Source organism: Bacillus sp. UNC69MF (genome assembly GCF_000746035.1).
GTDB lineage: Bacteria > Bacillota > Bacilli > Bacillales > Bacillaceae > Bacillus > Bacillus velezensis.
The window spans coordinates 887,937-945,607 of sequence record NZ_KN050798.1 but is presented as its reverse complement, the minus strand read 5'-3'; the positions used below and the strand labels follow the sequence as shown (position 1 = coordinate 945,607).

At 48.8% G+C, this 57,671-nt stretch carries 26 protein-coding genes and 1 pseudogene (2 of these 27 cut by a window edge); 7 read left to right on the top strand and 20 right to left on the bottom strand.

Translation table 11 applies throughout. From position 1 onward, the window contains the following. On the bottom strand, positions 1 to 802 hold the 5' portion of the coding sequence (hflX, locus tag BR62_RS0116510) for a GTPase HflX (RefSeq protein ID WP_015239904.1). The gene continues 461 nt to the left of window position 1, outside the view; only the first 802 of its 1,263 coding nucleotides appear in the window; it begins with the start codon at positions 800 to 802; its stop codon lies off the left edge, out of view. A 129-nt stretch (positions 803 to 931) separates the two neighbouring features. Then, the gene (gene spoVK, locus BR62_RS0116505; protein WP_032871541.1) at positions 932 to 1,900 is read right to left on the bottom strand and encodes a stage V sporulation protein K; all 969 of its coding nucleotides are present in this window, start codon (positions 1,898 to 1,900) and stop codon (positions 932 to 934) included. A 306-nt stretch (positions 1,901 to 2,206) separates the two neighbouring features. Between spoVK and BR62_RS0116495 the strand changes: the two are divergent. Beyond that, positions 2,207 to 2,966 (top strand): annotated as a pseudogene (locus tag BR62_RS0116495) (N-acetylmuramoyl-L-alanine amidase). A gap of 49 nt (positions 2,967 to 3,015) precedes the next feature. On the opposite strand, the gene BR62_RS0116490 reads toward BR62_RS0116495, so the two are convergent. From BR62_RS0116490 to BR62_RS0116450, 9 genes are all read right to left on the bottom strand, one after another. After that, a complete protein-coding gene (locus tag BR62_RS0116490) occupies positions 3,016 to 3,636 on the bottom strand; it encodes a hypothetical protein (RefSeq protein WP_012117609.1) in 621 nt (206 codons plus the stop codon). Positions 3,637 to 3,684: 48 nt separating this feature from the next. Next, a complete protein-coding gene (gene nrdF / locus BR62_RS0116485) occupies positions 3,685 to 4,674 on the bottom strand; it encodes a class 1b ribonucleoside-diphosphate reductase subunit beta (RefSeq protein ID WP_012117608.1) in 990 nt (329 codons plus the stop codon). A gap of 17 nt (positions 4,675 to 4,691) precedes the next feature. Further along, positions 4,692 to 6,794 carry a class 1b ribonucleoside-diphosphate reductase subunit alpha gene (gene nrdE, locus BR62_RS0116480; protein ID WP_007611605.1) on the bottom strand — a complete coding sequence of 701 codons (2,103 nt, stop codon included), beginning with the start codon at positions 6,792 to 6,794 and terminating at the stop codon, positions 4,692 to 4,694. Beyond that, on the bottom strand, positions 6,754 to 7,146 hold the full coding sequence (gene nrdI / locus BR62_RS0116475; RefSeq protein WP_003154061.1) for a class Ib ribonucleoside-diphosphate reductase assembly flavoprotein NrdI: 393 nt from the start codon (positions 7,144 to 7,146) through the stop codon (positions 6,754 to 6,756). Before nrdI ends, nrdE begins: the two co-directional genes overlap by 41 nt. A 259-nt stretch (positions 7,147 to 7,405) precedes the next feature. Continuing rightward, a complete protein-coding gene (locus BR62_RS0116470) occupies positions 7,406 to 7,621 on the bottom strand; it encodes a hypothetical protein (protein WP_003154062.1) in 216 nt (71 codons plus the stop codon). Between the two features lie 82 nt (positions 7,622 to 7,703). Next, the gene (locus tag BR62_RS0116465) at positions 7,704 to 7,979 is read right to left on the bottom strand and encodes a YmzC family protein (RefSeq protein ID WP_032871539.1); all 276 of its coding nucleotides are present in this window, start codon (positions 7,977 to 7,979) and stop codon (positions 7,704 to 7,706) included. A 98-nt stretch (positions 7,980 to 8,077) separates the two neighbouring features. Next, positions 8,078 to 8,299, bottom strand: a complete 222-nt coding sequence (hfq, locus tag BR62_RS0116460) for an RNA chaperone Hfq (RefSeq protein WP_003154064.1) — start codon at positions 8,297 to 8,299, stop codon at positions 8,078 to 8,080. A 39-nt stretch (positions 8,300 to 8,338) separates the two neighbouring features. Beyond that, on the bottom strand, positions 8,339 to 9,283 hold the full coding sequence (miaA, locus tag BR62_RS0116455) for a tRNA (adenosine(37)-N6)-dimethylallyltransferase MiaA (RefSeq protein ID WP_032871538.1): 945 nt from the start codon (positions 9,281 to 9,283) through the stop codon (positions 8,339 to 8,341). 98 nt (positions 9,284 to 9,381) lie between these two features. Beyond that, on the bottom strand, positions 9,382 to 9,786 hold the full coding sequence (locus BR62_RS0116450; RefSeq protein WP_014417831.1) for a YmaF family protein: 405 nt from the start codon (positions 9,784 to 9,786) through the stop codon (positions 9,382 to 9,384). Between the two features lie 137 nt (positions 9,787 to 9,923). Here BR62_RS0116450 and BR62_RS0116445 point away from each other — a divergent pair, with 137 nt between their 5' ends. The 3 genes from BR62_RS0116445 (at position 9,924) to erbB (ending at position 11,011) form a co-directional block, all read left to right on the top strand. Then, positions 9,924 to 10,187, top strand: a complete 264-nt coding sequence (locus BR62_RS0116445) for a hypothetical protein (RefSeq protein ID WP_395940036.1) — start codon at positions 9,924 to 9,926, stop codon at positions 10,185 to 10,187. A gap of 138 nt (positions 10,188 to 10,325) precedes the next feature. Beyond that, positions 10,326 to 10,640: an SMR family multidrug efflux transporter EbrA gene (erbA, locus tag BR62_RS0116440; protein WP_007410378.1), complete on the top strand. Its 315-nt coding sequence runs from the start codon at positions 10,326 to 10,328 to the stop codon at positions 10,638 to 10,640. Between the two features lie 17 nt (positions 10,641 to 10,657). Next, positions 10,658 to 11,011, top strand: a complete 354-nt coding sequence (erbB, locus tag BR62_RS0116435; protein ID WP_007410379.1) for an SMR family multidrug efflux transporter EbrB — start codon at positions 10,658 to 10,660, stop codon at positions 11,009 to 11,011. Between the two features lie 13 nt (positions 11,012 to 11,024). Here erbB and BR62_RS0116430 read toward each other — a convergent pair whose 3' ends face one another. The 3 genes from BR62_RS0116430 to BR62_RS19360 all read right to left on the bottom strand — a co-directional run bounded on the left by BR62_RS0116430 (position 11,025) and on the right by BR62_RS19360 (position 12,733). After that, on the bottom strand, positions 11,025 to 11,477 hold the full coding sequence (locus BR62_RS0116430; protein WP_014305039.1) for an OsmC family protein: 453 nt from the start codon (positions 11,475 to 11,477) through the stop codon (positions 11,025 to 11,027). Positions 11,478 to 11,536: 59 nt separating this feature from the next. Next, positions 11,537 to 12,244, bottom strand: coding sequence for a poly-gamma-glutamate hydrolase family protein (locus BR62_RS0116425; RefSeq protein WP_032871536.1), 708 nt, complete (start codon positions 12,242 to 12,244; stop codon positions 11,537 to 11,539). Between the two features lie 255 nt (positions 12,245 to 12,499). Then, positions 12,500 to 12,733 carry a hypothetical protein gene (locus BR62_RS19360; RefSeq protein WP_015239897.1) on the bottom strand — a complete coding sequence of 78 codons (234 nt, stop codon included), beginning with the start codon at positions 12,731 to 12,733 and terminating at the stop codon, positions 12,500 to 12,502. A gap of 177 nt (positions 12,734 to 12,910) precedes the next feature. Here BR62_RS19360 and BR62_RS0116415 point away from each other — a divergent pair, with 177 nt between their 5' ends. Together BR62_RS0116415 and BR62_RS0116410 are read left to right on the top strand one after the other, a co-directional pair. After that, a complete protein-coding gene (locus BR62_RS0116415; RefSeq protein WP_032871534.1) occupies positions 12,911 to 14,239 on the top strand; it encodes a S8 family peptidase in 1,329 nt (442 codons plus the stop codon). A 193-nt stretch (positions 14,240 to 14,432) separates the two neighbouring features. Further along, positions 14,433 to 14,795, top strand: a complete 363-nt coding sequence (locus tag BR62_RS0116410; RefSeq protein ID WP_032871533.1) for a protein YmzB — start codon at positions 14,433 to 14,435, stop codon at positions 14,793 to 14,795. A 33-nt stretch (positions 14,796 to 14,828) separates the two neighbouring features. Here the strand turns inward: BR62_RS0116410 and BR62_RS0116405 are convergent, their stop codons facing one another. Together BR62_RS0116405 and BR62_RS0116400 are read right to left on the bottom strand one after the other, a co-directional pair. Then, entirely contained in the window at positions 14,829 to 15,584 is a 756-nt protein-coding gene (locus BR62_RS0116405; RefSeq protein ID WP_003154084.1) for a YoaK family protein, read from the bottom strand. 59 nt (positions 15,585 to 15,643) lie between these two features. Continuing rightward, entirely contained in the window at positions 15,644 to 16,078 is a 435-nt protein-coding gene (locus tag BR62_RS0116400; protein ID WP_032871531.1) for a NucA/NucB deoxyribonuclease domain-containing protein, read from the bottom strand. A gap of 288 nt (positions 16,079 to 16,366) precedes the next feature. Here BR62_RS0116400 and BR62_RS0116395 point away from each other — a divergent pair, with 288 nt between their 5' ends. Then, on the top strand, positions 16,367 to 17,578 hold the full coding sequence (locus tag BR62_RS0116395) for a cytochrome P450 family protein (RefSeq protein WP_032871634.1): 1,212 nt from the start codon (positions 16,367 to 16,369) through the stop codon (positions 17,576 to 17,578). Between the two features lie 137 nt (positions 17,579 to 17,715). On the opposite strand, the gene BR62_RS0116390 is transcribed toward BR62_RS0116395, so the two are convergent. The 4 genes in view from BR62_RS0116390 to BR62_RS0116375 are tightly spaced (at most 17 nt apart) and all read right to left on the bottom strand, a layout consistent with a single transcriptional unit that may run on beyond the window. Beyond that, positions 17,716 to 25,173: a beta-ketoacyl synthase N-terminal-like domain-containing protein gene (locus BR62_RS0116390; protein ID WP_032871530.1), complete on the bottom strand. Its 7,458-nt coding sequence runs from the start codon at positions 25,171 to 25,173 to the stop codon at positions 17,716 to 17,718. Between the two features lie 13 nt (positions 25,174 to 25,186). Then, entirely contained in the window at positions 25,187 to 41,488 is a 16,302-nt protein-coding gene (locus tag BR62_RS0116385; protein WP_032871528.1) for a non-ribosomal peptide synthetase, read from the bottom strand. Further along, on the bottom strand, positions 41,478 to 52,013 hold the full coding sequence (locus BR62_RS0116380; protein WP_032871526.1) for a type I polyketide synthase: 10,536 nt from the start codon (positions 52,011 to 52,013) through the stop codon (positions 41,478 to 41,480). Before BR62_RS0116380 ends, BR62_RS0116385 begins: the two co-directional genes overlap by 11 nt. Before the next feature lie 17 nt (positions 52,014 to 52,030). Then, positions 52,031 to 57,671, bottom strand: partial view of a type I polyketide synthase gene (locus tag BR62_RS0116375; RefSeq protein WP_032871523.1) — the 3' end only. Its footprint extends 7,787 nt past the window's final position; the window shows 5,641 of its 13,428 coding nt (coding positions 7,788–13,428); the start codon falls outside the window, past its right edge; the stop codon is at positions 52,031 to 52,033.

Genomic DNA, 57,671 nt, shown 5'->3' with positions numbered 1-57,671 from the left:
CAATCAGCGTCGTCGGCAGATCCTGAATGAAGCCGACCGTATCAGACAAAAGGACACTGTAGCCGCTTGGGAGCGCCATCTTTCTCGTCATCGGATCAAGCGTTGCAAACAGCAGATCTTCTTCATAGCTGTCTGAGCTTGTTAATTGATTGAACCATGTTGATTTTCCGGCGTTGGTATAACCGACGAGTGCAGCCTGAAGCACGCCGTTCTTTTTACGTCTCTCCCGATAACGGCTTCTGTGGCGGATAACCGTTGAAAGCTGCACGTTAATTTCGTGTATGCGGTTTCTAATGTGGCGCCGGTCTGTTTCAAGCTTTGTCTCACCGGGCCCTCTCGTCCCGATTCCGCCGCCTTGTCTTGAGAGATTGATTCCTTGTCCGCTCAGACGGGGCAGCGCGTATTGAAGCTGGGCCAATTCGATCTGAAGCTTTCCTTCTCTCGTCTTCGCCCTTTTTGCGAAAATATCCAAAATAAGCTGCGTGCGGTCGATGATCTTCGCTTCAATTGCAGTGGCGAGTGATTTAAGCTGGCTCGGTGACAGTTCATCATTAAAAATGACCAGATCCGCTTCAAGCTCTTCACACAGCGCCTTCAGCTCGTCTACTTTCCCCTTGCCTATATATGTAGCGGCATCCGCTCTGTTCCGTTTTTGCGTAATCCGGGTCAGCACCGTTCCGTCAGCCGTTTTTGTCAATGAAGCAAGCTCTTCCATGGAATGTTCAAAGTGCTCATCTGTCATGTGCGGAAGCTGGCAGCCGACCAAAATGACCGTTTCTTTTTTTCCTTCCTGTTCGTTCAAATGGATGTTCCTTTCTGTGTCGTATTGGGCAGTAGTACTATCATACCAAACCCGCAGGGCGTATACCACACATCCGGCGGGTTTTAAAGAGAGAAATAAAAAAGAGACCCCTCAAACCGGCTGAGAGGTCTATTCGTGAGCTGCCGCCTCATCTTTTATAAGTAAATCCTGGCTCTTGATCGTCATTAAATCGTTTTTTAAGTATTGGTCTCCCATTAAAAGTCTCATGGCCTGAGCGCGGATTGATTTTTCAATCACGTTTCTGACAAAGCGCCCGTTGCTGAATTTAATGGGGCTTGTCGTGCTTTTCACTGTCATTAAGTAATCTTTTAACTTCCACTCGGCTTCCTGGCTTAATTGATACTCCCGCTCTGCTATCATGCGCTTTGCGATGTCCATCAGCTGAGTGACAGAGTAATCCGGAAAATCGATGCTGATAGGGAAACGCGATTGCAGGCCGGGATTTAATGACAGGAAATGTGTCATTTCTCTCGAGTACCCTGCCAGGATCAGAATAAATTCATGCTGTTTGTCTTCCATATGCTTGACAAGCGTATCAATCGCCTCTTTACCGAAATCCTTTTCTCCGCCTCTTGCAAGTGAGTATGCTTCATCAATGAATAAAATGCCCCCGAGCGATTTTTTAATCAGATCTCTCGTTTTTTGCGCTGTGTGTCCGATGTATTCACCGACCAGATCAGCACGTTCCGCTTCGATCAGATGTCCTTTGGAAAGCACGTTCATTTCGAAGAAAAGCTTGCCGATCAGTCTCGCGACGGTGGTTTTCCCGGTGCCGGGGTTCCCTTTGAACATCATATGAAGAGCTTGTTTTCCGACTTTAAGCCCTTGTTCGGCCCGTTTTTGGTTGACGAATATCCACGCGTAAATTTCTTTAATGTTGCGTTTCATTTCTTCCATACCCACTAATGTGTTCATTTCTTTTTCAATTTCTTTCAGAATGCTGTGCTTGGCTTCATTTTTTTGCAGGGCGGCCTGATATTCCGCCTCAGCTTCCGCATTTGTCATCACTTGCTTTTGGCCATTAAGAATGATGTTAATTTGTCCGTTATTTTTATAGGTTACAGCGCGCTCCAACATGCTCACCTCTCTGTTCTCTCTTTATCTTACTCATGATGAAGCGGTTCCGTGACAGCCGCCTATCATCATGAGACCCGTTTTCCTCTTTATCTGTCACTTTTTCCGTTCTCTTCGGGAATGATGTTGAATCCTGCGCTTTCCCGAGAAATATTTTTCATTTCTTATTGTATTCAGCAGAAACGGGAGGACAAACCATTTATTTTTATTTTCCGGGAAATGTTGGGTATATTTCTCATTTTTTTTATGAATGACAGCCGTACAAGCACCATTTGAATATCATCATATGCTGTAATGAGGTGATGGAGAATGGTTAAAATTTTTATAGACCCCGGTCATGGCGGAACTGATTCAGGTGCAACCGGAAACGGACTTCAGGAAAAAGCGGTCACGCTGGAGATCGCGCTGGCTTTGCGCACGATTCTGACGAATGAGTATGAAGGAGTTTCTGTCACGATGAGCAGGACAAGCGATAAGACGGTCAGCCTGACGGAGAGAACGGATGCCGCCAACAGCTGGGGCGCAGATTATTTTTTATCCATTCATATTAACTCAGGAGGCGGAACCGGATTCGAAAGCTATATTTACCCCGGTGTCGGAGCGCCGACCTCGACTTACCAATCAGCCGTCCACACGCAAGTGATTCAAGCATCGGGTTTTAATGACCGAGGAAAAAAAACAGCCAACTTCCATGTGCTGCGAGAGACAAGTATGCCGGCGATTTTGACGGAGAATGGTTTTGTTGATACGTCAGCTGATGCAAACAAACTGAAAACAGCCAGTTTTATTGAAAGCCTTGCAAGAGGACATGCCAAGGGCTTGGAGCAAGCTTTCGGTCTAAAAAAAAAAGGCTGACTTATATAAAGTGCAAATCGGTGCATTCAAAGTGAAAGCAAATGCTGATGCGCTTGCCGCCGATGCGGAGTCTAAAGGTTTTGACGCGATTGTGCTTCCAAAAGGCGGCTTATTTAAAGTGCAGATCGGCGCATTCTCTTCCAGAGATTACGCTGAAGCGTTGGCAGCGCGGGCCGAAAAAGCCGGATTTGATGCCTTCATTATGCAAGACTAAATGAAAAAACCCCCGCTCTCCCTTTTTTGGGACGAACGGGGGTTTTTTGTTATTGAAGTATATCAGCGACAAACTGAGACCAAGCTTCAAGACGCTGATACACATTTTCCTCTTTCAGTTCGCTCAGTTTCATCCAGCGGCCGGCGATTTGATCTTTTTCTTTCACTTCGACTTGTGCCGCAGACGCTAACTGGAGCGCAGAAAGGATGCCGATATGCACCTTCCCTACATCGTTTTCATCATCATTGATCAGGCCGAGTGTGACAATGTTTTGTTTGTCCTCCTCGCGAATGTACAGTTCTTCCGCCAGCTCCCGGTCGGTATTCTGTTTCAGCACTTCCGAAAATGAAGCCGCCCCTTCCATAGGGTTCATGTGTCCGCCGAAGCCGAGAGAAAGCTTATTATGGAGGCGCGATTCCCCTCCGCCCGCGAGCCGTTCATACACAAACACCTCATCATCGCGGCGGATGACGACATACGGAATCGGCTGTTTAAATCGCGGGTCCTCTTCCGCGTCGCCTCTTCTGATTTCAAAAAAATGCGCCTCAATTTGAGCCATAATGTTTACGATACGTTCATCCTCGCTGTTGACTCCCTGAAATGTCAGCATTTCGTTTTGAAAGACGTCACTCCGCGGTGCAGCCAAGATGATTTCATCCATTTTATTCATGCCCGTTCCTCCTGTCTTACCTCTCCATTCAAGCCAAAAGAGCAGATATTATATCTGCTCTTCATCTTGGCCAAAATAAAAATCTTCGTCCTTAATCGGTTCTACCGTCGCCTTTTTGTAGCCGTTCCCTTTCATGGAGAAGAAATCATGTGATTTTGTTTTGGTGTTTAATCCGTTTAATACGATCGGATTAATATCCTCTTCTTCAAAGTAAGGATCGAACCCTAAGTTCATCAAAGCTTTATTGGCGTTATAGCGGATGAATTTCTTTACATCGTGTGAGAGTCCGACTTGATCGTACAAGTCCTCTGTATATTCAAGCTCATTTTCATATAACTGATTCAGAAGGTCAATCGCAAATTCACGAAGCTCTGCTTTTTTCTCTTCTGTCTGTTTATTATAAATTTCCTGAGCAAGGAGACCAACATACACGCCGTGAATCGCTTCGTCACGAAGGATCAGGTTAATGATCTCACCGCTTTGCATCAGTTTTCCTTGTCCGTAGAAATATAACGGATAATAGAAACCGCTGTAGAAAAGGAAGCTTTCCAGATAGACGGAAGCAACCATCGCTTTGAACAGTGAAATTTCATCATCTTTTTGAATGGCTTTGTAAAGCCCGACAATCATTTGCGCTTTTTTCTGCAAATATTTATTCTGCTTTACCCATTCAAATACTTCGTTGATCGTTTCAGTCGGAGCAAGCGTCATAAAAATATTTGAATATGATTTTGCGTGCACCGCGTTTTCCATCATCGCCATGAAATTAAGAACCGCTTTTCGCTGATGGCCTTCGACGTGCTCGGCCACAATCGGCATGCCCGTGTTCCCCTGCTCTGTATCAAGCAGTGTCAGGCCGGCGAGCACCTTCATGTACGTATCCTGTTCATTTTTACCCAAATACTTCCAAGTGAGAAGATCGCCGTTTAATGCGATCTCTTCCGGAAGCCAAAACTGCTTTACGTTTTGGTTGTAAAACATTTGGGTGAAATCATCTTCATGCTTTGACCAGTTTGCTGCGTCATAAATTTTTGTCACTGTAAACTCTCCTTTAATCAAACGACACAAGAAAGACAGCTGTCCTGCCCGGTATCTTTCGTTCTTGCATAGTAAATGGTTTTGATGCCTCTATGGTGGGCATACAGATCAATACGGTTCAGATCACGAGTTGTCATCGTATCTTTCAAAAACAGGGTAAAGCTGATTCCCTGATCGATATGCTGCTGGATTGTCGCGATCATATCCACCACTTTGAACATGTCCATATCATAAGCTTCTTTGTAGAAGAACCAGTTATTAGACGCTAACCCCGGCATCGGGTAATACGTTTTTGAATTTCCGTATGTTCTTTCTTCGATCCGTTCCATGATCGGCATAACGGACGCCGTGCTGGATTGGACGTAGGAAATGGAACCTGTCGGTGCGATGCACAGTCTGTAGCTGTGGTACATGCCGTTTTCAGCGACAAACGCCTTCAGCTCTTTCCAGTCTTCGATTGTCGGAATGTGCATGCCTTCAAAGAGCGCAGCGATTTTTTCATATGCCGGTGAGAACTCTTTTTCGATGTATTTATTGAAATATTCTCCCGTTGCATAAGTGGAGCCTTCATAATGCTCAAACGTTTCGCCTTTTTCTTTCGCAAGCTCAGCTGAACGCTGGATGGAATAAAAGTTCACCATCATAAAGAACGTATTCGCGAAATCTCTTGCTTCCGGGCTTTCATACGCGATGCCGTTTTGGGCCAGGTAGCCGTGAAGGTTCATGGCGCCTAAACCGATCGACTTCATCGCTTTGTTCGCGCGTCTGACTGCCGGCGCGTTGCGGATATCCGTCGTCTCAGATACATGAGTCAGGGAATCCGTCGCGAGTTTCACCGTGCGCTCAATCGATTTATGTTTCATGACATTCAAAATATTTAATGAACCAAGGTTGCAGGAAATGTCCAAGCCGATTTCGTCTTCTTCATCATAATCTGTGTAAGCCGAAACTTGTGACGCCTGAAGCACTTCAGAGCAAAGGTTCGAGAATTTCACTTTTGATACGTGGTTATTCGCGTGCTCTTTGTTTACGTTGTCCTGGAACATAATGTACGGATAACCTGACTCAGAACGGAGAACGGCAAGCTTTTCAAGCAATTTGCGCGCATTCACTTTTTCTTTTTTGACACGCGGGTTGTCAACAAGCTCCTCATACATCGCCGTCATGTCCATTTCGTCCATATGCTGGCCGTATTCTTTATAAATCGTATGCGGATAGAATACATAAGCCGCTTTATCCTCACGTGCAAGCTCAACGAACTTATCCGGAATGACGACACCGATAGAAAGCGTTTTGACGCGCACATCTTCATCCGCAGAAATCTTTTTCGTATCAAGAAAATCATTAATATCGCGGTGGAAAATATTTAAATACGCCGCGCCTGAGCCTTGTCTTTGGCCCATTTGGTCAGCGTAACGGAACGCATTATCAAGAAGCTTCATGACGCCTACAACGCCTTTTGTGGCGTTTTCAACATCTTTAATCGCTTCGCCTTTCGCGCGAAGCTTGGACAGATTAAGAGAAACCCCGCCGCCCAATTTAGACAGCTGCATGGAAATATCGATCGCCCGTGAAATATCGTTTAAGGAATCATTGACTTCGAGCAAGAAGCAGCTCACCAGTTCTCCGCGGCGTTTTCTGCCGGCATTCAAAAATGTCGGTGTACTCGGCTGATATTCCTGGTTGATCATCAGGTTTACATATTCTTTTGCTTTCTCAGTGTCGCCGTTTGCGAAGAACAGCGCGACGATTGAGATTCGGTCCTCATAACGCTCGAGGATTCTTTTCTTGTCATTCGTTTTCAAAGCATAGTCATTATAAAATTTAAACGCACTCATGAAGGAAGGAAAACGAAACTTCTTTGCGTAAGCTGTCTTAAACACTTCTTTAATGTCTTCAAAAGAGTAAAGGCTTAAGAATTCCTCTTCGTAGTATTGGTTTTCAATCAAATAATCCAGCTTCTCTTTTAAATCGTGAAAGTAAACTGTGTTTTGATTGATATAGTCAACAAAATAGCTATGTACAGCCTCTTTATCTTTATCAAACTGGAATTTTCCATCCTGTTGGATCATGATTTCGTTATTTAACTGGATCCATTTTGGCACTTGATTTTGTGACAACTCTTTCTACCTCCTGAGTAAACAATTCAACGTCTTTAGATGTGCCGCTGAGTTCAAATTTGTGCAAGATCGGCACCTGATATTGTCTTGAAATGGTATCGGCGCTTTTTGCAAAGTTATCGCCCCATACTTTGTTGCCGCTCGCAGCGACTCCTAATAAGAGATGGGCGTATTTTTCGAGAAATGATTGTGTTGATGCCGGTACCTGACCGAAGTTTGTCGTGTAGGTGACCAAAACAAACGGAGTATCCACGTGGTCCGTTTCGTCCACCTTGCGGATCAGCTGAAAGTCTGTTTTATTCACAAAACGCTGAACATTCCCTGTCTTTGAATCAAATATGATTTGAACCATCCTTATCACGACCTATCAAAAATAATGAATCTCTTAACACTATATATAGTATACTAACCTCTCAGAAAAACACAACATGTTGAGATCGATTTATAAAAAATTCATATTTTTGAAAGAGCGGACTTTGGCTCTGGCCCGATTAACGCCCAAAAAAGAGAGCAGAACGAGAATCATCTCTCATCCTACTCAAGGTGTCATGTGTAAGCCGATGTCTATCATAACATGAAAAAAAACTGCTTAGTAGTCTAGACTTTTATTCTTATTTTTTGTAAGAATCACATTTTTTTTCGCTTTCAACGGTTTCTTCAATCTCCACATCAGCACCGATTTCTTTCAGTACGGCTTTCAGAGCGCTTGTGATGGAAGCCTCTCTGATCAGTTCTTTGCCGTCAACGATGATGCTGGTTCCATATTCATAGCAGGAATCATCTTCACAAGTTTCTTCCCAATGGTTGATTATCACCTTGTGTTTCAATCGTCTCACCCTCTGCATGATCAATGTCAGTACTTAGTGTAGCTTGTGCGGCCCGCTTTGTAAATTCGAACGCTTGTGAAATTTATTCAAGCTCATCCAGCGCCGCTTCTTTTTTCAGTTCGATTTTATTCGTTTTTTCATCATAGCGGTATATTTTTAAGTAACCGTCCTCGACGATGCCGAAACGATTATGTTCCAGCTGCACCATGCCTTCTGTCTGCGGTTCGGCATCCGATGAGCCGCCGTCATCATCCGTCACCACCGTCTCATGATTGCTGCAAGCTCCAAACAGCAAAAAAACAGCGATCCAAACGAGCGTAATCCTGATTCTTCTCAGTTCATTTTCACTTTCGAACACGATTTTCCGAACCCCCTTTTATGTTTCCGATATACAGCCTGCAATATACAGAGATGCGCATAGAAAAAGACCATTGTTCATGGTCTTTTTCAAAAAGTCTATTCAAGCTCAAGCTGGACGTTTTTTTGCGGGGCGAACGTGGAGATGGCATGTTTATAAATAAGCTGCTGCTTCCCCTCCGTTTCGAGCAAAACGGTAAAGTTGTCAAAGCCTTTTACCTGGCCGCGAAGCTGGAAGCCGTTGAGTAAAAACACCGTGACGAACGTATTGTCTTTTCGGATTTGATTCAAAAACTGATCTTGAATATTAATCGGTTTCATGTTTCGTCCTCCTTGGTTCTCAATACAATACTGTTTCGATTAAATTTCCAGTTTTCCTGCTATGCACTCGAAAATTTCCTTTTTTTTCTGCTCAATATCAACAGGCGGCGTCATATCTGTCCATGAAACGGGCATTTTATTGCGAAACCAGGTCAGCTGGCGTTTCGCATATCGCCTAGAATTTTGTTTTAATTGTTCCACAGCCTGAGGGAGCGGCACTTTTCCATCAAGATATTCATACAGCTCTTTATAGCCGATCGCCTGAATCGATTGGCTGTCCCGTATATTCATATCATACAGCCGCTTTACTTCGTCAAGAAGGCCGGTTTCCAGCATCAGGTCAACGCGCTCGTTAATCCGGCCGTACAGCACTTCTCTGTCCATTGTAAGACCGATAAGAACCGCATTGTAAAGCAGCTCCCGTTTTTGGGTTTTAAGATGCTCTGACATTGTTTTTCCCGATACATGCAAGATTTCGAGCGCGCGGATGACTCTTCGCGTATTGTTATGATGAATGGCCGCCGCCGCTTCCGGGTCGGCTGCCGCAAGCTTGGCATGAAGCGCTTCCGCCCCTTCTTCAGCCGCCAGTTTCTCCATGCGCTCCCGGAATACAGGGTCGCCGGAGTTTTCCGTGAACGTATAGTCATACAGCACGGACTGAATGTACAGACCCGTCCCCCCGACAATCATCGGCAGCTTTCCTCTATCGGCAATCTCGGTGATTTTTCCCCTTACCATTTTCTGATAATCCGCCGTTGAAAAAGTGTCGGACGGCTCCAAAATATCAATCAGGTGATGCGGCACGCCTTCTGTCTCTTCTTCGGTGACTTTGGCCGTTCCGATGTCCATCCCTTTATATACCTGCATGGAATCTCCGCTGATGATTTCCGCATTCAGCATTTTCGCGAGTCCGATGCTTAGTTTTGTTTTTCCGACTGCCGTCGGTCCGACGAGTATGACGACAGGCTGTTTTTTATTTTTCAATATGTATCACTCTCTTTTATAAATCTCCCCCTAATTATAGCATTCATTTCTTCAGGCACCTATCCATTTTGCCCTTTTTCCTGAGCGCTAAACGTCCGCTACCACCCGATCGGCTCGTTTCCGACAACCTCTCTCGTTTTTCCTTTGAGCGTATGGCGGTGCGTTTTCCGTCCTTCCTCCCGCGGATCGTAAACGACGCCGCCGTGCTGGATCTGAATCGGCTCATTGTAGGCGGCAAAGGTGGTCTCTGAAAGCTCATGGTAATGTGTTCCGTCAACCCTCGGGATGGCAGGGCCGGAAATGCCGTAATACCTATGAAAATGGCCGTTTTCAAACGAGGTGATGCCCGTATAGAAATGTGTATGCTCATCTGTATTGCTGCCGTTCTCCGGCTGCGAAAAGCCTTCGATCAAATGGTAATGTCCCTGCACTACATCCGTAACAGCCCGGTATGCGTGTGTGTGCGGAGGTTTTTTTGACCAATCGGACTGATACAGGCCCACAAAAGCTCACTCCTTTATTTTTTTGATAAACGCCCAATCAAAAATTGGTGGGCTGAATACTCTGTTATCATCTCAAATTTATTCTTGGAGGTACCTAAATTATGAATGAAGAATACACATACGAAGCAGATAGTGATATGAGACAGTTTGGACGGCCCGGATTTGGGTTCGGACGGCCGGGATTCGGCTTCGGGCGTCCCGGATTCGGCTTCGGGCGACCGGGTTTTGGTTTTGGCCGGCCTTGGTTTGGCCGCCCTTGGTTTGGCGGGTTCGGACGGCCGTTTGGTTTTTACGGCGGACCGTTTGTCGGAGGGCTTGTCGGGGGGCTTGTCGGAAGCGCTTTGTTCAATCCGTATTTGTACGGAGGTTACGGCTACCCTTACTATCCGTATTACTACTAAGACAATCAAAAAGGGCTCCTTTCAGGGGCCTTTTTATATAGGCCTAATGTCTTGACTTGGCGGGCAAAGTTCGGATATTATTTTATTTTACTGCCTTAAACAAAAGGCATAAGGATTATGATGAGAGGGGGATTTGATATGATTCTGGGTTATATCTTCCTCACAATTGCTATTTTATCAGAGTCAATCGGCGCGGCCATGCTGAAGGTCTCCCGCGGATTTACGCGGTTTTTGCCGAGCGCGCTTGTAGTGGCAGGCTATTCATTGGCCTTTTATATGCTTTCACTGACACTGAATCTCATTCCGCTTAGCTTATCCTATGCAACATGGAGCGGAGCCGGAACAGTGCTCGCATCCATTATCGGAGCGAAATGGTTTCATGAAAAACTGGACAAGCAGGCCGTCATCGGACTCTTTTTCTTATTGGCCGGTGTCATTTTGATGAATTGGTAGAAAGGAGAGGCATGCTGATGAAAGGATTACTTTGCTTGGCATTAGCCATTGTATCAGAAGTGTTCGGGAGCACGATGCTGAAGCTGTCGGACGGTTTTACGCACCTGTGGCCCGCTCTCGGCGTCATTGCCGGAATCGGAGCCTCTTTTATGTTTTTGAGCTTCTCATTGAAAAGCCTTGATTTATCCGCCGCATACGCGACATGGTCAGGTGTCGGCACCGCTTTAACGGCAATTGTCGGCTTTTTTGTTTTTAAGGAGGCCATGACAGTCAAAATGATGATCGGGCTTGTTTTGGTCATCACGGGCGTCATCCTGCTGAACCGTTCCAAGTCTCAAAAAGCTAAAAAAAATCAAACGGCCCGGAGCTGACCGTTTGAACTCGTCAAGCGCGGGCAGCTTTTACTTCAACCTCAAGCTCCATCTCCACGTTTCCTTGGACCGCTCGTGAAATCATACATGAGGACTCCGCTTTTTGCGCTAACTTCCTGGCGAGCGTAAAGTCCGTTTCGGCTGCATCCGGCTTTAATAATATAAACGGACGGTGAATGATTTTCTGGTACGTGAACACACCGTTCGTGACGTCTACAATTCCTTCAGATTCCATATGTAGATCTTCTTTATCCAGGCCGCTTCTTTCCATCATCGCCGCAAGCGTTATAATATAACAGGTAGCGGCCGCTCCAAGCAGCATTTCATCAGGATTTGTGCCTTCTCCGGGTCCGTCCATTTCCTTAGGAATGGACACAGCCGTCTCCAGCCGGCCGCTTTTAATATCGCCGACGTCATTGCGATTTCCGGGCCAATTTGCTTTTAAATAAAAGTGATGTTTTGCCAAGGGACAAACCTCCTTTTTTTCAGTTTACTCATCTTTCACTCGTTTGTCTTTTTTTAAGCTTACGAATACTCTTGATTGATCAGTCTTTTTATCGTACGGACAAACCGGTAAAATTCCTCCGTTTTTGTGAATTCCCTTTCGCGGTAATCAAAATTATCAAAAAACGCTTCCCGCTGTTCTCTGCTGATCTCAAGCTGTATGCTCAGCCCGGTTTGCGCCTGGTTATTGATATTTTCGGTGTCAACCCCGGCCAGACCGGTTTTTGAGGTTGCCAATTCTGCAGAAAATCCGTTTCGTTCGAGAGCTCTCACCAATTTTTTCGCCCGCTTCCGGTCGCTTCCTCCGACAAGAGTATTTTTCTCGTCGCCTTTATAACCGTGAACTGCGATAACATAATGGTGCTGCTTAATGCTTTCGACTGCTGAAGGCTCATCGAACCTGGTGCTCGTAATATGAAGAGTCTGGTTATCATGCGTTTTTAATCCCTCAAACAGATAGGTTGAGTAATCATCTCTGAAAGAGCGGACGATCTCGCTCACCCCGCCCTCAATTCTCCCTCCGTGCGGCGACATGATCAATACGGGGCTCCCCTTTCGCTTATTGTACGATATATGATAATCATCGGGGTCTTCATGTTCAGCCAAATCTTTAAAATCTGTGTATGTATCAGAAGAATTCGAGGGATCAGGGTCTGACGCATAATGAGCACATCTTATTAGTAAGACCATTGCTACGATAATGATGACATTAAGTAAAATTCTTTTCATCAGCTCTCCTTCTTTGCTCCTTTCTGAAAAATGACATGTTCATTATATGGATTTTTGTCAATAGGTCTTATCTTAACATTCTATTAACATTATCATCAGTGAAAAACTTCCCGGTTTCGAAAAATCAATGGATTGTCACGGTTCAAGCGCTCAAATGCCGGGCATCAGTGAAAAAAGGTTGAGAGAGGGCAAAAAAAAAGGGAGGAACGCCCGAATTTTCAGGGGCGGGAGATTCACGGCCGGAAACGGACGGCATCAAGAATACGCTTTTAAAAATGAATATCCGCCTCCCGAAGCAAATGCACAGGACAGAATGGAGCCCGTCAAAAAAGTTCTCATCTGCCTTTTTGTACAGCAAAATGCCGTTACAGCCCGCTCATCCCCTTTTTTTATCATAATGGTCCGTTTTGAAATGGAGCCGTCTTTTTTCATATATATAATATCAATCGGAAGCTGTTTTTCCAAGGAATGTCTCAATATTATGTTCATGTATATACCTCCTTCCGCCGGCTTCATTATAAACGAACAAATGTTCCATTCCAACTCGATTTCTTCTCCTGAAAAAGCCGCAAGTAACCGCGCTCCTGAAGGACAAACAAACTGACCGAACATACGGCCTGTTCATATGGTATAGAGAGAATCGCCAGAATGGGAGGAAAAGTATATATGTTTGGTTACTCAATGGTACAAATGGTGCGGTCAAATGCTCATAAGCTGGACTGGCCGCTCAGAGAAAACGTATTACAGTTATATAAACCTTTCAAATGGACCCCTTGCTTTTTGCACAAGTTTTTCGAAAAAAAGGTGAAAAACAGAAAGAAAATGTCAGTCATCATTGAATTTGAAGAGGGCTGCCATGAATCCGGTTTTCACAGCACAGGACAGGTCTTATCAAAAGAAAAACGCTGCACCATAAAAAAGCAGTTTCAAACAATCAATTGCTGCAGCGCCGAAGTCACTCCGTCCGCCCTTCACATGCTTCTTTCGCAATGCCGGGATATCCGTAAAATCTATTTAAACCGTGAAGTAAAAGCGCTCCTTGATACGGCAGCTGAATCGTCTCATGCAAAAGAAGTGACCCGTAACGTCACCGTATTAACAGGAAAAGGCGTAACCGTCGCCGTTATTGATACCGGAATCTATCAGCATCCCGATTTAGAAGGCAGAGTTATCGGATTTGCGGACTTTGTCAACCAAAAGACAGAACCGTATGATGACAACGGACACGGCACCCATTGCGCCGGTGATATCGCAAGCAGCGGCGCTTCATCTTCCGGTAAATATCAGGGGCCGGCGCCGGAAGCCGATCTGATCGGAGTCAAGGTATTAAACAAATCAGGATCAGGAACCTTGGCTGCTATCATTGAAGGTGTGGAATGGTGCATACAATATAATAAAGAACACACAAAGAATCCGATCAGAATCATCAGCATGTCACTGGGCGGAGATGCGCTCAGATATGATAAAGAAACGGACGACCCGCTCGTCAAGGCCGTTGAAGAGGCATGGAATGAAGGAATCGTCGTCTGCGTCGCCGCGGGCAACTCCGGTCCGGAAGCTCAAACGATTTCAAGCCCCGGTGTCAGCGAGAAGGTCATCACGGTAGGCGCCTATGATGACAATGATACGGCCGGCAATGAGGACGATACGGTCGCTTCATTCTCAAGCCGCGGACCGACGGTGTACGGAAAAGAGAAGCCTGACATTCTTGCGCCCGGGGTCGATATCGTATCTCTCCGTTCTCCGCGTTCATACCTTGACAAATTACAAAAATCAAATCGTGTAGGGTCGTTGTATTTCAGTCTGTCGGGCACGTCCATGGCCACTCCGATCTGTGCGGGCATTGCCGCCTTAATCCTTCAGCAGAACCCGCAGCTTTCGCCTGACGAAGTGAAAACACTGATCAAACAAAGTCCGGATAAGTGGACAAATGAAGATCCGAACATTTACGGAGCGGGCGCAGTAAACGCTGAAAACGCCGTGCCGAAAGAGTAACCTTTTTATCATGAGAACGGAGTCGTCTGCACCTGCAGATGACTCCGTTTTTCAGGTGAACAGATGAAACATTTATAATGAAGAAACTCGGAACGCTTCACAAATCGGCTGTCAGAAAAAAAGATCAATGCAAGGCAGTGTATTTCTAAAAAAATAGGGAATAAGTATGGTGTAGATAAAAGGAGGAATCACAATGGCACTTACAAACACCGAATTGTCTGAATGGCTGCAAAAACAGATCGGACAAACGCTTGATATCAGAAAAGGAGAGCTGACAGACAGCCTAAACGAGATTTCTGATATGGACCAGATCATGCTTCACCTTGATGATGTTCTCGTCCGCCGGACAAACCATCCCGATGACTATGTAGCGGACGAAGAACTCGTCTTAAAAGGGCACGGCACAACCTATACGGAGGAAGGAAATGTCCCGCTTCCCCAAGATGCGTATGAAATCCCTCTGCTCGGTGACATCACCATCCAAAAGGAGCAAGACGGATTAAAGGTACATACAGATCGGGCCGTTTATACAATCGGGACCCGGAAAGAGCAATAAAAAGAAAAAACGCCCTGAATCAGCGGCGTTTTTTTATTGGTTTTTTTCTTCTGAATATCCGTGGAACATCGTGAATGCGCAAAGCATAATGCCTAAAATAATGATAATCGGGAGCCAGATCACGGCAAACTTATAATCCGGTTCAGCGAATGCACCGATGACCGCCCCAAAGCAATACAGCACCAAAGCAAGCGCGCGCAATACAGCATCTCTCGTAAACTGCTTCCGCTTGTCCGCTTTGTAAAACCTTGCGGTGAGATCTTCAAAAAAATTAGCGAGCGTTCCCGTTAATACGGTCGTGGAAATCCCCGCTACACCAAGTTTTCTCGCGGCTGTCGTCTGCATTCCCATTGCGAAGCTGAGCAGCATAATCAGCACATAAACAGAAATGGCATCTGCAAAAAAGCAGGAGAACAAAGCAAACAGCAGCAAAACAGCTCCTTCAATAGCTAAAGCGGCAGTTACCGCAGGGGGCCAGAATGATTTCTTTTTATTGCCCACAAGCAGGGCCGCGGCAATAACGCCGGCAATAAATCCGATTAACGAGGTTAACGATTTGAGTACGGCAAGGTGCCACGAGTTGCCGATCGCCAGGCCGAACAGAACGATGTTCCCCGTCATATTGGCGGTAAAGATATGTCCCAGGCTTAAATAACCGATCACATCCACAATTCCCGCTGTTAAACAAAGAAGTAAAAGTGCAATATTTCGGTATGTAGTCACTGTCAATGTGATCCAATCCTTTCTCATGCTGATTCCAACATATAAGTTTACTCTTTGCCATTTCATATGTCCAGCCGGCGTGCCGCTTTTTCAGAGCATAAAAAAACTCCGGCGAACCGGAGAAGCTACTGAACGATAAATAATACTCTCGTGCCGTCGGAATATCCGCTCATTTGATTTCCAACCCATGAACCGGCCCCGCGGTTATCCGACGGGGTTACATATCTGACATCAGCCCCCGCCCCGCCTTCTGTGCAGACTGCCATGGGCCATTCATCACGGTCAAACCCGGGCTTTGTCGGAATTCCTTTCAACGATTCTTTCCTTCTATTCTCCGCTCCGTTCCGATCAATTGTACAAATCTCAGAATGACCTGCCGAAATGGCGTCTTTTATATGATTTCCCGTCTCCGGATATTTTGACAGCGGGAAATACAGCACCTGATCGTATCGGGATGCGGCACGAGCAGCACTGTCCGAATGGATGCCGGCGCCTGTAAGGCCGAACTGAAGAGAGATCACCAAAAGCAGACTTGCCGCCCATTTCATAAACGCATTCATTCACATCCTCCTTAAGAAGTTGATATGAAGCGTAAATATGTATATTAGCCGGATTTAACACACATGATGAAATGGAAAAAAAAGTTTGCTGTTTTGTTGATAATCAACGAAAATGGCGGCTTTACGATTTGTCTATTGAACCGGCTTCTGTTTCCTTATATATTTTAGACATACTTATGAGCCGTTGTGATCAGTGTCTTCGGCAGATAAAAGGAGGAATGCCGTCCGGTCGGCAGGCACCGGCTGTTTGTTATGTCTTTTCAAAAACATGAAGGCGGGGAAATCCAGATGGAAAAAACAATGTTTCACCCACACTCACCCGAGTTTCACGAAAACCCTTTTGCGGTTTTAAGCAGATTCAGAGAGCAGGACCCCATACATAAATTCGAACTGCAGCGTTTCGGAGGCACCTTTCCGGCTTGGCTCATCACGCGTTATGATGATTGTATGGCGTTTTTAAAAGACGGCAGAATTACGAGAGATGTAAAACGGGTCATGCCGAAGGAGCTGATCGCGAAGCTGAATGTCAGTGAAGATATCGATTTTGTCTCAGAGCATATGCTGGCAAAAGACCCTCCGGATCATTCACGTCTCCGCTCTTTGGTGCATCAGGGGTTCACTCCCCGGATGATTGAGCAGCTTCGCACCGGGATAGAGCAGATCACAGAAGAGCTGCTGGATGAAATGGAAACAAAAGCAGACCCTGATATCATGAGAGATTTCGCCGCACCGCTTCCGTTTATCGTCATTTCCGAACTGCTCGGGATTCCGAAAGAGGACCGCGCCAAATTTCAAGTGTGGACAAACGCAATGGTCGACACGTCAGAAAGCGGACAAGATGCGACTAACCAGGCTCTCAAAGAATTTAAACAATATATGAAAACACTGATCGAAGAAAAAAGAAAACATCCGGGTGAAGACTTGACGAGCAAGCTTATTTACGCTGATGAGGACGGCCAAAAGCTGAGTGAATCAGAGCTGTATTCCATGCTGTTTTTGTTAGTCGTTGCCGGGCTTGAAACAACGGTTAACCTTCTCGGCTCCGGCACCCTGGCGCTTCTTCTGCACAAAGACCAGATGGAGAAGATAAAGCGGCAGCCCGAAAATATCCAGACGGCGGTCGAAGAGCTTTTGCGTTATACCTCTCCCGTCATCATGATGGCGAATCGATGGGCGATTGAAGATTTCACTTATAAAGATGTTTCCATTAAAAAAGGCGATATGATATTTATCGGCATCGGTTCAGCCAATCGGGACCCGGAATATTTCGATGATCCTGATACATTAAATATAGCGAGAACACCGAACCGTCATATCTCTTTTGGATTCGGCATTCATTTTTGTCTCGGGGCTCCGCTCGCCCGGATGGAAGCATCCATTGCCTTTACTGCGCTTTTAAAACGGTTTCCGAATATAGAGCTGAAAGGCGCGCCCGAGGATGTAACATGGAGAAAAAATGTGTTTTTGAGAGGGCTTGAAACATTTCCTGTCAGATTTTAACATCGCCCCCCCTGTTTATCGGGGGTTTTTTTAATGTCTTATAAACAGAAATCAATACGACAATGAAAATTTAGTACATAGTAAATTTAGTTCTATATGGATAAAAAAAGCGGCCGGATTGCTCCGGCCGTTCTCTATTACCGTTTTACCAACTCATTTGTTTCGTCCAGCTTTTTTCTGAAAGATTTAAGGAAATTTGCGCTTATCGTTCCTTTGTTTGCGTACAGTTTTTCGCAGAATGCTTTAATGGCGTTTTGCGGCTTTGGTTCCGACAGCATTGTGACATGATTGGAAGAGTGAACGTCCAACAGGTGAAACTGTTTCATCTGGCGTTCCCATTCTTTCCAATACGCATCATGGTCTAACGGAATTTGTTCTTCCTCTGCTGTCAGATAACGTTCAAGATGTCCGAGGAACAAACCGCTTTTATTACGGAAGTAGTAGCATTGCAGCGCTTCCGGATGAGGCAGCGGCTTCATGTCATACTCTTCCATTCCGTAAGCGAGCTGCGTCTTCATCATTTGCTCCAGCTGCATCCGGATCGCTTCTTCGGATTTTGGCAGACCGCGCTTTTTGGCAAGGCCGATCAATTCTTTCAATACTTCTTCTTCCTCAGCCTGGACGGTAATGTCTTCTCTGCTGATTAATGCCTCTTCAAGGTTTTCAGGCTTAAGATATGCTGTAAGCATCGTATTGATCGTTTGCAGCATGACTGACTTAACAGATGGTTTTCTTTCTTTCCATTTTTCACTGTACGGGGTGTCGATCATGACGGCGCTTTTTACCGTATGACCTTCCTCCTGCAAGAGGCGCGCGGTTTCATATGCAAGCATGCCGCCCAAGGAATATCCGCCGAGGTCATAAGGGCCTTTCGGCTGTACCGCTTGGATGATTCTCATATAAGAAGCGGCCGTCTCTTCGATTCCTTGCAGCGGCTCTTTCCCTGTCAAACCTCTTGCCTGGATGCCGTAAAAAGGTCGCTGACTCTTTTTGGCGAATGGCTGGTATGCTTCCACGCCTCCCGTTCCGCCGTGAAACCAAAAAACAGGACGGCCTTTTTCTCTTTCATTCAGCTTGACGAGTTCGGGAAAATTCCGGCCCGTCTCCTGCGGTTGGTTCGTTTTTAACAGCATGCAGATCTCCTGAAGAGTGCTGCATTTCTGAAGAGCCTCCAGACTGATGCGGCTGTCTCCGTCCTCAAGTTTCTTCAACAGCTGAATAGAGGAGATTGAATCGAAGCCGTATTCAGTCAGCGGCTTATTTTGATCAATTTCCGCTGCCTTCATCCCCAAAATGTCTGCCACAATGTCAGCCGCGCTCTCGCAGCGGATCTGAGGATTCTGTGAAACCGGTGCAAGGCTGATGGCTTCTGGCTGACCGCCGTTCCAATACTTATGGTTTTCAAAAGGATATGTCGGAAGCGGCACTCTTTGAACAGATTTGCCTTGGTGGAGTCTGTCCCACGGTATATCCGCACCTTTCACCCAGCAAAATGCAAGTTTTTCGAGATTGTTTTCAGCCAACAGCGTCTCCGTGACGACTGTACCGAGAGTCCCTTCCAGTAAAACGCCGATATCTCCTGATCCAGTCTGCTGACTGCCTGTAAAGAAGCTTTTCATTCCATTGCCTTCTTCGGAAAATGCTCTGTACTCTTTCAGTTTTTCCAGCAATTCATCTTGATTGCGGGCAACGAGTGCCAGGCGGCAGTTCATCGCCTCACGGCCGGTCTGAAGCGTATAAGCAATATCCCGCAATGACAGAGTATCTCCAGTTTGCACAAAATCAGCCAGCTGACTTGCGACCGCCTTAAGACGCCCTTCGCTCTTAGCAGAAAGCACGATAAGCTGCGGTTCATGCACAGATTCTTTGTCTTTATGGCTCGGGCTGTACTGTTCCAAGACGACATGCGCATTCATGCCGCCGAAGCCATAGCTGTTAATTGCGGCCCGGCGCGGGATCGGTCTGCCCGTATGGTCGGTGAGCTGTGTCCATTCCTGATTGTCTTCGGTGAAACGGAAGCGGCTTTTCTGAATGGCCATTTGCTCATTTGCAGCTGTAAATCCGGGAATACCCGGGATGGTATGATGCTTCATGGCCATCGCCACTTTTATAAGGGCGGCCAGTCCGGAAGCGAGTTCGCCGTGCCCGATGCAAGGTTTCACGGTACTGATATAACAAGGCGCGCTTTCCTCTTGATTTGCAGACTCGCCGTAACCCGCTTTGATTGCATTAAACTCCAGCGCATCTGCCATTTCGGAGGCAATGCCGTGCGCTTCAATATAAGTGACAGTTTGCGGATCAACATCGGTGTCTTCGTACGCTTTTTTCATCGCGGTCTTCATTCCCGCCGGATTCGGTGCGTGAAGCGACATGCCTTTACCGCCGTGAGACACTCCTGTTCCTTTAATGACCATGTGAATATGATCGCCGTCTTCAATTGCCGCCTCAAGCGGTTTGATGATGATAACGCCCGCCCCTTCGCTTCTGACAAAGCCATCGGCATCTTTTTGGAACGATTTCGCCCGGCCGTTTTTGCTTAAATATCCCATTGAGTCAAAACCGATAAAGCCCTTCGGCGACTGCAGAATATTGGCGGCGCCCACGACAGCCTGCTCACATTCGTTATGACGGATTGATTGAACCGCCCTGTGCAATGCCACCAGGGTTGACGTGCAGGCAGCCTCGTAATATTCACTCGGTCCTTGTAAATTCAAGGCATATGATATTCTGTTCGGAATGATGGACGGGATGGCTGTTCCATTGTTCGGATCGCTGTTGCCCGCGGCAACGAAAACGCCTGTCGGTCTGCTTGATAACGCCTTATTTGTCAGGCCCGCATCCTCCATTGCTTTCCATGTATGCATCAAAAGCAGAAACTGCTCCGGCCCCATTTGTGATGCCTCTTTAGGGGAAATTCCGAAAAAGAGCGGGTCAAATTCGCCGACACCGTCAATAAAACCGCCCCATCTGAGACTCGTGTCATTCTCATCACCGGCGTAACGGCGCCAGTCCCAGCGGTCCGCCGGAATTTCGGTAATACAGTGATCCCCGTTTACGATGTGCTCCCAAAAAGACTGGATATCCGGGGATTGCGGAAACTGAGCTGACATACCGATAATCGCGATTCCTTGCTTGACATCGGCGTTATCACAAGGCGTATGCTGTTTCCTCGGTAAAGTGCGCTCTTCTGTTTCCGTGACCCTGGCCTCTTCTGAATGCTTATGATCGGCAAGCAATTGAGAAAACTTGCTCTCATATGCTGACGCGAAGTGGCGGGTCAGCTCCTCCGCGGTCGGATACTCGAAAAACAATGTTGGATTCACATCGATGTCCGCCTCTTGTCCGATCTCTTTTGTCAGCCCGATCAGGCTTGCTGAATCAAGTCCCAATTCCATGATATTCGCGTCAGAACGAAGAGATGGCCCGGGTTCATCCATCATCTTGGCGAGCTTGCCAAGGACGTAGCTGCGGATATCATCTGTCAGACTGCCGGCAGAAATCGGTGCTCCCGCATTCTTAACAGCCGTTCGGGCCGGCTGATTCATCTGTTCGGTTTTCGGGCGGAACCGTTTCAGGGCATAGCCTTCAAAACGCATCACCACTTCCGATCGGCTGCTGATGACATCTGCGTTAATCAGAATCATTTCCCCCGTTTGTTTGGTCAGCTTGATGTGCAGCCAGCAATCGATAAGATCTTCAGGGCTGCTGAAGGTGACGGAATTAATGCCGAACGGCAGATAGCTTTCCGCCTCCGTTTGATCCAATAAAGAAAGTGAGGCCAAGTAAGCACTGTTGGCGATGAACGGATTTACGGCATAATGATGCGCTTGTTGTGAGTCGCTATTGTTCAGGTTCACTTTCGCTAAAACGGCATCAGAGCCTTTGTACAGGCGGGTAATCGTTTTAAATTCTTCTCCCCACACGACGGGTCCCGTTCCGTCTCCGTATAACTCATCTATCCGGCCCACTTCCCGGTAAGAGCGCTGAATGGCCGCCAGATCCGCGTGCTGCTTTTGAAACGGATAGGGGCTGCACTCGGCATACGCCGCTATGCTCCAATCAGGAGACGTGCGGCTGCGGTGCATTATGCTCAGTTCAAATCCATCCCCGTTTTGTTTCGATTCTGTTTTCAGCTCGATGCGATCGCCTTTTTTTACGGTAATGGGGCTGACGTAATTCAGTTTTTTAATTTGTCCTCCTTCCGCTTCAGGAAAAAGATCACAAAAATGATCGACTGCCAGACTGTTATATGTAGCGCCGACGAGTACCGGTTCTCCGCTGAATTGATGCCCTTTCACGTATGGATCGTCATCACTGTATACCGCCTGAACGCCGGCAGCGTTTTCTGATTCACTGAATTGAAAAGAAGTCCCGTGGTCAAAAGCGTAGGCCGGCAGATGAACGGCGTGCTCTTGCTGCAACTGATCAAACGCGATATTCTCTCCTTTTTCCCATTGCCGCGCACGCCGGCCAATATCAGATTCAGAGAAATTGAGATTCCGCTGATCCATGCGGTAAGCGGCCAGCTTTTCCAGCAGTTCCTGAACGGAAGCAGCCGTAAATGCCGCCCGATACTCCGAATGATGCGTTCTTTTTTGCAGCGCGGATGCGATGGCGGCCGGATGAAGAGATGGCGTCTTTTCTAAAAAGGCCGCCAGTCTGTCAAGATAGGCTTCAAAACTCCATTTTGTTTTCGCTGACACAGGGAAAATATATTCCTCATCGCCGTGACGGGCCTGATCGGAATTCGGGCTGATATATTCTTCTACGATGAGATTTGCATATGCCCCGCCTGCCCCGAAGGAATTAATCATGCTTCTCCGCGGGATGATGTCCCCCGTTTCGGCATCCCTCATACGCTCCCAATACTCGGTTTTTTCCTGCAGGTGAAAAGCCGTTTGTTCAAGGTTGATATTCGGATTTTGCGGTTTTGCGTTAATCGTCGGGACTAATGTTTCCCGCTCCATTTGCAGCAGCACTTTCGCGAGCTGGGACATGCCGGAAGCCGCCTCTAAATGACCGAGATTTGACTTGACGGATCCAAGCGCGCAAAAACGTTTTTTATCAGTATATTGCGCGAACGCATTTGTCAGGGCAATGACCTCAATCGGATCTCCCAATACAGAGCCGTTTGCCGCTGATTCAACATAACTGATTGTTTCCGGATTGATTCCGGCCTTGTCGATGGAAGCCGCCATGAGCTTCGCCTGCTGTTTCGGATCCGGAGCCGTGTACATCTGCCTTCCGCCGCTATGGCACAACGCGCTGCTTTTAATGACCCCGTAAATATGGTCTTTGTCGGCAAGCGCTTTGGAGAGCGGCTTCAAGAGCACCGCCCCGACTCCTTCTCCCGGCATCAGGCCCGTGCCGGTTCCGAAGCTTTTGCTTTCACTTCCCTGTTCAAGCAAATTCGCCCGTTCGAGCGCATCATATTTAGACGGTTCAAGCGTGAGATTGACCCCTCCGGCAATCGCCATGGAACAGCTGTTAAGCTTCAGGCTTTCACAGGCGAGATGAATGGCGCTCAGTGAGCTGGAGCATGCGGTCGTAACGCCCATGCTCGGGCCTGTTAAATTGAAAAAGTGGGAAATGCGGTTGGCGATATGCCAATCCCCTCCGTTAGAGCTGAGCGCAGCTTTTTCCAATGACGGGATATTCCAGAAATATTGATTGTACATACTGCCCATAAATACACCGATGCCGCTGTCTGATTCCTGCCATTCGTTTACTCTTTCTAACGAGTAGCCTCCGTTTTCAAATGTTTCCCATACGGTTTCAAGGCTTAGACGGAGCTCAGGCGTCATCTCCATCACATGGTCTTCCCGGATGTCAAACAAGTGATGGTCAAAAGCGTCAATATGCTGCAGAAATCCGCCGTACCGTGTTTTGTGTTCTTCTTTTCGTGTTTCTTTTGCCATCGTTTTCAGAAGACCGGACTTCCATCTGTTTTCCGGAGCTTTCGTAATACAGCTGTCTCCGGCTTTTAAATGCTCCCACAGCTCATCGAGGGTTTCAGACTCGGGATAGCGGCCGCTGATGCCAATAATGGCAATGTCGTCACGATCAGAACGATTAACGGTGACGGTTTCTGTTTCCGGCTTTGGCGCTTTTGGCTCTTTTTGTTCAGTGATAAACCGCCGCGTTTCCGTGACAAGCGGCACCGGTTCATTCATTGCAGGTTCCGGATGCTTTGTTTCAGGAGGCGCTTGTTCGGCTCCGAATGCCTGTTGCAGCTTATCCGGGTAAGTTTCCAGCAAATACTCGGCAAGTTCTTTCGTATTCGTGTGTTCAAATAAGACCGTTTTCGGCAGCTCGCCCGTCAATGTTTCCAGTTCACGGATAAAATTCACCTGCAAAATGGAGTCGATGCCGTATTTTTCAAAGCTCGTCTCAGGCTGAATGCGCTCGGGAGCAAGCTTTATGGACTTGGCTAACGTTTCTTTTATGAATTGCACAGTCCGGTCTGTGACTGAGAAAGACGGTTCTGTGAAATCAGCCTGCTCTTTGGAAGCCGCAGTTTCTTCAACCGCCTGCGCGTCCGGCTGCTTTTGCCTGATGACGCCGTCGCTTTCTGCCGCCACGATCTGCTGGCCGAGGTGATGTGACGATTCCGCCATAAATGTAACGTACCGATATCCCTCGCTTTCCAGCGCAGACTGCCACGCTTCAGGATACAGCCCCGGGCATCCGGGAATGCGCAGTTTGGCGTCTTCATACAGCCACCAGCCTTCCAAAAGACCGAATGTCAGATGAGAATAAACCGAATGGCTGCTAATCTCATTTAATAGCAAAATCCCATTCTTTTTAAGCACCGCTTTGGCATTGCGAAGTGTCCGCCGAATATTTTTTGTCGCGTGAAGCACATTTGCCGCAATTACCGCGTCATATGCGCCCGCCTCTATACCCTGCAAAGCCGGGGGCTCTTCCACATTAAACCGCTTATAAGTCAAATACGGATTGTCGGGACCGTATTCTTTTTCAGCATGCATGAAAAAGGCCTTTGACAGATCGGTGTAGCAATATTCTTTCACATGATGTTTGTACTCTTTTAATCTTTTGAACACGGCCGCGCTCGTCCCGCCCGTCCCCGCTCCGATCTCTAATATCCGGATTTCCGCGTTCGGGTCTTCTTTCAGGCGTTCTTCAATGAAAGCCGTCAATGTGTCAGCGAGCACCTCATTAAAGTAGTCTGCCGTTTCATTGTTTTTATAGATTCCTTCCACCAATTCCATTGAGGAATCAGGAAACAGAACATCAGTGGCAGAAACTCTGCCGGATAAAATATCCGGCAAAGCTCTGAGAGCGGTCTCCACTAAGGTGATCATCGCCTGTTTGCTGCTGTCCTTGAGTAAAGGAGCTTTCTTTTCATCCCATTCTTGCCACAGAACGTCCGCACGCTCTATCGGACCCGTTAACACATACGTACTGCCTGACTGTTTCAAAAAGCCTTTTTGCACCAAGATGGAGATGCTTTCTTCCAGCCACCTGCCGTAAAACCCCTGCATGACAGGCTGCGTTTCGTTTTCCGTAAAAAATCCGACAGATTTCAGCTGGCCTGCCAATAGTTTGTAAAGAAGATCTTCAGTGTTTTGCAAAGCCGTCTCCTCCTTAACTCAATTGTTGTACATGTCTTGTTACTTTAGGCTGATAGCTTCGCAGTTTTTGCATCGCCGAGCCGTGATGTTCAGGGTATACTTCTATCATTTCTTCCGGTTTTTCCTCCGGCTCTTCCGCCTGTTTCATCATGACGAACTGATTCAACGGGCCGCCGAGCAATCGTTCAAGCGCCGCCATTGCTTCCGGTGCTTCAATTGATCCGACTCCCGCCTGTTTCATCCGTTCTTGATAGTCGGCAGATGATACGATTCCGACACTGCCCCAGTAGCTCCAATTCATCACTGCCGCCGAATACGGCCGAACTTGAGCCAAATGAGCGGCAAAGGCATCTTTGAAACTGCATCCGGCAGCATAATTGCTTTGTCCGGCCGCTCGTGCAAATGATTGAACAGATGAGAAGAACAAAGCAAAGTCCAGCGGCTCATTTTGGAACACGCGGGCCATATTCACGCTGACATTGACTTTCGCAGCGAGCACGCTTTTCAAACGGCTTTCCGGCATATTTGCCAGGCTCTGATCCTCTAAAACAATTGCGGAATGGATGATTCCGTTAATTTGCGGGTGCGTGCGTTTGATCGTTTCATACGCCCGTGTGAGCTCATTCGGATTTGCCGCGTCAGCTTCAATATAAATCGGCGCCGGGCCGAATTGGCTGAGTCTGTCGATTTTTTCCTGAATGGCGCTGTTATGTTTTCGTCTGCCGATCCAAACGACTCGCGCCTGATATGTTTTCACGGCATATTCGCTCCATGCCTCGCCGATGCCCCCCGCGCCGCCGATGACGACATAAACGCCGCCTTTTTGGTAGGCGGGCCGGCTTGACACCGGCTGCTGTACAGGAATAAGGCGCTGTTTGTACCAGTGATTGTTCCGGTACGCCCATGTATTGCCTTGCTCATCAAACGGCGCTGAGAACAGCTCCGCCTTTGAAACATCTTCCGGACATCCGGCATCAATCAGCCTTGTTTGCCAGTTCGGATACTCTTTTGCGAGCGAGCCGACCAAACCGTGAATGCCTGCATGAGCCGGATCAATAATGTCCGCCGGCTGTACGGACTGTGTTTTTATTGTGACTGCAGTCAAGCTGATTCGCTTGCCTCCATATCCTAAAGCAAGCATGGCCTTAATCACTCTGTACATCTGGATGACGCCCGCATCCTGAGCTTTTACCATGTCATCAGCGCTGTGAAAAGGAGCGATCCATACGATATGCCCGAAAGACCCTGTTGCTTTCAGTTCAGCCGCAACAGCCTCTATTTCATCCTCCGGGTTGATATGAAGCCGTTTCGCAGAAGGATGATGCAATTGAAAAGCCGCGCTTTCCTCATCCCCCGCGATAAAGACAACCTCTTCCGTCTTATATGCCGGGCTTTGATCACGGAATTCCGCGAGATCCCACACCGGAGCCAGAAGGTTTGCTCCATTTAATGATGTTTCCGGTGCGGGGCCTTCCATCATTCTGGAAGAAATCCCTTTAATTCTGACACAGACCCGGCCGGTCTCATCGCATAAGTCAATGTCCATACGCTGTATTTTTTCATCCGTTCCCCGGGAGCTGACATACGCCCACATACTTGTCGTGCACGGACTGAAAATGTCCAGTTCCTCAAGGGCGAACGGCAGTGACAGCTGGTTATCATCTGCGTGCAGCTTCAGACCGATTGTCGCTTGCAAAGCTGAATCAAGCATACACGGGTGAAGAACGTATTGATCTGCCGTTTCTTCGAGGAAGGAAGGCAGCCGGAGCTCAGCCAACGCTTGATTGCTTCCGATATGAATCTGCTGAATTCCTTGTTGTCCGGGACCGTAGTCAATGCCGATTTTGCTGAATAAGCCGTAACACTGTTCAGAAGTCAGTATACTGAGGCCGCATTGAGCTTTCAGTGCGCCTATATCACGGTGCGGAGCCTCCCCGGCGCTGAGAATGCCGGCAGCGCCCTGACAGTGTATCTGCCTGCCGCTTGCTTCTGTTTGTGAATCCGTGTAAATGTCATACACGATTTCACCGTTTTCCCTCGGGTTCAGGCTGATCTGCGCTTCAATCGGGCGGTTTCCCGCTTCGATCGGCCGAACCCAAACGATGTTTTTCAGACGGGTGACAGATGGACGTTCCTTTTGCCCTTTGACTGCCTGAGCAACCGCCGCCCTAGCCATTTCCAAGTAGGCAACGCCCGGCATAACCGGCTTGCCCTTAATAAGATGATCGGTGAAAATCGTCTCTTGTCCCGTAAATTCGGATCGGTACCGCTGCTCTGTTAAATCTGATACATTTTCGTGAAGCAGCGGGTGCAGCACCCGCGACGTCGGCACAGCTTGCGGTTTCTCTGCTTTCGGCCGATTGTCCGTGATCCAGTACCGCTCTTTCGCAAACGGGTAAGCAGGAAGACTCATCCGTTGAGGCTTGATATCAGAATATAGGCCGTCCCATTTGATATCCGCGCCCTGCACCCATAATTCCGCAAGCTTGTCATTCTCTCGGCGGCTTATCAGCTCTTCGATATCCGCCTCGCCGTTTGCACCTGCCAGAATGGATTTCAGGGAGGTTTTACCCGCTTTTCCTTTATAAATGCCCGCTATATCATAACGTCCTTTCGCACAGCTCTTTAGCTTGTCCCGAAGTTCTTCGGCCGAGGAAGCGATAATGGCCGCTCTTTCTTCCATCGCATCACGTCCCTGCTGAAGCGTGTAAGCAACATCCGCAAGATCCGCATCCGTAAAAGAAGCTTGCACCAGCTGCTGCGCCTGTTCCTGCAGACGCTCTTCTTCTTTGGCCGACAGCACAAAGATTTGAGGGTGTGTGAAAACAGCTGTTTTTCTTTCTACCTTCGGGATATATTCTTCAATGACGACATGGGCGTTTACGCCGCCGATGCCGAAAGAACTGATTCCCGCACGGCGCGGCAGATGATTGCCGTTTTCGTCTTTCAATGCCGTCCATTCTCTTTTTTCCTGTACGATGTAAAACGGACTGTCTTTCAGCTTGATATACGGGTTGATGACCTCGCTGTGGAGGCTTTTTGCAAGTGTTTTATGCTTCATCTGCATCAGCACTTTGATCACACCCGCGACACCGGCTGCCAGTGACAGGTGGCCGATATTGGTTTTGGCCGAACCCAGACCGCAGTGACTCGCGTAAACGGCGGAATCGCCTGTTTTTTCGTACAGCTTTTGAAAGGCGGATTTCAGGCCGTTGATTTCGACCGGATCGCCAAGCTCCGTTCCGGTTCCGTGTGCTTCTATATAAGTGACGGTTCTCGGATCAATGCCGGCTTTGTCATAAGCCGTTCTGACGACTTCCGCCTGGGCTTTCGGGTTCGGTGTCGTCAAGGAGTTCGCGCGTCCGCCGTGGTTGACCGCGCTGCCTTTAATGACGCCGTAAATATGATCGCCCGCTTTTTCCGCTTCTGACAGCTTTTTCAAAAACAGAATTCCGGCACCTTCACTGACGGCAAATCCGTCCGCCCTGTCGGAGAATGTTTTACATTTCCCTTCTTTGCTCAGCGCCCCCGCTTTGTCATAAGCAATGTGGCCTTGCGGAGTGACGACGGTATTCACGCCGCCGGCGATCGCCATATCGCAGTTCCCGTTTTCAATGGCGCATACGGCGTGATGAATCGCGACCAGCGAGCTGGAACAAGCCGTGTCGATCGGTTCACTCGGCCCGTGCAGATTAAGCATATAGCTGACGCGGTTCGGTCCCGCTGACGGACTCATATTTGCGGCTGACGCACCGCCGATATCCAAGTCGGAAAACAGTGAGCCGTATCCGGTATTCCCCGTGCCGATATACAGGCCTGTTTTCGTGCCGGAAAGGCTTTTAGCGGAATATCCCGCATCTTCTATCGCCTTCCACGCATACATCATTAACAAGCGCTGCTGGGGATCCATCTGTTCGGCTTCCAGCGGTGAAATTCCGAAGAACAGCGGATCAAAATCCGCAACTCCGTCAATAAATCCGCCCCACTTTACATTTGTTTTGTTGGCTTCATTAAGCGGGTCACCGTAATACTCACGCCAGTCCCAGCGATCCGCCGGCACCTCTGTTATACAGTCTTTTCCTTCTTCTAAGTTGCGCCAATACTCATCAATATTTGCGGCCTTCGGAAACACTCCGCTCATGCCGACAATGGCGATCGGTTCCGGTTTATATTCAGCCGCCGTCTGAACAGGCTGTACGGCAGTTTTTGCAAATCGTTTGTTCCCTGCCAGTCTGATGCCGCCATCATCTGTTACACCGCTTTGTTTTTCTTCTTTCGGCTGTGTGCTGCCGGCAAATTGTGTTTGATAGTCTTCTGCTAAATGATGCGCCAAGGCTTGAATCGTCGCATATTCAAAAAATACGGTCGGTGTCAGATCAAGCTGATAAGTGTCATTCAGCTTGTTGGCGAATTCCGTCAGCGTAATGGAATCAAATCCGTATTGATTGAACTCCAATTCGATATCGATTTCTTCAATGTTTATTTTCAGAAGCCCGGAAACCTCTTTTGCCAGCAATTCCTGAAGTTTTGCCGTCAGGTCTTTCGGCGCAGACGTTTCATCCGTTTTCTTAACCGGTGCAAAAGCGGCTGCAGGAGTCTTTTGAAGCAGCTTTTCCCGCATTACGGCGCGGTTTCCTTCCATGACGAGCACGCTTGTTTTCCCCATGCTCCATGCTTTGTAAAGAGCTTCTATTCCGGCCTCAGTGCGCATCGGCGTTACGCCGGTTCTTTTTTCGGTGAGCTTCGCCATTTCTTCATTGACTTGCATTCCGCCGTTTTTCCAAAGCGGCCAATTGACCGACAATGTGTGACCGTGGCGGTACATTGCGGTAACCAGCGCGTTGCGGTATGCCGCATAGCTGTCCATAAATGCGTTTGCCGCCGCATAATCCGCCTGTCCCGCATTCCCGGTGACGCCGGAAATGGATGAGAAAACGATGAAAAAGTCCAGCGCTAAATGCTCGGTTGCTTCATCAAGGTTGACAAATCCGTCCGTTTTAGGAGCCAATACACTGTAAAACTCTTCGGTTGTTTTCTTTGCGATATATTGATCTTTCATCACACCCGCGCTATGAATGATGCCGTGAAGGCCGCCATATTCCGTCTCAATTGTTTTGACCAGGTCTGCCGCAGTTTGAGCGTTTGTTACGTCAGCCTGCCTGTATTCCGCTTTTGCTCCGAGTGATTCAAGCGATTGCAGCTGCATCCGCTGATTCTCGCTTAATGCGGAACGGCCTGTCAAAACCAGTATCGGCTCTTTGACTTTGCGGGCGATTTCTTTCGCGAAAATAAAGCCTAAGCCCCCGGCTCCTCCGGTAATGAGATAAATGCCTCCGTCGTTCCACGGAATGCGTATTTTGCCGCCGGACACGGCCGTTTCTTTGACATCTGCGCTGTATCGGATGCCGTTTTCATATTTGATATGGCTGTCATCAGCCCGTGTTTTATTTTCTCTGATGATGTCTGTGATTCTGCCGTTTTCCGCCGGTTCTATTTCAATCAGCTGGGTTTTCAGTTTTTTATGTTCCAGGCCGGCTGTTTTTAACAAAGCTGAAATGCCTGAGAGCAGCTGATGCTTATCTGTTTTAGAGAGAACCGTCTGGATGAAGACGTCTCCATCCGTCTCTTCCTTCAGCAGTTTTTGCAGCGTCTCCAATATCCGTCCTGTATAATCACGGAAGCGCGCCGCCGCTTTCCCGTGCTGGGAGGTCATTTCAATACATGCAGCTCCCGCGGCTTCAACGGCTTGTTTCAATCCGGCCTCTGTGTCACAAAGCAACACGATATGCCGGGCAAAAACCGGTTCCGTTTGAACGGCGGTTTCATCGCTTCGGGTCCATACCGGCTCAAGCATGAGCGTTCCCGGAGCTTTTTCTTTTTTCTCAGGTTCTTTTTCAGCCATTCTGAATGACAAACCTTTCAGCCTTACGCACACCTTGCCGTTTTCATCACAAATATCAAGATCGCGTTTTTCAATCTGGCCGGCTTTGTGGTCTTCAGAAAGTCTGGCGTAAACCCACATCTCGGCAGCGCATGCGCTGAATACTTCAAGCTCCTGAACCGCAAACGGAAGCATCAGTTTTTCATCATTTGTTCCGGTTAATATGCTTGATGCCTGCAATGCAGAGTCCATTAAGCCCGGATGCATGACATACTCCTGTACTGTGCCCGCACAAGCCGCATCAAGTGACAGTCTGCCCAATACGAAATCATCACCTGTATAAATCGCTTTGACACCCCGGAAAGCCGGGCCGTAATCAAAACCGATTTTGCGGTACATATCGTACACTTCATCTGCAGAAAACGGTGTCTCGGCGGATTGTGATCTCAGCTTTTGGAGATCAATGACCGGAGCCTCGGCGTCAGGGCGGACTGATACTGCCCCTTGGCTGTAAACGGACGGCTGATCTGTTTCCCGGCCGCTGTAAATGTCGAATTGAACGTCATTTGCCGTTTCAGGAATGAGACGGATGTTGACATGAACCGGCTCGTCTTCAATGGTGATCGGCCGCACCCAAACCGTATTCTTAAGCTTGACGCTTCCTTGTCCGGCCGGAACTTCAGATGCCTGTTCCATTGCTGCGCGCGCCATTTCAAGATGTGCCACTCCCGGTAAAATCGGTACGCCTTTTACAACATGGTCCGCAAGGTAAAATTCTTTTCCTGTATAGATTGAACTGAACCGCTGTTCTGCAAGGTTTGAAGTATTTCTGTGCAGAAGCGGATGAAGCGCGTCTTGTTTTCCGGCAGATACAGTGCTTGTTTTTTCGTGTTTTCCGGTGCTTTTTGCCGCCCAATAGCGGTCTTTTGCAAAAGGATACGATGGCAGGCTCATGCGTTTAGGCGGCCGGTCTCCATACAGCTTCGCCCAATCGACGTTCAGCCCTTTGACCCATAATTCAAGCAGCTTCGCGTATTTGCCGCGTGCCATCCATTTTTCAACGGCTTCTTGAATTTCTTCATCTTCCGTCAGCATTTGCAGCGTGCCTTTGTCTATTCTTCCTCTGTACAAGTCCGCGTGCTTATCTCCAGTGATAAACTGTGACAGTTTTTCCTGCAGTTCTTCTGCAGATCCGGCAATAACCGCCAGACGTTCTTCCATGGCGTCCCTTCCGATTTGGAGGGTATATGCCATAGAAACGAGGGAGGATTGATCGTACCGTTTTTCAGTAAGCGCACGTTTCAGCTGTTTTGCCTGCTCTTTCAGGCGTTTTTCATTTTTGGCGGACAGAACGAAAAGACATGGGTCGATATGAGAATCATCTGCTTCCTCTCTGTCTTCTGGAATGTATTCTTCGATGACGACGTGGGCATTTACGCCTCCGATGCCGAATGAGCTGATGCCCGCGCGGCGAGGCTGTTCGCTTCCGCGTTCGTCCGTCTGCGTCTTCCATTCCATTGTCTCCCGCACCAGATAAAACGGGCTGTCTTCAAGCTGAATGTACGGATTTACCGTCTCACAGTGGAGACTTTTTACTAGTGTCCGATGCTTCATCTGCAGCAAAATTTTAATAATGCCCGCTGCTCCCGCGGCAAGGGATAAATGGCCGATATTCGTTTTGACCGACCCTAAGCCGCAATAGCCGGCCGCTTTCTCTTTTCCGTCTGCAAACGAGCTGAACGCTTGTTTCAGTCCGTTAACTTCAAGGGGATCTCCCAGTTCTGTTCCGGTGCCGTGCGCTTCGATATAAGAGACTGTTTTCGGATCAATGCCCGCTTTTTTGTATGCGGCTTTAATGACTTCCGCCTGTTGTTTCGGGTTAGGCGTTGTTAAAGATGCCGCGCGGCCGCCGTGATTCACCGCGCTTCCTTTAATGACGCCGTAAATATGGTCCCCATCCGCCTCAGCGGCTTTCAGCTTTTTGAGGAAAAAGAGACCGGCTCCTTCACCATGGGCAAAACCGTCAGCCTGATCAGAGAACGTTTTGCATCTTCCTTCTTTACTCAGCGCGCCCGCTTTATCAAAGCTGATATACACATCCGGAAGAACAATCGTATTGATTCCTCCCGCCAAAGCCATGTCGCACGTTCCTTCTTCAATTGAAGAAACGGCATGGTGTATGGCAACGAGTGAGCTTGAGCAGGCGGTATCAATCGGCTCGCTCGGCCCGTGCAGATTGAGCGTATAGCTGACACGGTTCGGTCCGACAGACGGACTTGTATTCGCCGCGGATGACCCTTCAATCTCCGCATCGGCATTGGCTAAAAGAGAACCGTAGCCGGTATTTCCGGTCCCGATAAACACACCTGTTTTTGTGCCTGAGAGACTCTTTGACGCATACCCGGCATCTTCGATCGCTTTCCACGCGTACGTCAGCAAGAGGCGCTGCTGAGGGTCCATTTGCTCCGCTTCCCGGGGTGAAATCCCGAAAAATAATGGATCAAATTCAGCAATTCCGTCAATAAACCCGCCTTGGTTGACGTTTGTTTTATTGGCTTCTTTTGCGGGATCCCCGTAATAGTCCCGCCAGTCCCAGCGGTCTTTCGGAATCTCGGTCATGCAGTCTTTGCCTTCTTTCAGGTTCTGCCAGAAAGCTTCAATGTCTTCTGCCATCGGGAAAATCCCGCTGATGCCTACGATTGCGATCGGTTCCGGCCCTTGGCCCCGCTGCACTGTCTGCGGAAGTGTCTCAGGCAGAGTGCGTCGTCGCTTAACGGCCGGGCGCGTGATTTGAGTCTCTTTTACCGGTCTTGCCGATTGAACCGTTTTTGTATTTACCGCAAACCGTCCGGCAAATTCCTCTTCGTATTCACTGATTAAATGAACGGCAAATTCATGGATTGTCGGATGATCAAAGAAAATCGTCGGCGTTAACGTAAGCCGGTACGTTTTGTTTAACTGGTTCGTAAACTCAGTCATCGAGATGGAATCCAGCCCGTATTTTGTCATTTCTTCATGAGGATCAATTTTGTCAATGTTTACTTTTAACAGTGAGGCCGTCTGCTGTTTTAACAGATGCTTCACTTTTTCAAGCAGGCTGTCAGCATCAATGTCATGACGTACGCCGGTCTCTGCTTCCGGATGACCATTCTCTTTGCGGAACAGTTTTGCTTTCATGTGTTTCACATCTCCTTCAACAACCGTCATCCGGGCTGTCCCGCTCATCAAGCCTTGATATAAAGCCTTGATGCCGGCATCTGTGCCGAGCGGTGCGATTCCCGCCTCCTGCATCAGCATATCTTCCGTCTGCTTTCCTGCCTGCATTCCGCCTTCTTTCCATAACGGCCAGCTGACAGAAAGCGTCTTTCCGTATCTTTGTCCTGCGGCTTGTAAAGAACGGCGGTACTCGGCATACATCTCCATAAAGACATTTGCAGACGCATAATCAGCCTGGCCGACGCTTCCAAGCACACCTGATAAGGATGAAAAGACAATAAAGACATCTAATTTCTCCTGTTGTGACGCTTCATCAAGATACACAAGGCCCTTCACTTTCGGAGCGAGAACGTGTTGGTATTCCTCTGCCGTCTTCTTCACCATGTAGTTGTCTTTTGTAATGCCGGCACTGTGAACAATCCCGTCCAGCCTGCCATGCCGTTTGCGGATATTGCGGATCAATCGGTATACTTCTGCTTCGTCCGTGACATCGGTCTGCTCGTAGAAAACAGAAGCGCCGGCAGCACGTACTGTTTCCAGCATGTCTATCTGCTTTTCTCTGAGAGCGGACCGGCCGGTTAGTATGATGACGGCGTCTTTTGTACGGTTTGCGATCTCTTTTGCAAAGATCAGACCTAAACCTCCCGCACCTCCTGTAATGAGATAAACGCCTTCGTCTTTCCACGGAATGTCCGGCTCCGCTTGAGAAATATCCATCTCTTCCCAATCAGCGGCAAAGCGCTTGCCGTTTTCATATTTCACATGGACGCTTTCGGCATGCATACGGTTTTCGGACGCTTTTTCCGCTATGCCTTCAGCACTTTCTTTCTCCTCGGCTTCGATCATTTGACAGATCAGCTTGGAATGTTCAAGGCATGCGGTTTTGAAGAGGCCGGTAATGCCTGAGAACACCCGCTGTAAGCCTGCTGACCGCGTAACAGCCTGAAATAGAACGCGGCCCTTCAGCTTGCTTTTCATTATGGTTTTAATATGGTCAAACAGCTGGCCCGCATAAGAATGATACCGCTCTGCAATAGATGCGGGACGATCGTCCAAGATAATGACGCTTGCATGTTCAAGCTTTGCTTCGACAGCTTGTTTTACGGCTTCATCGTACTCACAAAGGAAAATAATATGCTCTTCATACGAAGGCTCGTGATCGGCCGGTTCCGGCTGCTCTTTCCAGACCGGTTCAGCTAGCAATGTGTCCGTACGGCTGACCGAAACGCCGGCACCCGCGTTTTCTTCCATGATCCGTGTTGAGAAACCTCTCATCCGCACACAAAGCCCGCCGTTATTGTCATATAAATCAATATCGGCTTTTTGGATAGGATCGCCGGCTTTATTGTTCGCACTGAATGTGACGTGCACCCACATATCATCAGCGCACTGATTCAGAACGTCCAGCTCCTCTAAAGCAAACGGCAATGCGGCTTTGAATGGTTCCCCGCTTTCTGCAAGCAGCGCTCTCGTCACGTTTTGCAAATATTCGGCGGCCTGAAGCGCACCGTCCATCATACTCGGATGAAGGATATAATCAGCTTTTGTATGAGAGACGGATTCAGGAAGCTTCAATTTAGCAAGCAGCCGGTCTTCGCCTTTGTATACAAGCTGCACCCCTTTGTAACCCGGCCCGTAATCAGCACCGATCATTCCTTTGTAAAACGCTTGAGATTCGATTGTTCCCTGTGTGCACCGGCGCTTCAGCTGCTCAATATCCGCTGCTTCCTCCGGTTCCTTCCGGATGATTTCAGCGATGCCCTGATTATAAAGAGGAGCTTCTTCACCGATAGAATCGTTATCCCCGTACATTCTGTATTGAATCTGTCCGTCCTCTTCTTCATAAAGTCCGATATGGACACGGACAGCCTCCTGATCGGCTATCACCGGACGGACCCATACAATATTCTTTAAGCGCAGGCCCAGAGATTCCTCTGTTGCCCCGCCGATGCTTTTCTCCGCCGCGGCCCGTGCCATCTCAAGGGTAACGGCAGCCGGCACGATCGCCATTCCTTTAATGATATGCTCGGCAATAAAATACTCTTTTCCCGTGAATTCCGAACTGAACCGCTGCTCCTGCAAGACGGATGTATTCTGATGTACCAGCGGATGCAAAAGCTTGGTATCCGTTTGCTTCACGGTTTCTTCCGGCCAGAAGCGCTCCTCTGCGAACGGGTAGGTCGGCGCACTGATTCTTTGCGGCGCGGAATCCGGATACAATAAGCCCCAATCGACACGCGCTCCTTCAAGCCAGAGCGCCGCGAGTGCTTTCAGCTTTTCATCCCGTGTCTGACATGCCGCAAGCTCTTCCATCTCCTGAGCTGACACTTCTCTGCTTCTCACTTTTTCGCCCCGTAAGATGTTTTGGTCATTGCCGTTGATGAAATCCTGCAGCTGACGCTTCAAATCGTGACGATCATGACTGATAAAAACGGCTCTCTCTTCCATCGCTTCACGTCCGGTCTGATACGTAAATGCCAGATCATGCAAGGAAACATCGTTTTCGGCTTCATCCAGAAAGCCGGATAAACAAGATGCATAGGCAGTAAGACGCTGCTTATTTCTCGCTGACAGCGGAACGATATAAGGCGGCTGTCCGTCATTTGATCCGCTGATCGTTTTGTTTTCATACTGTTCAAAAATGGCGTGTGCGTTTGTTCCTCCGAGTCCGAATGAGCTTAACGCTGCGCGGTGCGGCGTCTCTCTCTCCGGCAGCGGTTTTCTCTTATCCGCCACATAAAACGGCGAACCGCTGAATTTGATATTCGGATTCGGTGACGTGTAATTAATGGTAGGCGCCAGCTCCCGATGATATAAACTCATGGCGACTTTGATGCACCCGGCCAGACCTGCTGCTGTATCCAAATGTCCGATATTCGTTTTTACGGAGCCGATCCCGCAATACTGCTCCCGGTCCGTGTAACGTTTATACACTTGCTGCAGCGCGGACATTTCAATCGGATCACCCAATGTCGTTCCTGTGCCGTGCGCTTCGATATAGGAAATCGTCTCCGGGTGAATATTCGTGCTGTCTAAAACATGCTGGATGACGTCAGTCTGACCTTTTACACTCGGTGCGTAAAAACCGACTTTATCCGCTCCGTCATTGTTCAGACCGATGCCTCTGAGCATGGCGTATATGTGATCTCCGTCCTGAACGGCTTGTGACGCCTTTTTCAGCAGAATGACGGCCGCTCCTTCTCCGCCCGCCATACCGTCGGCTGAAGCGTCAAATGCTTTGACATGCCCGTCGCTTGAAAAATTCAATCCGTTTTGGTGCACATAGCCGATGCCGCTCGCTGCATGCAGAGTTGCTCCGCCGACGAGCGCGTATTCCGATTCTCCGCTCGTTATACTTCTATAGGCTGAATAAAGACCGACTAATGATGATGAGCAATTGGAATGAACGAAATAGCTTGGCCCTTTTAATCCGAGCTTATGGGAAACCATCGTCGGAATCGTGCCGCTCTGCGCTAACACCCATGACACATAGCCGTCGGGAGATTCATGGCCTTCTGTCGTTTTTTCCGGCAAAAGCGACCGATACGAATTATTGCTTGCCGACATATATACGCTTGTCTTCGGAATCTCTTTCGATACATATCCCGCATCCTCGACGGCTTTCCAAGAATGAAGCAGCAGAAGCCGAAGCTGAGGATCCATAAATTCTGCGTCTTTCGGAGAAATGTGAAAGAACTCAGGGTCAAAGAGATCTTTTCCTTCTATCGTCGATAATGCCGGCACATAGTCGGGATTATCGATCAAATCTTCAGGCACGCCGGCTTCCCGAAGTTCTTCTTCCGAGTAGAACCGGACGCTTTCCTTTCCTTCTCTTAACTGCTTCCAAAACTCATGATGGTTTTTCGCGCCGGGGAACTGGCAGGAGATCCCCACTATCGCCACACTGTCATCAAAGTAAGACGGCACCCCGTTTTGCGGTGTTTGTTCTCTTTCTCTCTCATCTTGGCCGGGCGCCTCTGATTCAGCCGCCTGTTTTGTTTCAACAATAAATCGGCTGATCGCCTGAATGGTAGAGTGTTCGAATAAATTGGTGACGGTAAAATCGCATTCCAGCTCCTGTTTAATGCGTTCTGCTGCTGCAACAGCCAGAAGCGAGTCGCCTCCCACATCGAAAAAGCCGTCTTCGATTTTGATGCCCGCCGTATTCAGCAGGTCTTCCCATATTGCGGTCACTTTCGCTTCCGCTTCTGATAACGGCAGTCTGCCCGTCTTTTCAGACCGGTGAACGATTACCTTGCGCTGTTTTAGGTCTTTGCGGTTCACTTTTCCGCTCGGTGTTAACGGCAGCGCATCCAGACGGATAAAATGGGCAGGCGCCATATAATCCGGCAGACTCGATAAAAGATGGTTGCGGAGCGCTTTTTCGTCTGCCGTATGACCGGAGCGGGCCGTATAATAAGCAATCAGCTTTTTATGTCCGTTCTTTTCCTGAACCACAACCGCCTGGTCAAGGATATCCGGATGTTCGCTCAGTTTCGTTTCAATCGCTCCCAATTCGATGCGGAAGCCGCGAATTTTCACCTGACTGTCAATCCGGCCGGCATATTCTATATTTCCGTCAGGCAGCCATCTGGCCAAATCGCCTGTCTTGTAAAGTTTTTCTCCTTCACTAAACGGATTATCAATAAATGATGCCGCCGTCAGCTCAGGCTGATTGTAATAGCCTCTGGCCAGACCGGCGCCGGCTACGCAAAGCTCGCCGGCCACACCGTCAGGGACGGGGCTGAGCTTTTCATCGACGATATAAAGCCGTGTATTTTGAATCGGTTTCCCGATCGGCGTATTCCTGCTTGTGATTTCCTTTTGGCCGCAGCTGTAGTAAGCGGCATAAATGGATGTTTCCGTCGGGCCGTATATGTTTTCAATTCTGGCATGTTTGAAGATGGAAACTGACTTTTTAACTAAATCTTTCGGAAACGCCTCTCCGGCCACCATCACATATTTCACAGGGCCGTCTTCTGTAAATGCCGTATGCCGCTTTACCGTTTCCAGAAATACATTAAACACGGCGGGCGCAAAATTCAGATGCGTGACCTGGTGGGTTTGGATATATTCCATGCAAAGCTGCGGATTTTTTTCTGCACCAGGCGGCAAAATGACAAGCCGTCCGTTTCCGATAAACCAGCCGAATAATTCAGAAATCGAAACGTCAAATACGTAATTCGTTTTTAACAGATAGGCATCCTCTTGTGCGACCGGATACTCAGCTTCCAAAAACTGCAGCGTATTCATGATGGCTCTGTGCTCAACCATGACGCCTTTCGGTTTTCCCGTGCTTCCGGACGTATATAGAATATAAGCGAGATGATGCGGTTTTGAACGCGGCGTCAGTTTAGCCCCGCTGACAGAACGTCCGCTGTTTTCAATTTCCACCGTGCTTACACCGCCGATGGCCAACTGTTCAATCATGCCGCGCGTCTTTTCCTGCGTTAATACGATTGACACGCCGCTGTCAGTCAACACGTGGGCCATCCGTTCGTTTGGAAAAGCCGGGTCCAGCGGTACATACGCGCCTCCCGCTTTTAAAATGGCGAGGATGCCGATGACCATCTCAAAAGAACGCTCCGTACAAATGCCGACCGGGCATTCCGGTGTGACGCCCTTTTCTTGCAGGTACACAGCGAGCGCCGTGCTTCGTTCATCTAATTCGCGATATGTAAGACTGTTTTCACCGAATGTGACGGCCTCTCTGTCAGGGTGGCGTCCGGCTTTTTCCGCAAACACTTCATGAATGCAGCGCTCATTCGGCTGATGGGATGAACGGCTTTCATCCCGTTTTTGATTGAGCAGGCCGGAACAGGCTTCAAAAGCGATCTCCGGATCAGAAAGCACCTTTTCTGCCAGTTTCACATAATGCTCCGCCATTCGTTCGATGAAAGAAGGGCTGTAGACATCCGGGTTGTACAGAAATTGCAGGACGGTTCCCGTTTCTTTTTTATAGACTTCAAGCGCAAGCTCAAATTCGCCTTCCTGATGAATGTCTTCTATCATTTCAATGCCGAGTGATTGATATAGTTCCGCCAGCTTTTCCGCTCCTTCTGTCCGGAAGAAGTTTTGATAGAAAAACGCGGTTTGAAAAACAGGCGACACCGCGGGCGAGCGTTCCGTCTTCAATTCTTTGACAAGCGCGGGAAACGGATACGCGGCATGGTCCAGCCCTTCTGCCAGTGTCAGCTGCAGCTCCTTCAAAAACGACGTAAAAGATTTGACGCCCGTCTCCCTGCTTCTGACCGCGATCATATTAATAAAGTATCCGATGACAGACTCAAATTGAGCCTCAGAACGCCCCATCGTCGGCATGCCGACGATGACATCTTCCTGATTCGTATATTGATAGAGCAGTCCTTTGAAAATAGCGAGATACACAACGGATTCATTGACATTATTTTTTTGGGCGCAAACTTTAATCTGCCGGTTCAGTTCATCAGGAAGCAAGCGCTGATACGCCTGCCCTTTGCAAGTTTGAACCGATGATCTCGGATAATCCGACGGAAGCTCAAGCACCGGCAGCGGTCCTTCCAGCTGCTTTTTCCAATAAGAGAGATGCGTTTTTCCCGCTTCGCTTTCCAGCAGCTCTTTTTCCCATTTCACAAAGTCATGATAATCTGCGGCCTGCTGAAGCATGACAGGTTCTTTGCCTTCGCTTGCTTTTGCATAAGCGTCCAGCAGCGCCGACATAAACGTCATAAGAGAGACGCCGTCAAAAATGATATGGTGAATGGTGATTAACACAATCGGCTCCCGCTTCGCCCGCCGGAATACTTGAACACGCAGGAGCGGCCCGGTTTCAAGCGCGAACGGTTCTTTTGCTTTTTCTTTAATAAACGTAAGCGCATCACGCCCGCTTAATTCAGAAAGATCCATTTCTTCAATCGGAAAATGCCGATCCGTATCTTCTATCTGATACGGAAGGCCGTTTTCCTCTTTTATCACACTGGTCAAAATAGGGTGCTGGCGCTGCACGGACAAAAGGGCGTTTTTGAATGTCTCGATATCCAGCTTTTGAAAACGAAAGCATAACGGAATGTTATATGCGCTCATCTCCGGAAACATTTTCTGAAGCATCCACAAACCTTTCTGGCCTTCAGAAAGCGGACGTTTTGCAGTTGTCCGCTTGAAAGCCTGAAGCTTTTGTTCTACTTCAGCGATGGTGAGCGTTCCTGATCTGTAGGCATCGAGAAGTTCTTTATGATTCATAGGTCTTACTCCCTTCTATGATGTCTTGCACTCTTTTAAAATCTAATGTCCCCTCAGAGACCTGTTTCATCATGGCGATGATCTCCTGATCCGTATACTCCTTGTTATCCGGAGCGGCGGCTTCTGTTTCGGTTTCTTCCGTTCTGTAAAACGTTTCGATCGTTTCTTTGTGTTCTGTCAAGTAATAGCTAATGACGTCTCCGAGCGTGGCATAGCTGTAAAATAACGCCGGAGTGACTTCAATGCCGTAATGACTCGTCAAAAGAGCGGCAAATTTGGCTAAATAGATGGAATCAAATCCGAATTCCGCCCAGTTTTTATGCAGGACGAGTTTATCTTTCGATATTTTCAGCAGACTGTGTATCAGCTCTTTCAAATCCGCTTCGAGCCGTTTTTCTGCGCTTTCTTCCGGGATGCGGCGGCTCACGGTTTCCAAAAGCGCATCCGGTTTTGATGAATCGTCCCGCCGTATGCCTAAAAATCGTTCGGCACGGCTTCTTTCGCCGGCAATGACAAGGCACTGGGTGTTGTCTTGAGAAATGACGCGCTCAAATAGCTCAATGCCTTCATCTGTTTCTAACAGGCGCTGGCCGCTTGATTTCAGGTACATGCCCGTCGTCTCTTCACCGCCGACGGCCATTCCGCCGTTTTTCCAGACCGGCCAGTTGATGACAAAAGCGTTTCCGCTTTCTGATTGTTCGTTTTTATAGTTGGCATACGCCATTTGGAACCTGTTCGCGACCGCATAATCACAGCAGCCGAAATCTCCTAAAACAGCCGATGTGGATGAAAAGTAGCAGATGAAATCAGGCGTTTCGTTTTTCAGCCACTCGTCAAGAAGCAGGCTTCCGTTTATTTTCGGTTCAAGCGTACTGCGGAAATTCCCGATTTCATTTTCAAAGACGGATGTTCTGCTTTCGATGCCGGCCGCATGAATGACGCCGTGAATGGCTCCGAATCGTTCTTTCGCGCGCTTGATGCAGTCGCCCATTCCGATCGGATCACAAACATCGGCTTCGGCGTAAAGAACACCTGCGCCGAGATTTTCCAGGTCTTTCATTTTTTCTTTCTTTTCTTCATTGATCGGCGACCGCCCCGTGAGAATGACATTTGCCTGGTAGTTCCGGGCGAGATGGCGGGCAAATAAGTAGCCGAGCCCTCCTAATCCGCCTGTAATGAGATATGTTCCGCCGGTTCTGATCCTGCCGTTTTCTTTCGTTAGTCCGGTTGGTTCGGTGTGATAGACATATCGTTTTCCCTCTTCCAAGAAAACGGTATGGTCTGTTTCAGCTTTCAGCTCGTCCCAAATGGTTCTCATCCAGTCCGTTATGGCCGCTCCGGCTTTTCTGAAGTGGCCGGTAACACTTGTTTTCGGGAGAACAATGCCGAGCGAACGCTCAAAGCCGATCCATGATTCCAAGTAGCACCTTTCCAGACCGGATGCATATTCCCCCGCCAATAACAGCCTTTCCGGCTGCAGACCGGTCTCAGCCATTGCTTTGAGAATATGGACGATACATGAATAATCTTCGATGCAGCTTTTATCTTCAAGCGCCCATAAATACAAAATGGCAGAAGCTTCACCGTACTCTTTTTGAATATCCGCAAAAGCGTTCACATATGATTGCGGATCTTCCCGCACCACTTGGCAGCGGCCGGCGGACAGAGCCTCATACCGGTCTCCCTGAGCGATAAAAATAACGTCAATGCCACTGTCATACGATTTGATCACAGAGACGGCTTCCTGCTGCTTCTTCTGATCAGATAAGAAAGAAATCACCGTTTTGACTTGCTTTTCTCCGGCAGCCGGCAGAGCCTGTTCTTTAAGAACTTCTCTAAAAGCCATCACTTCAAACTGTTCCGCCGGATCACTTTCATCAGCCGGCGCCTTAACGGGCGCAGCCTTGCTTTGTACAGGCTGCTGATGCCAGAAGCGTTCTTTCGCAAACGGATAAGCAGGCAGGCTGATGCGGGCCGGAGGACGGTCTCCGTATAATTTCGCCCAATCGATGTCCAATCCTTTTACCCAAAGCTCAAGCAGCTTAGAATATTTCCGTTTGCTGATCCAAGCGTCTATGATTGTTTCCAGATCATCATCCGCCGAAAATACGGCAAGCATCCGTTTGTTTTCTTCCGTGCCGTCACGGTGCAGTCCGGCGCTGTTTTGTCCGGCGATAAATCCATTCAGTTTTTCCTCAAGTTCATGAAGTGAATGGACGATAAAACCGAGACGCTCTTCCATCGGCACCCGGCCCGTCTGAAGAGTAAAGGCTATGCTCATAAGGTCGCTGCCGCTGTATCTTTTTTCACGGATGGCGTCTCTGAGCTGTTTTGCTTTTTCAGTGAGCCGTTCGCTGCTTTTCGCGGACAGGACGATGATGGCGGGCTGATCTGCCGGCGTCTCATCAGGTTCTTTGTCTGCCGTATATTCTTCTATGACGAGGTGGGCGTTTGCTCCTCCCGCGCCGAAGCTGCTTAACCCCGCCCTTCTCGGTAGCTCTTGGCCGCCGATGACGGGACGTTTCCACTCACCGAGCTCCTGCTGAACGGCAAACGGCGTATACGCGAAATCAATATTCGGATTCAGCTGTTCCGCGTGCAGGGACGGCGCAATTTGGCGGTCTTTGAGCTGGAATAGTATTTTTGTCAGACCCGCAATGCCCGCGGCGCTTTCACAATGACCGATATTTGATTTTGCGGAGCCGATGGCGCAAAACTGTTTATCTGTTGTATCCTCTTCAAATGCTTTCGTTAATCCGGCGATTTCAATCGGATCTCCTAATGCGGTCCCCGTACCGTGGGCTTCAATATAACTGACGGTGCGCGCCGGGACGTTTGCCCTTTCGAAAGCTTCTTTTATTAAGGCGGCCTGCGCATTCGGATTCGGAACGGTGTATCCGTTCGTTTTGCCTCCGCTGTTAATGGTGCTTCCTTTAATCACACCGTAAATGTGATCGTTGTCGGCAATCGCCCGGTCCAACGGCTTTAATACGACCGCTCCTACCCCTTCTCCGTCGACAAAACCATCCGCGCGGTCTCCGAACGATTTGCACGTGTCGCCTGCGGAAAGCATGTTCATGACTGACAGATTCATATAATGGATCGGGTCGGTCACTATGTTTACGCCCCCGGCAATCGCACATTCGCTTGAACCGCTGTATATGCTCTCAAGCGCCAGATGAATGGCCGTCAAAGAAGAGGAGCAGGCTGTATCAACGGCAATGCTCGGCCCTTGGAAATCAAAAAGGTAAGATACCCTGTTGGCAATGGACCAATAGCCGTAGCCTGTCGGGTAGTTTTTGTTCATCGCGCCGGCAAAAACACCGATTTTTCTGCTTTGGCACAGGTTGTCAGGCGTATAGCCGGCATCCTCGATACTCGCATACGCCGTTTCTAAAAATAATCGCTCCTGCGGGTCCATTCGCTCCGCTTCCAAAGGAGAAATCTGAAAGAACAGCGGATCAAACTTGTCCATATCCTCAATGAAGCCGCCCCATTTCGTATAAATAGAGCCTTCTTTACCTTTCTCTTCATCGTAGTAATCCTGCCAGTTCCAGCGTTCCCGCGGGATTTCTTCTATGCAGTTTTTTCCTTTTTTAATATTAGCCCAAAGCTCAGCCGCTGTTTTTGCCTGCGGGTAGCGTCCTGAAACACCGATGATGGCCACGTCGCGAACCGAACTTTGCCGGACGGTCTCTTTGGCTGCCCGTTTTTCCCTCCGCCGCCAGTCAGTGCGAAGCGGCTTAGCAGGCTGTACAGCCTGCGGTTCTAGTGATGCCTTCCGTTCTTCCTGAACAGGCGTTTGTCCCGTCAGTTTGATCATCGCGTCTTTTTTCGTCTTGATTAAGTGAGCGACGAGCGCCTCAATCGTCTGATATTCAAAAAATAAAGTGCTGCTGACTTGGTCCAATACATTTCGTAACGCGTTTGTCAGCTGTACGACGACGATAGAATCAATTCCGTATTTTTCAAGCGGCGCTTTCGGATCAATTTGAGCCGGCGGAATTTTTAATGTTTCTCCGATTAACGTTTTCAAGTACTCGGTGCTTTTTTCTGTTAAAGACGTGTCGCCTTTTTGCACCGTTGTTTGCGCCTGAAGTTCCGGCGCATGTACTGCTTTTGGCGGAGCGGTCCGTTTTCCGGCCCCTGCTTTAAGCGTTTTTTGGCGAACAATGCCGTTGCTTTTTGCCGCTATAATCTGATGGCTTAATTCATGTGCCGCTTCTGCCGGGAAGAAGACAGAATGCCAGCCTTCACTTTCTAACACGCGTTTCCAGCTTTCCGGATACAAGCCCGGGCACCCCGGAATACGAAGGGCAGAATCTTCATGCAGCCACCAGCCTTCAAGCAGTCCGAAAGTAATATGCGGGAACAGGCTGTTTCCCGCCATTTCATTTAAGAGCAGCAAACCGTTGTCTTTTAAAACGGCTTTGGCGTTTCTCAGCGTCTGTCGGATGTCTTTCGTCGCGTGGAGCACATTGGCCGCAACGACGATGTCGTATGCGCCCGGCTCTATGTCCTGGCCGGCAAGCGGCGCTTCTGCGTTAAAAAGCTTATACGTCAGATAAGGATTCCGTTTGCCGTATTCCGTCTCCGCATGCACGAGAAAAGCTTTCGATACATCGGTGTAACAGTATTCTTTTATATGGTTTTGATACGGCCTAAGCTTTTCAAATATGCCTGCGCTTGTGCCGCCTGTGCCCGCTCCGATTTCCAGTATGCGGATCTCGGCTTTTGAATGTTTGCTGATGTTTTCTTTCACATAAGCCGTTAATGTATCTGACAGGGCGCTGTTAAAGTAATCCGCGACTTGATTGTGCTTATAAATTCCTTCAACAAGTTCCATTGAAGAGTGCGGGAACATGATGTCTGTCGCCGGCACGTCTTCGCGCAGAATGTCCGGCAGTGCTTTAAGCATCGTCTCGGCTAAAACAGTCATCGCTTTTGTATCGGCGTTATTGAGCCATTCCTCTTTTTCCCGCTCCCATTTTTGCCATAGCGCGGCGGTTGTGTTTTCGGCTCGCGCCGACAGTTTATATGAATCCGCATTCCCTTCCAGATAGCCATGTTCCAGAAGGAAAGCGATCGTTTGATTGAGCCATTTTTTAAAGTATTCATGTTCGGGCTCATACGCTTTAAGGCTTTGCGGCGTCAGCAAGTCTGCTTCTTTAAGCTGGGCGATCAACAGCTGATACAGAAAATCATCAAGCTCCTGATGTTCAGCCTCTCTAACAAGACGTGCGCCGGGCGGAGCGACCTTCGGCTGTTGTGAAAAGACAAGCGGCTGAGGCGGATAAACGGAAATCTTTTCTCTTTCATTCATCCCTTCGACTGCGACCGGTTTTGTCGTATGAATGAAAGCCGCCTGATCAACCGGCAGCGTCATAAGGGTTTCAAGCGCCTCCATTGCAGCGTCCGGTTCGATTAATCCCAATCCGATCTGATCCATCAGCTGAATAAAATCCCCGTCTTCAGCCGCTTCGCTGTTGCCCCAATAGCCCCAATTCATCACTTTGACCGGACAATTCCATGTCTGATCAAGTTCTTTCGCAAATGCGTCACTGAAAGCGCATCCCGCGGCATAATGGCTTTGTTTCACGTTATGGATAAATGCCACAAGCGAGGAGAAGAAGAGCGCAAAGTCAAGCGGCTCCCGTCCAAATACCTCCGCCATGGACACACTTACATCGGCTTTTGCCCGCAGCACCGATTTGAACTCTTCTGTCTTCATATTATTTAAGCTTTGCTCAGACAGATCCATTGCCGAGTGGATGATTCCGTTCATTTTTGTGTGGCGCTCTTTTATGAACTGATAAGCCCGCTCTAAGGAAGCACTGTCGGCGGCATCGGCGGAGACATATTCAGGCGCCGGGCCGAATGCGCTGAGCCGGTCGAGTTTCGCCTGTATGGAATCATTCAGTGTGCTTCTTCCGATCCAAATGATGCGTGCTTTGTAGCGGCGGATCATGTATTCACTCCATGCCTCGCCAAGATACCCGGCGCCTCCGATCACGGCATAAACCCCGCCTGTTTGGTACAGCGTGCCGTTTTTCGGCATATTGTCAAGCGGTATCAGCTGCCGCTCAAACAGCTGCTGATTGCGGTACGCCCAAATTTGACCGTTTTTCCCGGCAGAAAGACTGAGCGCCTCTTCGATCGGCCAGCTGCCGTCCGTTTCTGTGTCAATCATGCGGATATGCCAATGCGGATATTCTTTCGCCATTGTTCCGGCAAGTCCGCTGACTGCGGCTTGTGACGGGTCGGCGCTGTCTTGATCCGAAAACGGCTGGGCATTTGCTGTGACGATGCACCAGTCCAAACGTTTTTCTCCGTACCCTAAGGCAAGTAATGCTTTCATCAGCTTGAACACATGAAGAACGTTTCTTTCCTGTTCCTTGAGGCTGTCCGCACTCTCAGCCTGCGGAGCAAGCCAAATGATTTGCTCCAGTTCTTTTTGTCCTTCAAGCATGTGCGTAAGAGATGTGATATCATCCGTACCTCTGATCGGATAATAGGAAGCGTTCGGCAGATGTTCTTTTATGCGCGTATGTCTCGAATCCGTTCCGCCGAATACTGCCGTCTGCTTATCCGCCGCTGCTTCCCCGGCTTTTTCAAGCGCAACAGGCTCCCAAGCCGGAATCAGCATCGTATGGCCGACAGGCGCCTCCGAGGTTTCTCCGCCCGCTGTTTGGCCTGTGTCAAGCGCCCGGACGGACGCGCCTTTCATCCGGACATAAACCGTACCGGCATCATCACACATATCAATGTCAAATTTTCTTACGTTGTCATCTGCTTTGCTGCCTTCTGTGTACCGGATATATGACCAGATATGTTCAGGACACGGCCCGAACACTTCCACTTCCTGCATCGCAAACGGCAAAGAAAGCTCGTGGCTGTCTGCATCGTCATGTATCGATCGGACAAGCAGACCGACGGATGCGTGAAAAGCGGCGTCCATCATACTCGGGTGAAGCGTATACTGTTCTTTTTTGTCATGTACGGCTGCTGGGAGTGAAATACGGGCCAATAATCGGTCTTCTCCGATCAGCAATTGCTGTACGCCCCTGTATGCCTCTCCGTAATCCAGACCGATCTTCTCAAAAGCACCGTAACATTCTTCCGCAGTCACAATTCCTAAATTGCAGGAAGTTTTGACAGACTCGATATCAATCTGGGCGCTTCCCGGTTCGGTAATGACCGCTTCACCCTGGCTGTGAATAACCGGATCTTCGCCGTTTTCTGCCTCACTGTATATTTCATAGGTAATCTCACCATTATCTTCTGGGTAAAGGGCAATATGTATTTCTTTCGGTTTGTCTTCAATCATGACCGGCCGGACCCAAACAACCTGTCTGAGTGTGACGCTATGGCCTTTTTCCGTCACGACAGCGGCCTTTTTGACCGCCTCAGCAGCCATTTCCAAATAGGCGACGCCCGGTAGTATTTTTTGTCCGTTGACGACATGGTCAGATAGGAAAAATTCATCTCCCGTAAAAAGAGACGTGAAGCGCTGCTGCGAAAAATCTGACGTATTTTCTTGTAAAAGCGGATGCAGTACTGTGCCTGACGGGCTTTTCTCCTGTTTTTTCTGCTGCGGAATCCAATAGCGTTCTTTTGCAAACGGATAAGTCGGAACGCTTGTTTTACGCGGTTTACCCGAAGCGTACAGCTTATTCCAATCTATTATTTTCCCTTCTGCCCATAACTCGGCAAGCCGTTTCGGATCGTCCGTCTCGGGAGCGGCTTCGCTCAGTTCCGGCAGCTCGGCTTGTCCGCGCCAAAGACCGGGGATGTTTTCGTTTCCTTTTACGAAATCATTCAGCTTTTGCTTCAAGTCGCGGATGTCATTTACAAGGAAGACAGCTCTCTCCTCCATTGCTTGACGTCCTGTCTGAAGAGTATAAGCCAGTTCAGACAGCACCGTCTTTTCTGAAAGCGATCGGGCTAGTTTTTCCGCATAGGCCAGAAGCCTGTCTTTATTTCTTGCTGACAGCGGGATGAGTTTTGCTGCATCGTTCTCAGGTGCAGGCGCTTTTTGTTCAGGCTGAATGTATTCTTCTAAAATGATATGGGCATTCGAACCTGATGCACCGAAGGAACTGAGCCCGGCCCTGCGCGGATAATGTGTGACTTTACCGTTTTCTTCAGCTGACGGCTGCTTCCACGGAGCATTCTGCTGCTGTACGTAAAAAGGAGATTCCTCAAATTTCAGGTAAGGATTTAATTCCGCAGAATGCAGTGATTTGACAAGCGTTTTGTGATGAAGCTGCAACGCCGCTTTTGTTAACCCGCTGATCCCCGCCGCTGATTCTGCGTGACCGATATTTGATTTGACCGAACCGATGGAACAAAATTGCTGATCCTGCGTCCCTTGGCTGAACGCTTTTGACAGACCTTCAATTTCAATCGGGTCTCCTAACGAAGTACCTGTGCCATGGGCTTCCACATAACTGACGGTCCGCGGGCTGATACCTGCTTTTTTCAGACAGGCCTTAATGACTTCTGCCTGTGCAGCAGGATTCGGGACGGTAATTCCGCTTACTTTCCCGACGTGGTTAACGGCGCTTCCTTTAATGACCGCGTAAATGCGGTCGCCGTCTTGTTCGGCTTTTTCCAGCGGCTTCAGCAATACCGCACCGACTCCTTCTCCGGAAACGTAGCCGTCCCCGCCCTCGCCGAATGTACGGCAGCGGCCGTCACTTGAGTGCATGCCCACGCTTCCGTAGCTGAGATATTTCGCCGGGTGCAGCGACAAGTTCACCCCTCCCGCAAGCGCGGCCTCACATTCGCCGCGGCGGATGCTTTCAATGGCCAGATGGACGGCGGTCAATGATGAGGAACAAACGGTATCCACCGCGATGCTCGGCCCGTGGAAGTCACAATAATAGGACACTCTGTTGGCGATCTGCGCATAATTCAGTGAAACCGGAAAAGGATCAGTTTCAGATAATTGTTCTGCGCCGATTAAGGAATAATCTTTATGCATCACCCCTGCAAATACGCCGATCGGATGCTGTTTTTCCCCTTTATTTCCCAGCGTTTCAGGCGTATACCCCGCATCTTCAATCGTTTCCCAGCATGTTTCTAAAAACAGGCGCTCCTGCGGGTCCATCGTTTCCGCCTCACGCGGTGAGATTCTGAAAAACTGCGGATCGAAGCAGTCGGCATCTTCAATGAAACCGCCCCATTTTGATACTGTTTTTCCTGACGGGGACGTTACGTTTTTATATGTTTTCCAATCCCAGCGGGACTTCGGAACTTCAGTGATGCAATCCGTGCCTGCCTTCAGGTTTTCCCAAAACTCCGCCACACTTTTCGCTTTCGGATAGCGGCCGGCCATTCCGATAATCGCGATGTCTCCGGTGTTTTTATGATGTTCTGGCGCGTCCGGCGCTTCAGCTTCAGACCGTGATGGTTCGGCTGCACGTTCCGCACATTCAAATGAAACGGTCTTTTTCAAAAAGGCTGCGAGTTCTTTTATATTTGTATATTCAAAGAGAAGAGTGGGCGCGAGGTCCGCACCCGTCTTTTTATTGATATCCTGTACAATCTCAAGCAAAGAAGATGAATCCAGCCCAAGCTCATAGTAGCCTGCAAGAACGTCCAGCGTCTCCCAAGGCTGCCTAAGCTTATCAGCCAAAAGCTTCTTTAAAAACAGAATGATGTCTTTTTCATCTGCGCTTTCCGGCTCAGTTGCAGCCTGTTGATTCTGTTCGGCTGTATTCTCGTCTTCTTCGAACCGAACCGCTTTTCCCGTAATGTTTTTAAGCTCCGCCACCTTTTGTCCGGATCGGCTGAAGTACTCGATCGTCATCGTTGTGAGTTCTTTTTCCTGACGGACGCCGGAAGCGGCGATACGCGCCGTGCACTCAGATTGCAGCCTGTCGGCGGCCGTGAACGATTCATAATATAAAGGCAGATGAAGCCGGTTTGTTTCAGAAAGCAAACCGCTCGCCCCGATTCCGCTCGCATCCAAAAGTGCCGGATGGAATAAAAAGAAATCTTTTCCTTCTTCGCAAGAAAGCTCAGCCAGCATTCCGCCTTCTGTTTCGTACAATCGTCCGTTCGATTTCATCATGCCGGAATGAACCAAGTCATGATCCAGGCAGCGGTTATACATGTCATCAAGATTCAGAGATCTGCCTGACTGCTTCACATCGCCGAAATCAATGGTTTCGTCAAATGTCACAGCGTCTCTTTTCACCATTTCAGCCGTCGCATATTGTATATTGTCTGACAGCTCGTCACCTTGCTGTTTCTGCCCTGAAAGGGAGATGAGCCACTTTCCATCTCCGCTATCAGAACATTGAATGGTCAGAATGATTGCAGCCGTTTCACTGACGGTTAAAGGCTGATAAATCGTAACGTGCTTCAATTCGAGCTCATTGTATACATAACCGTGTTCCTGAAAAACCTGATAAATCAAATCGATATAAGCAAGACCGGGCAATACCGCTTCACCAAAGACCTTATGGCCCTTCATGATGGGATGATCCAGTGAGATATTGATTTTTTCCGATATCATTCCTTCCCACTCCTCTCTCATTTAAATGCTTTCCAAAACATTTTTTTCGCAGGAAGCTCTTGTTTCTCCGCCGGTGCATCAGGTTCTTTTACCAGAGCCTTACGTCTTAATGACGGTACCGGCAGCGGCTTTCTTTTCATTCGGGTATCTTTTTCTTCCCAAGCTTCCAGAATGACGTGGGCGTTCGTTCCGCCGTCGGCAAAGCAGTTGATGGCTGCTGACGGTCTGGATGCATCCCATTCGCCGGCTGTTTTATGAAAATGAAAATCTGTCTTTGTTATATCAAAATGCGGCATCGGTTCATCTCCTGAGAGGAACGGAACCGTTTGTTTATGCTTCAGCATTAATACGACTTTAATGAAGCTTGCGATGCCTTCTGCGCAAAGCGGATGCCCGATGTTCGGCTTAATTGACCCGATGCCGAGCGGAACATGCTGGCCTGAGCGGTATACGGATTGAATCGCCTTCAGCTCAAGCAAATCAGTTACAGCGGAACCCGATCCGTTTGCTTCGATATAACTGATGTCTTCCGGCTTTTTGCCGCTTTTGAAAAGCGCGCTTTGCATGACATCTTTTTGCGCCTGCATATTAGGAGCTGACGGGCCTGCCGTTCTGCCGTCATTGTTCATGGCGGCGGCCTTAATGACCGCGTGTATCGTGTCGCCGTCTTTTTGCGCCTGGCTTACTGTTTTTAACAGCACCATGCCGACGCCTTCACCGAGGACAACTCCGCCTGAACGCTTGTCAAATACGTGAAATGCCGGTTGTTCGTTTAACAGTCTGCGCTCTTGGAACATCCGGTGCGCAGCATCCGTGTTCAGCAGGCTGACGCCGCCAACTACCGCCGCTTTGATATCGCCGCTTCTCAGTGCCTGAACGGCCATGTTTATTCCTGTCAAAGCCGATGAACAAGCCGTATCAAGCACGATGCTCGGCCCGCGCAGATCAAAAAATTGCGAAACGTTTGCCGCTAAATAATTCTGCCCGCCCGCAACGATCGGGTTGCGGGTATTCGCAAGACTTTCAGGATCAGGCTGATGCTGGCTGCGGCCTCCGATATACACACCGGCTTCTATGCCCTTGATTTCTTCACGGGTATAGCCGGCATGGCACCAAAGTTTCAAGCTCTCTTCCAACACCGCCAATGCCTGAGGATCCATCGCTTTCGCGTCGTTTTCCGGAATGAAAAAGAATTCGGAATCAAAGTGATCCATATTGTCAATCAATCCCGCAACGTATTGATTTGCATATCCGAAACGTTCCGCCGGGACTGAGCCGATTGCGGACCTGCCGCTTCTCAGCAAGTCCCAATATTGTTCTAACGATTCCGCTCCCGGAAAACGGCAGCTCATTCCGACGACGGCAATGTCTTCAGTTACGGCATCACGCTTTTGTTCAGTGTGAACCGTTTGTACGGCAGCCGGAACCAACAATGCTGTATCAGGTTCCTCCCTTTCTGCAAGCAGCGGCTGCCCATTGGATACAAGCCATTCGGCAAACGCGTCAATCGTCGGATGTTCATATAAAACAGACGGATCTAAGTCCTCTTTGAGCGCTTGATTCATTTGCTGTAAAAGCTGCGCTAAAATGATCGAATCAACCCCGTAATCCTGAAACGGTTCGTCTGTTTCCAGTTCTTCAGGAGCGATTTTCAGCTCATCGGAAAACAGTTTCACAAGCCACGCCTTCGTATCAATAAGCAGTTCTCTGTCTGAATGTTTTTCAGCGGCTTTGCCGTTTATTACGGCTTCAGTCTCTTTTTGTTTTTTCTCTTGACAGAGCAGCCTGTCAGGATGCCATTCGCTCCGATCAATGATAGCCGGCAGAACGGACGGGCGGATGTTTTCAGATAAAATGCGGTCCAGCAAGTCAAGTCCTTCCGCGTTGGACAGTCCCAGCAGCCCGGTCTGCTTCAGGCTTTCTGTGCGGACTTCACCCAATCCGGTTTCCTTCCAGTTCGGCCATTGAATGCTGACTAACGGATATTGATGCTGATGAGCCGCCGCGAAATAATCCATGTACGCATTTGCCATCGCATAATCCGACTGTCCCGCCGCGAGCGCCGGAACGACTGCAGATACTGAAGAAAATAAGACAAAAAATTTCAAAGGATCATTTGTGAAAAGGCTGCTTAATGTTTGAAGCCCGGCGACTTTCGGTTCCAGCACTTCTTGTATATCGTCAGCAGTCTTTCTGATAAACGCCGGATTTACTGAATTAACCGATCCCGCACAGTGAATGACGCCGCCTATCGGTCCCATCGTGCGCCGGATCGTTTCAATTTCCGCTGCCGCCGCATCATGATCAGACAATTTCAGACTGATCACCGCCACCTGCACTCCTTTTGCTTCAAGCTCTTCAATCGCCCGTATCTTCTCTTTCAGCCTCGTATTAACGGCTGACCGTTCATCGCGGGGAGGAATCGGCTCCCTGCCTGTCAGCACTACTTTTTTCACGCCGTGTTTTTCTGTGAAATGGCGGGCGCATAAGAGACCCAGTCCCCTCGTGCCTCCGGTAATGAAAAGCACATGGTCTTCAGGAAACGGTGCGGGCTTATGTTCTGCTCGCTTCCCGCTTGGAATCTCCCTGAATAAAGCACGGTATCTCTGTCCGTTTCGGCGGCAGATTTCCGGTTCTGTGCAGTCCGCCGAAAATTCATCTGCAATCTGTTTGGCAAGCGTCTGCTGATCCGTATCTGTACCGGCATCCATGTGTCTGGACGTCACGTTTTGATACTCATTTTGAAGCATTCTGTACAGGCCGCTTTTTGCCGCTCCTGCAAGTTGAATCGTTTTCTGCTGAAATGGCTCCAAGCCTTTTGTTACATATAGCAGCGTCAGCGGCCGCGCCTGCCGGCGGCTTGTATCAATCAGAGTCTGGATCCGGCTGATCCCTTTCAGTGAAGGGTCTTCGTCTCCGCATCCCGTCAGATCGATTGCGCCATCTATGTGATTCCAATCGCTAGCTGCAGTGGCAGCCGAATCGACCGGGAGAATGAACGAGTCAGCGAAATGTTTTGCAGTCTCTTCTGCTAGCTCCGCTGTTCTTGCATCAGCCAGAATCATGACCGTCCTGCCGCTTTTCTCACCGGCCGAATCGATCTCACACGGAACCCATTGCTTTTCTAAAAGCACAGCCTCGCGCCGGTCTTCTGTTTCCTGCGGTACGGCTTTCGGCTCAGGCAGCCAGTACGGCTCCTTCGCAAATGGGTAAGCCGGCAGACTGATTCTGCGGGGTTTTTCGCCTTGATAGAGTCTGTCCCAGTCCATCTGAAGCCCTTTGGCCCACAATTCCGCTATTTTGGCGTATTTTTTCTGATCGAACCATGACCTCACAAGCTGCTTCAGGTCATCGTCCGTTTCAAATGCTTTGATTTCTTTTTTAGCCGTTTTGATATGGGCTTGATATATCCCTTCACCCGTATTTCCGTTTACAAAATCGGTTAAACGGCTGACCAGTTCTTCTCTCGAACCGGCTGTAACCGCAAGACGGTAATCCATCGCATCACGCCCGGTTTGAAGCGTGTACGCCATATCTGAAAGATTGATATTCTGATTGGCTTTTGCAAATTCGATCACAGACTCGGCATAGGTTTTTACCTGAGGCGCTTTTTTCGCCGACAGCACAAAAATGTTTGTCTCATCAGGCTTACGGCTTCCCCGGTCTTTCGGCTGATACTCTTCGATAACGAGATGAGCGTTTGTGCCGCTGTAGCCGAATGAGCTGACACAGGCCCGCCGCAGTGCTCCGCCTGTTTCCCAAGGTTTGAGTTCGGTATTGACAAATAAAGGCGAGTCATCGAAATCAAAATGTTCATTCGGCGTGCTGAAATGAAGGGTCGGCACAAGCTGCTGATGCTTCATCGACAGCAGAACCTTCTGGACGCTTGCTACGCCTGCCGCCGCCGACGTATGCCCAATATTCGATTTAACCGAACCGATGGCGCAAAATTGTTTGCGGTCCGTTTTTTCCTTAAATACAGAAGACAGGGCTTCTAATTCAATCGGATCCCCCTGCTTTGTGCCGGTGCCGTGCATTTCCGCATAGGTGATGCTCTCAGGGTGGATGTTGTGCGCTTCATACACTTGGCGCTCTAAATCCATTTGGCTTTTCGCGCTTGGTGCGGTAATGCCGTTGGTTTTTCCGTCCTGGTTAATTCCAGATCCGATAATGACTCCGTAAATATGGTCTTGATCGGCTTCCGCATCTTTCAGCCTCTTCAAAACGAGCGCCCCCGCGCCTTCGCCAGGCACAAATCCGTTCGCACTGTTATCAAATGCTTTACATTGGCCGTCAGGAGACAGCATTCCTGCTTCACACATGCTGATGTATGATTCAGGCGTTAAATACAAGGTCACACCGCCGACAAGCGCCATGTCAATTTCATGATTCAACAGCGCCTGACGCGCCAAATGAGCCCCGACGAGAGATGAAGAGCATGCCGTATCGATCGGAATGGCCGGCCCTTTCAAATTGAGATAATAAGGCAGGCGGGCCGCCGCGATGCTGAAACTGTTGCCCGTCGCGCTTCCTCCTGTCTGATGTTTGTTTAACATCATGCCGTATTCATTGTTCATAATCCCCAAATAAACGCCGCAATTTTTCCCGTTTAATTCTTTTGAGCTGTAACCCGCATCTTCAAAGGCTTTAAAACCTTCCTGTAAAAATATCCGGTGCTGCGGGTCCATAAGTTCCGCTTCAGACGGAGATATATTAAAGAACAGCGGATCAAACTCTTCAATGCCGTCAAGCATACCGATTGATCTGCAGTATACTTTGCCCTTCTTGTTTAAGGCCGGATCATAGTATTTGTTTACATCCCAGCGGGAAAGCGGGATGTCGCGAATGGCGTTTTTCGCACGGGCTAAGTTGTCCCAATACGTCTTTAGGTCCGGCGCATCCGGGTACTTGCCCGACATGCCGACGATGGCTATCGCGTCCGCTATCTCGTCTTTAGGCTCCCGTTTGGCCTGCACCGGTTCAGGTTCCTTTTGAATCGTTAATCTCTCCGGCTCGGCAGGTGTTTTCTCCTGCGGGGCATGTTGCTGCGTAAGCGGCTTTGGACGTACGGGAACCGCCTGTTTTTTTCTTCCGCGGACAGACGGCTGCGTACGCAGAAAATCGGCAAATTGACGGATTGTCGGATAATCATACACTTTCGTTACGTTACAGTCCGTGCCGTACCGTTTATTGACGGCCTTTATCCATTCAAGACCGGTAATCGAATCCATACCCAAGTCAATAAAGGCCTCATCAATATCTACTTCATGCCGCTCCATGTACAATACATCAGCCAGTGCTTTTGATAACTCATCATGCACCGCTTCAATCGGTTCTTCCGGTTCGGCGGAAGCTGCCGTTTCTGACATCGCCTCCAGAATATCCGCTTCTGCTTGTATCACATGCTGCTTATGAGCGTTTAAAGGCTGCAGCATGATGTTTGACGGTTTTTTCACGGCCTCTGTTTTCTGCGGTTCGGTTGCTTCCTCAAGGATCGGTTCTGTCCCGAGCTCTTTTTGCAAGAAAGCCGCAAACTGGCGGATTGTCGGATAATCATATACTTTCGTCACCGTAAGGGACGTGCCGTATGCTTTATTAACAGACTTTATCCATTCAAGACCGGTAATTGAATCCATGCCGATATCAATAAATGTGTCG

Excerpts from the sequence above, each read along its gene's own strand:
- BR62_RS0116490 (WP_012117609.1), bottom strand. The coding sequence starts at position 3,636 with ATGAATAAAATGGATGAAATCATCTTGGCTGCACCGCGGAGTGACGTC.
- erbB (WP_007410379.1), top strand. The coding sequence starts at position 10,658 with ATGAAAGGATTACTTTGCTTGGCATTAGCCATTGTATCAGAAGTGTTC.
- BR62_RS19360 (WP_015239897.1), bottom strand. The coding sequence starts at position 12,733 with ATGAACATAATATTGAGACATTCCTTGGAAAAACAGCTTCCGATTGAT.
- BR62_RS0116380 (WP_032871526.1), bottom strand. The coding sequence starts at position 52,013 with ATGATATCGGAAAAAATCAATATCTCACTGGATCATCCCATCATGAAG.
- BR62_RS0116410 (WP_032871533.1), top strand. The coding sequence starts at position 14,433 with ATGGCACTTACAAACACCGAATTGTCTGAATGGCTGCAAAAACAGATC.
- BR62_RS0116425 (WP_032871536.1), bottom strand. The coding sequence starts at position 12,244 with ATGAAAAGAATTTTACTTAATGTCATCATTATCGTAGCAATGGTCTTA.
- BR62_RS0116415 (WP_032871534.1), top strand. The coding sequence starts at position 12,911 with ATGTTTGGTTACTCAATGGTACAAATGGTGCGGTCAAATGCTCATAAG.
- BR62_RS0116405 (WP_003154084.1), bottom strand. The coding sequence starts at position 15,584 with ATGAAATGGCAAAGAGTAAACTTATATGTTGGAATCAGCATGAGAAAG.
- erbA (WP_007410378.1), top strand. The coding sequence starts at position 10,326 with ATGATTCTGGGTTATATCTTCCTCACAATTGCTATTTTATCAGAGTCA.
- BR62_RS0116385 (WP_032871528.1), bottom strand. The coding sequence starts at position 41,488 with ATGAATCATAAAGAACTTCTCGATGCCTACAGATCAGGAACGCTCACC.
- spoVK (WP_032871541.1), bottom strand. The coding sequence starts at position 1,900 with ATGTTGGAGCGCGCTGTAACCTATAAAAATAACGGACAAATTAACATC.
- BR62_RS0116445 (WP_395940036.1), top strand. The coding sequence starts at position 9,924 with ATGAGACAGTTTGGACGGCCCGGATTTGGGTTCGGACGGCCGGGATTC.
- nrdI (WP_003154061.1), bottom strand. The coding sequence starts at position 7,146 with ATGGTTCAAATCATATTTGATTCAAAGACAGGGAATGTTCAGCGTTTT.
- hfq (WP_003154064.1), bottom strand. The coding sequence starts at position 8,299 with ATGAAACCGATTAATATTCAAGATCAGTTTTTGAATCAAATCCGAAAA.
- BR62_RS0116395 (WP_032871634.1), top strand. The coding sequence starts at position 16,367 with ATGGAAAAAACAATGTTTCACCCACACTCACCCGAGTTTCACGAAAAC.
- BR62_RS0116400 (WP_032871531.1), bottom strand. The coding sequence starts at position 16,078 with ATGAATGCGTTTATGAAATGGGCGGCAAGTCTGCTTTTGGTGATCTCT.